This is a genomic window from Marinobacter sp. MBR-105 (assembly GCF_053628895.1).
In genome coordinates this window covers 1-55,958 of record NZ_JBRJHG010000017.1, presented here as the reverse complement: position 1 = coordinate 55,958, position 55,958 = coordinate 1, and the positions used below count along the sequence as shown (strand labels likewise).

General features: G+C 57.7%; 52 protein-coding genes and 3 tRNA genes (1 of these 55 running past the window's edge). 33 read left to right on the top strand and 22 right to left on the bottom strand.

Annotated features, from left to right (window positions below; translation table 11 throughout):
- The 5 genes in view from rsxD to metG are tightly spaced (at most 21 nt apart) and all read right to left on the bottom strand, a layout consistent with a single transcriptional unit that may run on beyond the window.
- Positions 1-939, bottom strand: partial view of an electron transport complex subunit RsxD gene (gene rsxD / locus ACSSVV_RS17430; RefSeq protein ID WP_031211406.1) — the 5' portion only. 114 nt of this gene lie to the left of the window's left edge; 939 of the gene's 1,053 nt are visible here — the first part of the coding sequence; the start codon lies at positions 937-939; its stop codon lies off the left edge, out of view.
- A 20-nt stretch (positions 940-959) separates the two neighbouring features.
- Entirely contained in the window at positions 960-2,789 is a 1,830-nt protein-coding gene (rsxC, locus tag ACSSVV_RS17425) for an electron transport complex subunit RsxC (protein ID WP_022991703.1), read from the bottom strand.
- On the bottom strand, positions 2,789-3,367 hold the full coding sequence (rsxB, locus tag ACSSVV_RS17420; RefSeq protein ID WP_022991704.1) for an electron transport complex subunit RsxB: 579 nt from the start codon (positions 3,365-3,367) through the stop codon (positions 2,789-2,791). Before rsxB ends, rsxC begins: the two co-directional genes overlap by 1 nt.
- Positions 3,368-3,380: 13 nt before the next feature.
- On the bottom strand, positions 3,381-3,962 hold the full coding sequence (rsxA, locus tag ACSSVV_RS17415) for an electron transport complex subunit RsxA (RefSeq protein WP_014421904.1): 582 nt from the start codon (positions 3,960-3,962) through the stop codon (positions 3,381-3,383).
- A 21-nt stretch (positions 3,963-3,983) separates the two neighbouring features.
- Positions 3,984-6,020 (bottom strand): methionine--tRNA ligase, encoded by a 2,037-nt coding sequence (gene metG / locus ACSSVV_RS17410; RefSeq protein WP_454106655.1) that lies wholly within the window; start codon positions 6,018-6,020, stop codon positions 3,984-3,986.
- 180 nt (positions 6,021-6,200) lie between these two features.
- On the opposite strand from metG, the gene apbC reads away from it, so the two are divergent.
- The 4 genes from apbC to ACSSVV_RS17390 all read left to right on the top strand — a co-directional run bounded on the left by apbC (position 6,201) and on the right by ACSSVV_RS17390 (position 10,062).
- Positions 6,201-7,301, top strand: a complete 1,101-nt coding sequence (gene apbC, locus ACSSVV_RS17405) for an iron-sulfur cluster carrier protein ApbC (RefSeq protein ID WP_022991706.1) — start codon at positions 6,201-6,203, stop codon at positions 7,299-7,301.
- 257 nt (positions 7,302-7,558) lie between these two features.
- Positions 7,559-8,125, top strand: coding sequence for a dCTP deaminase (dcd, locus tag ACSSVV_RS17400; protein ID WP_011784457.1), 567 nt, complete (start codon positions 7,559-7,561; stop codon positions 8,123-8,125).
- Positions 8,122-8,721 (top strand): YjaG family protein, encoded by a 600-nt coding sequence (locus ACSSVV_RS17395; RefSeq protein ID WP_022991707.1) that lies wholly within the window; start codon positions 8,122-8,124, stop codon positions 8,719-8,721. The genes dcd and ACSSVV_RS17395 overlap by 4 nt, the downstream gene beginning before the upstream one ends.
- 63 nt (positions 8,722-8,784) lie before the next feature.
- A complete protein-coding gene (locus tag ACSSVV_RS17390; protein WP_022991708.1) occupies positions 8,785-10,062 on the top strand; it encodes a valine--pyruvate transaminase in 1,278 nt (425 codons plus the stop codon).
- On the opposite strand, the gene ACSSVV_RS17385 is transcribed toward ACSSVV_RS17390, so the two are convergent.
- The 3 genes from ACSSVV_RS17385 to purM form a co-directional block, all read right to left on the bottom strand.
- Positions 10,059-10,799 (bottom strand): DUF3108 domain-containing protein, encoded by a 741-nt coding sequence (locus ACSSVV_RS17385; protein WP_022991709.1) that lies wholly within the window; start codon positions 10,797-10,799, stop codon positions 10,059-10,061. The genes ACSSVV_RS17390 and ACSSVV_RS17385 overlap by 4 nt on opposite strands.
- Before the next feature lie 73 nt (positions 10,800-10,872).
- Positions 10,873-11,535: a phosphoribosylglycinamide formyltransferase gene (purN, locus tag ACSSVV_RS17380; protein WP_014421897.1), complete on the bottom strand. Its 663-nt coding sequence runs from the start codon at positions 11,533-11,535 to the stop codon at positions 10,873-10,875.
- Complete coding sequence (gene purM / locus ACSSVV_RS17375; RefSeq protein ID WP_014421896.1) at positions 11,532-12,596, bottom strand: phosphoribosylformylglycinamidine cyclo-ligase; 1,065 nt, start codon at positions 12,594-12,596, stop codon at positions 11,532-11,534. Before purM ends, purN begins: the two co-directional genes overlap by 4 nt.
- Before the next feature lie 188 nt (positions 12,597-12,784).
- On the opposite strand from purM, the gene ACSSVV_RS17370 reads away from it, so the two are divergent.
- From ACSSVV_RS17370 to ACSSVV_RS17350, 5 genes are read left to right on the top strand one after another with little or no spacing between them, the layout of a single operon-like run.
- Positions 12,785-14,104: a DUF2066 domain-containing protein gene (locus ACSSVV_RS17370; protein WP_022991710.1), complete on the top strand. Its 1,320-nt coding sequence runs from the start codon at positions 12,785-12,787 to the stop codon at positions 14,102-14,104.
- Positions 14,105-14,125: 21 nt separating this feature from the next.
- Positions 14,126-14,686, top strand: a complete 561-nt coding sequence (locus ACSSVV_RS17365; RefSeq protein ID WP_036149062.1) for a CDP-alcohol phosphatidyltransferase family protein — start codon at positions 14,126-14,128, stop codon at positions 14,684-14,686.
- Positions 14,683-15,381, top strand: a complete 699-nt coding sequence (gene hda / locus ACSSVV_RS17360) for a DnaA regulatory inactivator Hda (protein WP_014421894.1) — start codon at positions 14,683-14,685, stop codon at positions 15,379-15,381. Before ACSSVV_RS17365 ends, hda begins: the two co-directional genes overlap by 4 nt.
- Before the next feature lie 43 nt (positions 15,382-15,424).
- Positions 15,425-16,222 (top strand): ParA family protein, encoded by a 798-nt coding sequence (locus ACSSVV_RS17355; RefSeq protein ID WP_011784466.1) that lies wholly within the window; start codon positions 15,425-15,427, stop codon positions 16,220-16,222.
- A gap of 10 nt (positions 16,223-16,232) precedes the next feature.
- Complete coding sequence (locus ACSSVV_RS17350; protein ID WP_014421893.1) at positions 16,233-16,574, top strand: YqcC family protein; 342 nt, start codon at positions 16,233-16,235, stop codon at positions 16,572-16,574.
- Positions 16,575-16,590: 16 nt separating this feature from the next.
- On the opposite strand, the gene nadC is transcribed toward ACSSVV_RS17350, so the two are convergent.
- Positions 16,591-17,430 carry a carboxylating nicotinate-nucleotide diphosphorylase gene (gene nadC / locus ACSSVV_RS17345; RefSeq protein WP_113880477.1) on the bottom strand — a complete coding sequence of 280 codons (840 nt, stop codon included), beginning with the start codon at positions 17,428-17,430 and terminating at the stop codon, positions 16,591-16,593.
- Positions 17,431-17,653: 223 nt separating this feature from the next.
- Between nadC and ACSSVV_RS17340 the strand changes: the two genes are divergently transcribed.
- The 4 genes from ACSSVV_RS17340 (at position 17,654) to ACSSVV_RS17325 (ending at position 23,705) form a co-directional block, all read left to right on the top strand.
- Positions 17,654-19,954 (top strand): DUF1631 domain-containing protein, encoded by a 2,301-nt coding sequence (locus ACSSVV_RS17340; RefSeq protein ID WP_454106654.1) that lies wholly within the window; start codon positions 17,654-17,656, stop codon positions 19,952-19,954.
- Between the two features lie 105 nt (positions 19,955-20,059).
- Positions 20,060-20,671 (top strand): 1,6-anhydro-N-acetylmuramyl-L-alanine amidase AmpD, encoded by a 612-nt coding sequence (gene ampD, locus ACSSVV_RS17335; protein WP_454106653.1) that lies wholly within the window; start codon positions 20,060-20,062, stop codon positions 20,669-20,671.
- Positions 20,671-21,558, top strand: coding sequence for a histidine kinase (locus tag ACSSVV_RS17330; RefSeq protein WP_222448250.1), 888 nt, complete (start codon positions 20,671-20,673; stop codon positions 21,556-21,558). The genes ampD and ACSSVV_RS17330 overlap by 1 nt, the downstream gene beginning before the upstream one ends.
- Before the next feature lie 116 nt (positions 21,559-21,674).
- A complete protein-coding gene (locus ACSSVV_RS17325; RefSeq protein ID WP_454106652.1) occupies positions 21,675-23,705 on the top strand; it encodes a methyl-accepting chemotaxis protein in 2,031 nt (676 codons plus the stop codon).
- A 30-nt stretch (positions 23,706-23,735) separates the two neighbouring features.
- On the opposite strand, the gene ACSSVV_RS17320 is transcribed toward ACSSVV_RS17325, so the two are convergent.
- From ACSSVV_RS17320 to ACSSVV_RS17300, 5 genes are all read right to left on the bottom strand, one after another.
- Positions 23,736-24,293 carry a cob(I)yrinic acid a,c-diamide adenosyltransferase gene (locus ACSSVV_RS17320; RefSeq protein WP_014421886.1) on the bottom strand — a complete coding sequence of 186 codons (558 nt, stop codon included), beginning with the start codon at positions 24,291-24,293 and terminating at the stop codon, positions 23,736-23,738.
- A gap of 23 nt (positions 24,294-24,316) precedes the next feature.
- Positions 24,317-25,201 (bottom strand): ketopantoate reductase family protein, encoded by an 885-nt coding sequence (locus ACSSVV_RS17315; RefSeq protein ID WP_454106651.1) that lies wholly within the window; start codon positions 25,199-25,201, stop codon positions 24,317-24,319.
- Between the two features lie 4 nt (positions 25,202-25,205).
- Positions 25,206-28,058 (bottom strand): valine--tRNA ligase, encoded by a 2,853-nt coding sequence (locus ACSSVV_RS17310; RefSeq protein WP_022991719.1) that lies wholly within the window; start codon positions 28,056-28,058, stop codon positions 25,206-25,208.
- Between the two features lie 91 nt (positions 28,059-28,149).
- Complete coding sequence (locus ACSSVV_RS17305) at positions 28,150-28,662, bottom strand: DNA polymerase III subunit chi (protein WP_022991720.1); 513 nt, start codon at positions 28,660-28,662, stop codon at positions 28,150-28,152.
- Positions 28,652-30,142 (bottom strand): leucyl aminopeptidase, encoded by a 1,491-nt coding sequence (locus ACSSVV_RS17300; RefSeq protein WP_454106650.1) that lies wholly within the window; start codon positions 30,140-30,142, stop codon positions 28,652-28,654. The genes ACSSVV_RS17305 and ACSSVV_RS17300 overlap by 11 nt, the downstream gene beginning before the upstream one ends.
- 225 nt (positions 30,143-30,367) lie before the next feature.
- On the opposite strand from ACSSVV_RS17300, the gene lptF reads away from it, so the two are divergent.
- Together lptF and lptG are read left to right on the top strand one after the other, a co-directional pair.
- Positions 30,368-31,471, top strand: a complete 1,104-nt coding sequence (lptF, locus tag ACSSVV_RS17295; protein WP_454106649.1) for an LPS export ABC transporter permease LptF — start codon at positions 30,368-30,370, stop codon at positions 31,469-31,471.
- Positions 31,464-32,525 carry an LPS export ABC transporter permease LptG gene (gene lptG / locus ACSSVV_RS17290; protein WP_014421880.1) on the top strand — a complete coding sequence of 354 codons (1,062 nt, stop codon included), beginning with the start codon at positions 31,464-31,466 and terminating at the stop codon, positions 32,523-32,525. Before lptF ends, lptG begins: the two co-directional genes overlap by 8 nt.
- Positions 32,526-32,533: 8 nt before the next feature.
- Here the strand turns inward: lptG and ACSSVV_RS17285 are convergent, their stop codons facing one another.
- Positions 32,534-33,070: an RDD family protein gene (locus ACSSVV_RS17285; RefSeq protein WP_113880474.1), complete on the bottom strand. Its 537-nt coding sequence runs from the start codon at positions 33,068-33,070 to the stop codon at positions 32,534-32,536.
- A 158-nt stretch (positions 33,071-33,228) separates the two neighbouring features.
- Here ACSSVV_RS17285 and alaS point away from each other — a divergent pair, with 158 nt between their 5' ends.
- From alaS to ACSSVV_RS17255, 6 genes are all read left to right on the top strand, one after another.
- Positions 33,229-35,859, top strand: coding sequence for an alanine--tRNA ligase (gene alaS, locus ACSSVV_RS17280; protein ID WP_454106648.1), 2,631 nt, complete (start codon positions 33,229-33,231; stop codon positions 35,857-35,859).
- Positions 35,860-35,964: 105 nt separating this feature from the next.
- Positions 35,965-37,203, top strand: coding sequence for an aspartate kinase (locus ACSSVV_RS17275; RefSeq protein ID WP_011784482.1), 1,239 nt, complete (start codon positions 35,965-35,967; stop codon positions 37,201-37,203).
- A 172-nt stretch (positions 37,204-37,375) separates the two neighbouring features.
- A complete protein-coding gene (csrA, locus tag ACSSVV_RS17270) occupies positions 37,376-37,573 on the top strand; it encodes a carbon storage regulator CsrA (RefSeq protein ID WP_011784483.1) in 198 nt (65 codons plus the stop codon).
- A 126-nt stretch (positions 37,574-37,699) separates the two neighbouring features.
- Positions 37,700-37,789: transfer RNA gene (locus tag ACSSVV_RS17265), tRNA-Ser, on the top strand.
- A gap of 55 nt (positions 37,790-37,844) precedes the next feature.
- Positions 37,845-37,921: transfer RNA gene (locus ACSSVV_RS17260), tRNA-Arg, on the top strand.
- Between the two features lie 20 nt (positions 37,922-37,941).
- Positions 37,942-38,018: transfer RNA gene (locus tag ACSSVV_RS17255), tRNA-Arg, on the top strand.
- A 99-nt stretch (positions 38,019-38,117) separates the two neighbouring features.
- Here ACSSVV_RS17255 and ACSSVV_RS17250 read toward each other — a convergent pair.
- Positions 38,118-38,654 carry a DUF2058 domain-containing protein gene (locus tag ACSSVV_RS17250; protein WP_022991727.1) on the bottom strand — a complete coding sequence of 179 codons (537 nt, stop codon included), beginning with the start codon at positions 38,652-38,654 and terminating at the stop codon, positions 38,118-38,120.
- A gap of 104 nt (positions 38,655-38,758) precedes the next feature.
- Between ACSSVV_RS17250 and dbpA the strand changes: the two genes are divergently transcribed.
- The 4 genes from dbpA (at position 38,759) to ACSSVV_RS17230 (ending at position 43,787) form a co-directional block, all read left to right on the top strand.
- Positions 38,759-40,132 (top strand): ATP-dependent RNA helicase DbpA, encoded by a 1,374-nt coding sequence (gene dbpA / locus ACSSVV_RS17245; protein ID WP_454106647.1) that lies wholly within the window; start codon positions 38,759-38,761, stop codon positions 40,130-40,132.
- A 225-nt stretch (positions 40,133-40,357) separates the two neighbouring features.
- Positions 40,358-40,609, top strand: coding sequence for an OadG family protein (locus ACSSVV_RS17240; RefSeq protein ID WP_011784486.1), 252 nt, complete (start codon positions 40,358-40,360; stop codon positions 40,607-40,609).
- 42 nt (positions 40,610-40,651) lie between these two features.
- Positions 40,652-42,439 carry a sodium-extruding oxaloacetate decarboxylase subunit alpha gene (gene oadA / locus ACSSVV_RS17235; protein ID WP_014421876.1) on the top strand — a complete coding sequence of 596 codons (1,788 nt, stop codon included), beginning with the start codon at positions 40,652-40,654 and terminating at the stop codon, positions 42,437-42,439.
- A 13-nt stretch (positions 42,440-42,452) separates the two neighbouring features.
- Positions 42,453-43,787, top strand: a complete 1,335-nt coding sequence (locus ACSSVV_RS17230) for a sodium ion-translocating decarboxylase subunit beta (protein WP_031209652.1) — start codon at positions 42,453-42,455, stop codon at positions 43,785-43,787.
- A gap of 56 nt (positions 43,788-43,843) precedes the next feature.
- On the opposite strand, the gene ACSSVV_RS17225 is transcribed toward ACSSVV_RS17230, so the two are convergent.
- The 3 genes from ACSSVV_RS17225 to imuA are packed head-to-tail and all read right to left on the bottom strand — an operon-like array spanning position 43,844 to position 49,080.
- The gene (locus ACSSVV_RS17225) at positions 43,844-46,963 is read right to left on the bottom strand and encodes an error-prone DNA polymerase (protein WP_454106646.1); all 3,120 of its coding nucleotides are present in this window, start codon (positions 46,961-46,963) and stop codon (positions 43,844-43,846) included.
- Positions 46,963-48,384: a Y-family DNA polymerase gene (locus tag ACSSVV_RS17220; RefSeq protein ID WP_454106645.1), complete on the bottom strand. Its 1,422-nt coding sequence runs from the start codon at positions 48,382-48,384 to the stop codon at positions 46,963-46,965. The genes ACSSVV_RS17225 and ACSSVV_RS17220 overlap by 1 nt, the downstream gene beginning before the upstream one ends.
- Positions 48,385-48,387: 3 nt before the next feature.
- On the bottom strand, positions 48,388-49,080 hold the full coding sequence (imuA, locus tag ACSSVV_RS17215) for a translesion DNA synthesis-associated protein ImuA (RefSeq protein WP_011784491.1): 693 nt from the start codon (positions 49,078-49,080) through the stop codon (positions 48,388-48,390).
- 127 nt (positions 49,081-49,207) lie between these two features.
- On the opposite strand from imuA, the gene ACSSVV_RS17210 reads away from it, so the two are divergent.
- Entirely contained in the window at positions 49,208-49,546 is a 339-nt protein-coding gene (locus ACSSVV_RS17210) for a 4a-hydroxytetrahydrobiopterin dehydratase (protein ID WP_014421872.1), read from the top strand.
- Positions 49,547-49,578: 32 nt separating this feature from the next.
- Positions 49,579-49,854: a YrhK family protein gene (locus ACSSVV_RS17205; protein WP_022991732.1), complete on the top strand. Its 276-nt coding sequence runs from the start codon at positions 49,579-49,581 to the stop codon at positions 49,852-49,854.
- Here ACSSVV_RS17205 and ACSSVV_RS17200 read toward each other — a convergent pair.
- On the bottom strand, positions 49,851-50,837 hold the full coding sequence (locus tag ACSSVV_RS17200; RefSeq protein ID WP_454106644.1) for an integron integrase: 987 nt from the start codon (positions 50,835-50,837) through the stop codon (positions 49,851-49,853). The two genes, ACSSVV_RS17205 and ACSSVV_RS17200, sit on opposite strands and share 4 nt — an antisense overlap.
- 376 nt (positions 50,838-51,213) lie before the next feature.
- On the opposite strand from ACSSVV_RS17200, the gene ACSSVV_RS17195 reads away from it, so the two are divergent.
- The 4 genes from ACSSVV_RS17195 (at position 51,214) to ACSSVV_RS17180 (ending at position 53,223) form a co-directional block, all read left to right on the top strand.
- Entirely contained in the window at positions 51,214-51,546 is a 333-nt protein-coding gene (locus tag ACSSVV_RS17195) for a hypothetical protein (RefSeq protein WP_027848511.1), read from the top strand.
- Positions 51,547-51,653: 107 nt separating this feature from the next.
- The gene (locus ACSSVV_RS17190) at positions 51,654-52,073 is read left to right on the top strand and encodes an N-acetyltransferase family protein (RefSeq protein WP_454106643.1); all 420 of its coding nucleotides are present in this window, start codon (positions 51,654-51,656) and stop codon (positions 52,071-52,073) included.
- A 100-nt stretch (positions 52,074-52,173) separates the two neighbouring features.
- Positions 52,174-52,464 (top strand): hypothetical protein, encoded by a 291-nt coding sequence (locus ACSSVV_RS17185; RefSeq protein WP_454106642.1) that lies wholly within the window; start codon positions 52,174-52,176, stop codon positions 52,462-52,464.
- Positions 52,465-52,584: 120 nt separating this feature from the next.
- A complete protein-coding gene (locus ACSSVV_RS17180; protein ID WP_454106641.1) occupies positions 52,585-53,223 on the top strand; it encodes an HAD family hydrolase in 639 nt (212 codons plus the stop codon).
- A gap of 66 nt (positions 53,224-53,289) precedes the next feature.
- Here the strand turns inward: ACSSVV_RS17180 and vapC are convergent, their stop codons facing one another.
- Both vapC and ACSSVV_RS17170 read right to left on the bottom strand, forming a co-directional pair.
- A complete protein-coding gene (gene vapC, locus ACSSVV_RS17175) occupies positions 53,290-53,691 on the bottom strand; it encodes a type II toxin-antitoxin system VapC family toxin (RefSeq protein WP_454106640.1) in 402 nt (133 codons plus the stop codon).
- The gene (locus ACSSVV_RS17170) at positions 53,688-53,882 is read right to left on the bottom strand and encodes a type II toxin-antitoxin system VapB family antitoxin (RefSeq protein WP_011785720.1); all 195 of its coding nucleotides are present in this window, start codon (positions 53,880-53,882) and stop codon (positions 53,688-53,690) included. The genes vapC and ACSSVV_RS17170 overlap by 4 nt, the downstream gene beginning before the upstream one ends.
- Positions 53,883-54,414: 532 nt before the next feature.
- Here ACSSVV_RS17170 and ACSSVV_RS17165 point away from each other — a divergent pair.
- A complete protein-coding gene (locus ACSSVV_RS17165) occupies positions 54,415-54,900 on the top strand; it encodes a hypothetical protein (RefSeq protein WP_222197988.1) in 486 nt (161 codons plus the stop codon).
- 88 nt (positions 54,901-54,988) lie between these two features.
- Positions 54,989-55,366 (top strand): hypothetical protein, encoded by a 378-nt coding sequence (locus tag ACSSVV_RS17160; protein ID WP_454106639.1) that lies wholly within the window; start codon positions 54,989-54,991, stop codon positions 55,364-55,366.
- Positions 55,367-55,958 lie beyond the last annotated feature (592 nt).

Genomic DNA, 55,958 nt, shown 5'->3' with positions numbered 1-55,958 from the left:
CGCGACTGCATCGGGATAGTTACCCCAACTGCGAATGAGGTACACCAGGATACCGATGCCGGCACCGTATATCAGCTTGCCCTGATGGCTGGTGGCTGCCGAAACCGGGTCGGTGGCAATAAAGAACGCGCCAAGCATGGTACCACCGGCCAGCAGGTGCAGTTGCAAAGGCGCGTACTGGTCGGCGTTGCTGCCAAAGGCCAGGCTCATGGCGGCAATACCGGCCAGGAAGGCAACCGGAATATGCCAGGTTATGATTCTAAGGGCGATCAGCAGGACGCCGCCGGCCAGGAAGGCCAGATTGACCCACTCCCAGCCCCGGGCAATCAGGTCGCCAAAGGTGGGGTGGCCGAGTACTTCCACTGACGTGTGACTGGCAATCTTGTGTTTGTATTCGTCCAGCGGTGTTGCCATGGTCCAGCCGTCGACGGCGGTCTGGCTTCCAGTGAAAATCTTCGCGAGGGTTTCACCTAAGCCGGGTGCGCCGCCCCAGAGCGTGGCCGCTTCGGCCCAGTTGGTGGTCATGGCGACCGGAAACGAGATCAATGCCAGGGCATAGCCCACCATGGCCGGGTTAAAGGGATTGGAGCCCAGACCACCGTACAGCTGCTTGGCCACTACGATTGCTGAGACCACGGCAATACCGGATACCCACCAGGGCGTGAACTGGGGCAGGGATAGCCCCAGCAGCAGGCCGGTGACCGCTGCGGTGTTGTCACGCAGGAAAAAGGCGACGGGTTTGCCGCGCAGCTTCAGGAAGGCGGCTTCAGAGCCCAGCGCCAGGGCAATGCACCAGATGACATTGATCAGGTTGCCCCAGCCAAAGAACAGAGTCTGGGCCAGCAGGCCGGGCAGAGCGGCCAGAATGACCCAGAGCATGACCTGTGACGTGGGCCGCGCGCGACGAGCGTGGGGTGAGGACTGTTGAACAAGAGCCATGAAGTTCCAGCCTGATTGAATTATTGAGACGACGCGGGTTCTTCCGCCACTTGCTTGCGAGCCTGATCAAGCGCCTGCTGAGCCCGTTGCACCCGATCATGGTTCTTGGCGACAGCACGTTCCAGTTTCTCAACATTATCCGCCTGCTGAGACCGGGCCTCATCGAGCATGCCCTGCATGGTGTTGAGCTTGGCTTCTGCCTGGGTGAGTTGCTTCTCCAGCGCCTCTATGTCGGGTTTGTCATCGGCCACTTCAGTGCTGCTCGGTACCGGTTGCTCTTTGGTGTCGGCGGCTGTTTTGGCCTTCTTGCGTTCCAGGGCCTGCTGTACCAGGGCGGCTTTGGCTGCCCGGTCGTCGCTTGCCTGGCCATCGGCGGCGGCCATTTCGGCTTCCGCCTGCTTTTTGGCCTGAGCTTCGGCAGCAGCCTTGGCCCGCTCCTTGCGCCGTAATTCCTTTTCCTGTTGCTCCCGTTCCAGGCGGGCCTGACGTGCCTCGAAGCGCTCGCGAGCGCGATCCGCTTTCAGCTGTTCCGCGCGCTGGGTGCGAATCTCGCCTTTGGCAAACCGATAGTACTGGACCAAAGGAATGGAGCTGGGGCAGACGTAGGAACAGGCTCCGCATTCGATGCAGTCGAACAGGTTCAGGTGTTCTGCTTTCTCGAATTCACCCGCCTTGGAATACCAGAACAATTGCTGCGGCAACAGTTCCATGGGGCACGCCTCGGCGCACTGTCCACAACGGATGCACGGCTGCTCTGGCGGCGGAGCCGGCAGTTCTGCCGCGGTTGCCGCGATCACGCAGTTGGTGGTTTTTACCACGGGCACGGAATCGGTGGTCAGGGTATACCCCATCATGGGGCCGCCAAGAATCAGCCGGTCAAGACGTTCCTGCGCCATCCCTGTCGTTTCGAGCAGGTGATGGATCGGCGTGCCGATCAGGACTTCAAAATTGCCGGGTTCCCGCACCGCCTCGCCAGTAACGGTTACCACACGGGATATCAGCGGCTTGCCCTCAAAGACAGCACGGCCCACGGCGACTGCAGTTCCGATGTTCTGGCACATCACCCCGATATCGGCAGGAATACCGCCACTGGGGACTTCCTGGCCGGTCAGAATCTGTATCAATTGTTTTTCACCACCAGACGGGTACTTGGTGGGCACCACCGCAATTTCAATCTGAGTGCCCGCCACCGCCTTGCGCATGGCGGCAATGGCCTCGGGCTTGTTGTCTTCAATGCCGACAACGCACCGGGAAGGCCGGAGAATCCACGCCATCACTTTCAGGCCGGCAACCACCTCGGCGGCCTGCTCGCGCATGGTCATGTCATCGGCGGTGATGTAGGGCTCGCACTCCGCGCCGTTGAGAATCAGGGTATCGACCTTGCGATCCCTTGGTGGCCTCAGCTTGATATCGGTAGGGAAACCGGCGCCCCCCATGCCGGAAATGCCGGCCTCGCGAATTCGCTGCAGCACCGCTTCCCGCTCAAGTTGTTTGTAATCGTCAATCGGTGACAGGGCGCACCACTGGTCTTCGCCATCCGGTTTCAGTACCACGCACCAGTCCGCCATACCGGACGGGTGGGGAACCGGACGCTGTTCAATGGCTTCGATCACCCCCGAAGTGGGAGCATGCACCGGCACACCCATGCCATTGGTAACGTCTGCGATTTTCTGACCCTTGAGTACCCGGTCGTCCACCGCAACCACCAACTCTGCCGGTTCGCCAATGTGTTGTTGCAATGGCAATACCAGGCGATCGGGCATGGCGCCCTTGCGGATCGGGCGGGCCGTGGACTGATGCTTGTTCTCGGGCGGATGAATGCCGCCGGTGAAATCCCACAGCTGAGTCATCAGGCGCTGGCTCCCTGGCGATCGGTGGTGATGATTTGGGGCGCTGGAGGTGTCCAGGTCCAGGTACGGATATCCGGCTCAATGGTGATCATGTCGATGCAGTCCACCGGGCAGGGTTCCACGCACAAGTCACAGCCGGTGCACTCGCTCTCGATAACGGTGTGCATGTGCTTGGCGGCGCCCAGAATGGCGTCTACCGGGCAGGCCTGAATGCATTTGGTGCAGCCGATGCATTCATCCTCGCGAATAACAGCCACCCGTTTGGCCTGCTCGACACCGTGTTCTGCGTCCAGCGGTTGTGGCTCTACATCCAGCAGATCGGCCAGCGCCTTGATGGTGCTTTCACCACCGGGCGGGCATTTGTTGATGGCGTCGCCGTTGGCAATGGATTCGGCATAGGGCCGGCAGCCGGGGAAGCCACACTGGCCGCACTGTGTTTGCGGCAGCAGCGAATCAATCTGGTCTACCAGTGGATTGCCTTCAACTTTGAACCGTTCAGAGGCAAACCCCAGTAGCCCGCCAAAGACCAGGGCAAGCGCCAGCAGGACCACAACGGCAATCAGGAAACTCGTCCACATAACAACCGCTCCGTCAGACCGCGACCAGGCCGGTGAAGCCCAGGAAAGCCAGCGACATGAGCCCTGCGGTAATCATGCCGATAGCCGCGCCCCGGAAGGCCACCGGCACATCGGATACGGCAATGCGCTCGCGCATGGCGGCAAACAGCACCAGCACCAGGGAGAAGCCGACGGCGGCGCCAAAGCCGTAAAGCACAGATTCCACAAAGTTGTTGTTTTTGTTGAGGTTCAGGAGGGCTACACCCAATACCGCGCAGTTGGTGGTGATCAGGGGCAGGAAAATCCCGAGAACCCTATACAGCAGCGGACTGGTCTTGCGTACCACCATTTCGGTGAACTGTACCACCACCGCAATCACAAGGATGAAGGTGATGGTTTTCAGGAAAGCGAGATCCAGCGGGGCCAGCAGGTAGGTGTAGGCCAGATAACTGCACACCGACGACAGGGTCAGCACGAACGTGGTTGCCAGCGACATGCCCATGGCGGTTTCCAGTTTCCCGGAAACGCCCATGAAAGGGCACAGCCCAAGGAACTGCACCAGCACAAAGTTGTTCACCAGAATGGTGCTGACCAGAATCAGTAAATACTCTGTCATCGGAGCGTCTCAGTCTCTGCTTTACATCACCCGCATGCCCGGCACAGCGCCGGAATCCGGAGACAGAATGAAAATATCCTTACCACCGGGGCCGGCCGCCAGCACCATGCCTTCGGACATACCGAACTTCATCTTTCTGGGTTTGAGGTTGGCGACCATCACGGTCATACGACCTTCCAGATCTTCCGGTTTGTAGACGGACTTAATACCAGCAAACACGTTGCGTTCGCCATGCCCCACGTCAAGAGTCAGTCGAAGAAGCTTGTCAGCGCCTTCCACATGTTCTGCTTTGACAATCTTGACGACCCGCAGATCCACCTTGGCAAAATCCGGGAACTCGATTTCCTCGGCGATCGGTTCGAGATCCTTTGCCGCCTCTTTCTTGCTGTCGCCCTGGGCCGCCGGCAGTTCCTCTTTGGAGGCCTCCAGCATTTTTTCGATCTGGTCCATATCCACCCGGTTCATCAGCGGCTTGAACTTGTCGATGCCGTGGTTTTCGAGCAGGGCGGCACGGTTGTTCCAGTCCAGACGTGAATTCAGGAACGACTGGGCTGCATCAGCGGTCTTCGGCAGTACCGGTGCCAGATAGGTCATCAGCAGGCGGAACATGTTGATGGCGTTGGTACAGATAGCCTGCAGCTGGTCATCCTGGCCGTCCTGTTTGGCAATCACCCAGGGCTGCTCATCATTCACGTACTGGTTGGCAATGTCTGCCAGCTCCATAATCCGACGCATGGCGCGGCCGAACTCACGGGCTTCGTAGAACTCTGCAATCTGTTCACCGGCATCAATAAACTCTTTCAGCTTGTCCTGCTCGGTGACCTTGCCCAACTTGCCGTCAAAGCGCTTGGTGATAAAACCGGCGCTGCGGCTGGCAATGTTCACCACCTTGCCCACCAGATCTGAATTCACCCGGGCAGCAAAGTCTTCCAGGTTCAGGTCCATGTCATCCACACCGCCGGTCAGCTTCGCGGCGAAGTAGTAGCGCAGGTACTCCGGGTTCAGATGGTCCAGGTAGGTCCGGGCCATGATGAAGGTGCCGCGGGACTTGGACATTTTCTTGCCGTTCACCGTTACGAAGCCGTGGGCCCAAACCGCGGTTGGCGTGCGGAAGCCCGCATCGTGCAGCATCGAGGGCCAGAACAGGGCATGGAAATTGATGATGTCCTTACCGATAAAATGGTACACCTCGGCACTGGAATCCTTCTTCCAGAAATGCTCGAAATCGATGCCCTCGCGGTTGCACAGGTTCTTGAAGCTGGCCAGGTAGCCGATAGGTGCATCCAGCCAAACGTAGAAGTACTTACCTGGTGCATCCGGGATCTCAAACCCGAAATAGGGCGCATCCCGACTGATGTCCCACTCCTGCAGGCCCGCATCCAGCCACTCGGCCAGCTTGTTGGCCACCTGGGGTTGCAGAGCACCGCTGCGCGTCCACTTGCTCAGAAAATCGTGGAACTCCGGCAGTTTGAAGAAGTAATGCTCGGATTCTTTTTCCACAGGGGTGGCGCCAGACACCGCAGAGCGGGGGTTGATCAACTCGGCGGGTGTGTAGGTGGCGCCGCAGGCCTCACAGTTATCACCGTACTGGTCTTCGGTTTTGCACTTGGGACAAGTGCCTTTGATGAAACGATCCGCCAGAAACATCTCTTTTTCCGGATCAAAGAACTGCGTGATCTTGCGCGTGGCAATGTGATCATTGTCCTTGAGCTGGCGGTAGATGTACTCCGAGAAGTACTGATTCTCCTCCGAGTGCGTGGAGTAATAATTGTCGAAACGGATGTGAAAGCCCGCGAAATCTTCCTGATGCTCCTGACGAATCCGGTCGATCAGCTGCTCCGGGGTAATCCCCTCACGCTCGGCCCGCAGCATAATGGCGGTGCCGTGAGCATCGTCTGCGCAAACGTAGTAGCAGTTGTGGCCGCGCATGTTCTGGAAGCGCACCCAGATATCGGTCTGAATGTATTCCAGCAGGTGCCCCAGATGAATGGGCCCGTTGGCGTAGGGCAGGGCGCTGGTAACCAGAATATCGCGCTGTTGCTTGCTCGCTTGCGTCATGGTGATGTCCGAACCTTATGTTGAGTCGGGTTGGAAAGACAAAAACGGGGTTCCGGCGCCAATCGCAATTGATTGTTCCAGGTAAAGACCCCATATGGTCAGAAACGGGCACAGATGATACCTTCCGAGCCATCATTTTTCACCTGCATTCAAGCTTATGAGCTTATTCCGGAGACCCCGATGACCCAGATTTCCCAACAGGCCCTCGAAGCCGCCGTTCGCGAATACCGGGACCCCTACCTGAACAAAGACCTGTACGAACTGGGAGCCGTCAAAAACCTGAGCGCAGACGACAGCGGCAACGTGACCCTGATGGTCGAACTGCCATACCCTTCAAAAGGCATCGCTGGTGGTCTGAAACAGATCGTCGCCAACGCTCTGGAATTTGTCGATGGCGTTGAAAGTGCCGAAGTACACGTAGCCCAGAAAATCCACAGCTACAAAACTAACAAAGACCTGCCGGCCGTCCCCGGTGTGAAAAACATCATCGCAGTCGCCTCCGGCAAAGGCGGCGTGGGCAAATCCACCACCGCCGTCAACCTCGCTCTCGCCCTTCACGCCGAAGGCGCCCGGGTCGGCATCCTTGACGCCGATATCTACGGGCCCAGCATCGGCATGATGCTCGGCGTACCCGAAGGCAAACGCCCGGACGTACGCGAAAACAAATACTTCGTCCCCATGCTGGCCCACGGCCTGCAAGCCAACTCCATGGCCTTCGTCACCACCGACAAAACCCCCATGGTCTGGCGCGGCCCGATGGTCAGCGGTGCGGTGATGCAGTTGCTCCAGCAAACCCTGTGGGATGAACTCGACTACCTCATCATCGACATGCCTCCCGGCACTGGCGATATCCAGCTCACCCTGGCCCAGAAAGTCCCGGTCACCGGCGCCGTCATCGTCACCACTCCCCAGGACATCGCCCTGCTGGACGGCAAAAAAGGCATCGAAATGTTCCGCAAAGTCGACATCCCGGTGCTGGGCGTAGTCGAAAACATGAGCGTCCACATCTGCTCCAACTGCGGCCATGAAGAACCCCTCTTCGGCCACGGCGGTGGCGAACGCATCGCGGAAGAATACGAAACCACCCTCCTGGGCCAGCTACCCTTGCACATGACCATCCGCGAACAGACCGACAGCGGCGCCCCGACTGTGGTTGCCGAGCCGGATTCGGAAGTGGCAAGACGCTACCGCGACATCGCCAGAAGGGTGGGGGCGGAGCTGTCCACCCGCGAGCGGAATCTTGGTGGGACGATTTCCAGTGTTTCCGTGACGGAGCATTAACCAAGACCGGGTACAGAGGGACTCCAGCTCCATAGTCTGTTCGCGGCATCAGGCCCTTCTGTCCAAAAATGTCGGAGGCCATGGATGGCCGGAGAGAAGCGCACAGGGAAGTGCTCGTAGCGGTTTTTGGACAGAAGGGCCTGATGGCGCAGCCCCCAGTGCGCGGTGTTGGGCAACCAGTCCTATATCTTCGACAGTCACCGCACGACAAGGTAAACTACGCCCCAATTTTCCCAGCTGGAAACGAGAATTCACCCATGAGCATCAAATCCGACAAGTGGATCCGCCGGATGTCCGAACAGCACGGCATGATCGAACCCTTCGAAGCCGGACAAGTTCGGGAAAGCGAAAAAGGCCGCGTCATCTCCTACGGCACCTCAAGCTACGGCTACGACGTACGTTGCAGCAACGAATTCAAAATCTTCACCAACGTCCACAGCGCCACCGTAGACCCGAAGAACTTCGACGAAAACAGCTTCGTCAACTACACCGGCGACGTCTGCATCATCCCGCCGAACAGCTTCGCTCTGGCACGCACCGTTGAGTACTTCCGCATCCCCAGAAGCGTACTCACTATCTGCCTGGGCAAAAGCACCTATGCACGCTGCGGCATCATCGTGAACGTCACCCCGCTGGAACCGGAGTGGGAAGGTCAGGTAACCCTGGAATTCTCCAACACCACCAACCTGCCAGCGAAAATCTACGCCAACGAAGGCGTTGCCCAGATGCTGTTCTTCGAATCCGACGAAATCTGTGAAACCAGCTACAAAGACCGCGGCGGCAAGTACCTTGGCCAGACCGGCGTGACCCTGCCCAGGACATGAACGCCAACCAGTTTCTCAAAGCCGTCTCACAACTGCAGGGCTGGCGCGAATGCGCCTTCCTGCTGGCCCTGGCCGAACGTTCATTTCCCAACTACGCCCTGTTCGCCGACGCCGTTGGCCTGAAAACCGGCGGCAAGATGCGCCAGTTGCTCGATCTGGCCTGGGACATGCTCCAGAAAGACGTGGCCGATGCCGCGATCCCGCAGCTGCTCAGCAAACTCGAAGCCCTGTGCCCCAATGTCGACGAGTACGATGCCTACGGTGTCTACCCGGCCTTCGATTTCTGCCAGCTGCTTGAGCAGGCGCTGCTGAACCGTCTGAACCCGAACAAGCATCGCGCCACCGAAGCCTCTCAGCTGGCGACCCGCACCGTGATGGATTTTGTTGAAATGTCCGAAGGTGAGGGGCTGGATGAAAACGAACTGGTGCGCGTGTTTGAGCACCATCCACTGCTCAAGGACGACAAACTGTTTCAGCGCGACACCGTCATGGCGCTGAAAAAGCAGCGAACACCCAAAGAAGCCTTCCTGGCTGAATTGCGAGCCGGTGCCGCCAACGACGGTGTCAGTAACCTGGGTATCTCCCTGGAAGGCTGACATAAGGCAACCGAGCTACACTGCCTGTAACCTCCCTCAGTACTTTATTGAACGGAATGAATCATGAAACTCTCTGCTTTCGGTCGTAAATTCACCGCTGATGCCGGCATTACTTCCCTGATGGACGATCTCGGGAATGCCATGGCCTCCGGTGAAGACATGATCATGATGGGCGGCGGTAACCCCGGCCACATCCCGGAGATCCAGCAGAGAGTTCAGAGCATTCTGGGGGAGATGGCCTCCAGTGAGGCGGACGTACGTCGGCTGGTGGGTATTTACGATCCCCCTCAGGGGGAAAAGCAGTTTATTGCCTCCCTGGCCCAGTTGCTGAATCAGGAATACGGCTGGGGCCTGAAGCCCGAAAACATTGCGCTGACCAACGGCAGTCAGGCCGCCTTCTTCATGCTTTTCAACATGTTTGGCGGCGACTACGGTGATGGCCATCACAAGCATATCCTGCTGCCTCTGGCGCCTGAATACATTGGCTACGCCGATGCCGGCATTGAGCAGGGGCTGTTCCACGCGGTACAGCCGGACATCTCGTTTACCGATGCCCATGAATTCAAATATCGGGTGGATTTTGACGCCGTGGAGGTGACCGGAGAAACCGGCGCTATCTGTGTCTCCCGGCCAACCAATCCCACCGGGAATGTGATTACCGATGAAGAACTGGCCCGACTGGAAGAACTGGCCCGGCAAAACGATATTCCGCTGATTGTCGACGGAGCCTATGGAACGCCATTTCCGAGCCTGCTGTTTGTCGACGCGCAGCCGAGCTGGAACGAGCAGGTTATCCTGTGTCTGAGCCTGTCAAAGCTGGGCTTGCCGGCGGCGCGAACCGGGATTGTTATTGCCGAAGAGTCCATTATCAAGGCATTGTCGGGTATCAACGCCATCATGAACCTGGCCACCGGAAGCTTTGGTGCGATGCTGGCAGAACCGCTGGTGCGCTCCGGAGAGATTCTGTCCCTGAGCCGGGATGTGGTTTGCCCGTTCTATAAAGCAAAAATGGAGCGGGCGGTATCGGTGTTCCGGGACGCCATGGGCGAAGACAGTTGCCGCTGGTACATCCACAAGCCCGAAGGCGCCATGTTCCTGTGGCTCTGGTTCCCGGATTTGCCAGTCTCCAGTCTGGAGCTTTATCAGCGTCTCAAGGCTCGGGGTGTGCTGGTGGTCTCCGGGCATTATTTCTTCCCGGGCTTGCCCGAGGATGGCTGGCGTCATCGCCATGAGTGCCTCAGGGTCACCTATTCGCAGGACGATGCCCGGGTGGCTGAGGGCCTGAGAATCATTGCTGAAGAAGTAAAAGCGGTGTGGGCCGAGCAGGGACTGGCCGGTTAGTCGGCCAGTGTCGCGTCTTTGAGTTTCAGCTCGTACTCGCTGCCGTCCGGCTCTACCTGGAGCAGGCGAACCAGCAGGTAATCCCGGGCCGGATCAAACCACATCAGGGTCTGGCGTTTGGAGTCTTCGTCCCGGACCTTTTCTGCCTTCAGGGTATTCATGGTGCGGCCATGGTCGCTCAGGCTATCTTCGTCGATGACAGCAAAGCGGTCGTCGTCGTAATCCCCCTTGTCCAGCACCTGGTAGGTGACATCGCGTTTGCCCGCCTTGAGATCCTGATGGAGCTGTAACTGGTAGCCCAGTGGGTCCAGGGTCTTATCCCGTAACTCGACTTCAAACTTCTCGCCGCGATAGCTGCCGGTGGCAGTGCCTGCCTGCCAGTCAAAATCAATGGACTGTTTGCGATCCTTGATCAGGAAGCCGGAGAGGTGATAGCGGTAGCGCAGGGGGATTACCTGGCCATCTTCCCAGCGAAAAATCAGTGATTCGTTGATATCGGCGATGAAGGAGTCGACATCCGTACGGTACAGCCAGACGTTATTGCCCTGGTCTGTCAGTTCCCGAACACCCTCGCCGTTGAGGCTGACGCCTTTGGACATGGAGGCGGTGTAGCGGGCCTCATAGGGCACCAGAGGGGCGTAATCTACATCGGCGGCGGACGCCGGCAGCGCAATCATGCCGGCAATTAGGGCTGCCCAGAGCTGAAAACGTGGTTTGTGGGGGGTGTCTGTGTGCATCAAAAAGCCTCTTTGACCGTCTACGCTAGCGACAGTGTAGTTGGTTCGGCGAGGCCTTGTGATGACAATCTGTTCAGTTCGCCGGCAGTCGCATGGGACGCTCGATGGGCGCGCCGTCAAACAGAACGCCCTCAGCGCCCAGCTGAATGCGACCCTCGCAGAACCAGCGCACGACGATGGGGTAGAGCACGTGCTCCTGTTGCTGAACTTTTTCCGCCAGGGACTCCGGAGTGTCATCCTCTGCCACGGCAACTTCCGCCTGGGCGATGACCGGCCCGCCGTCCAGTTCCTCGGTCACAAAGTGAATGGATACACCGTGGGTGCGGTCACCGGCTTCCAGGACCCTTTGGTGGGTGTTCAGTCCGGTGTAGGCCGGCAACAGGGAAGGGTGAATGTTAAGCATCCGGCCACGGAATGCGCGGACAAAGTCGCTGGTCAGAATCCGCATGAAGCCGGCCAGCACCACCAGATCCGGATTGTGGCGAAGGATTTCGGCCAGCAGGGCGGCGTCGAATTCTTCTCGGGAGCCATATTTTGTATGGTCGACCACAAAGGTGGTGAGATTGGCCTGGGCGGCGCGCTCCAGGGCAAACGCGCCCGGTTTGTTGCAGCCAACGGCAATGATCTCACCCGGAAAGTCGCGTTCCCGGGTGGCGTCGATCAAAGCCTGCAGGTTGGTGCCGCTGCCAGAGGCGAGCACCAGGATCTTCGGAACGGGGGCCGGATCTGCCTTCATGCCGTCAAAAGCCCCGGAGCGTAGCGAACAACGGGCTCAGCATCGCTGGATTCGGCTGCTTCCATTACGCCGATCTGCCATACCTTTTCACCCATGGCATTCAGGGTGTCCATGGCCAGTGCCTTCTGGTCTTCCGGTACACAGATGACCATGCCGATACCGCAGTTAAAGGTGCGATACATTTCCTCCTGGGCTACGCCGCCGGCATTCTGAAGCCACTGGAATACCGGGGGCAGCTCCCAGCTCTGGGTGTCGAGTGCGGCTATGGTGCCCTTGGGCAGTACCCGGGGGATGTTCTCGGGCAGGCCGCCGCCGGTAATGTGCGAAAGGGCCCGAACATCGACTTCGCGAATCAGTTGAAGCAGATTCTTCACATAGATGCGTGTGGGCGCCATCAGGGCGTCGGCCAGTGTGGTGTCGCCCATTGACTGGCTCAGGTCTGCGCCACTGACTTCGATAATCTTGCGAATCAGCGAGTAGCCGTTGGAGTGGGGGCCGGAGGAGCCCAGCGCCAGCAGGGCGTCACCCGGCTGCGCGCGGCTACCGTCAATGATCTTGTCACGCTCCACAATGCCTACACAGAAGCCGGCCAGATCGTAATCGTCGCCTTCATACATGCCCGGCATCTCGGCGGTCTCGCCACCAACCAGAGCGCATCCGGCCTGCTCACAACCCTGGCCAATGCCTTCAACTACCTGAGCGGCAACGTCGACATTCAGTTTGCCGGTTGCGTAGTAGTCCAGAAAGAACAGAGGCTCGGCGCCGCCGACCACCAGGTCATTCACGCACATGGCCACCAGGTCGATGCCGATGCTGTCATGCTTCTGCAGTTGCATGGCAAGCCGAAGCTTGGTGCCTACGCCGTCCGTGCCAGAAACCAGTACGGGCTCTTTGTAGCCTGCCGGAATCGATACCATGGCGCCAAAGCCGCCGAGGCCGCCGAGTACTTCCGGGCGACGGGTGCGCGCTGCAGTACTCTTGATTCGGTTGACAAGATCGTTACCTGCGTCGATGTCCACGCCGGCATCGCGGTAGGTCAGGGAGGGCTTCTGTTCGCTCATGGAAAATAACCGTAGGCCTGTGAGTCAAGGCGCGGATTTTAACAGGTGCGCACGGGGGCTCCAAATGGAATTGGGAGCACAGGCAATATTGCCGGTTTCAGATTGCCTGACTGCAACCTGTGCTTGCTACTCTCGGCTCTGGTGATGGTGTATCCTGTGCGCCAACCATGGGAATGGCAAGGTGTTTCATGACCGAATCAGTGAAAACAGCCAGGAACGGGCGAGTTGCTGCGTTTCTGTTGGCGGCAGTCTGTTGGGTACTCTCGGCCGGCCCGGCATCGGCGGTCAGCGTGTCGGGACTCTACGCGGCCGATGTTCCGGTTGCAGGCACTTCGGCGGATACGTTGAAGGCCGGATACGCTGAAGGGCTGCGTCAGGTAATGGTGAGGGTGTCCGGAACCCGTGAGGTGCTGGAACTCGAAGGGATAGACGAGGTATTGGCAGACGCCGAGTCCATGTTGCTGTCTTATCAGGTGAACCGTACCGCGGGGCAGTCACGTTTGCAGATGAGTTTCGGAGCCGTCGGGGTCAACCGCGCGCTGGCGTCTGTGCAGGCGCCGGTATGGGGCGCCAACCGCCCCCTGACGCTGGCCTGGATTGCCGTGGAAGACCGGGGAGACCGGCAATTACTGACCCGTGCAGCGGATTCAGCGCCGGGAAGTAATGAGGGGCTCTGGGCACAACATCTCTTATCAGCAGCGGCCGATCGCGGTCTGCCCATCGCCTTCCCGCCGGAGACCTATGCCGGTGACCGGGCCTTGCTGTCGGATTTGTGGGGCCAGTTTGTCGGCCGCATCCAGCAAGCTTCAGACGATCTGTCCCACGACGCCCTGGCTCTGGTTCGTATCAGTCGTTCCGGCGGCCAATGGCGCGCAGGCTGGGTGGTTGAAGGCATGGGGCTCGATGCAGGTGAGCAGTCGGTCAATGCCGATACGCCGGAACAGTTGGCGCAAGCTTTAATCGATCGCTGGACAGAGCAATACGCCAGCCGATATGCGGTCACAGCCGGCGAGGCGGGTGAGGCTCCGAAAGTTGATATGGTGCTTGAGGGTGTAACGACGCTGGCAGATTACGGCCAGGTGACCCGGGCACTGCAGGACATGACTCCGGTAGTGTCTGTTGGTGCGTCACGGGTTCGTGGCAACCGGCTGACCGTGGAGGTGGCATTCTCCGGAGAACTTGACCAGTTGAAGGAGCATATCGCGCTGGACGCACGATTTGTGCCGGCGGAGCAGCCTGCAGAGCCGATAACGGCCAGCAAGAACAGCCAGGCTACTGGCTCGGAAGGGGATGGTGCGGCGCAAACAGGCGAGGCCGGTTCCCGGAACGAGACCGAAGCACCGGCCGGAACGGATGCGCAGGATAGTGCTGAGACGGCTGGGTTCAGCTATCAGCCCCTGGCTCCGGGCGATGAGCAGGATGCCGAACAGGCTTTTGAGTCTTTGTACCAGGTACTTTATTACCGCTGGCAACCCGCTCCCGGCGCCACTGGCGGCGACCGAAGCTGATGGCTTGATGGAGGCGGCCCGGTGAGTTCTAGGCAGTGGCGCTGGATCCCGAATGCACTGACATTCCTGCGAATGGTGCTGATCGTGCCGTTCGCCGGCGCACTGCTGGAAGGTAACTACCGGCTGGCTCTGGTGATATTCTTCGTTGCCGCACTGACCGATGCCTTTGACGGGTTTCTGGCCCGTCATTTCAACTGGCGCTCCCGGCTTGGTGCTGTGGCCGACCCTCTCGCGGACAAGGCGCTGTTGATTTCGGCCTACCTCATGCTCACCATTACCGGTGTACTTCCGCTGTGGCTGTTTGCCCTGGTGCTGGGTCGGGATCTTGTCATTGTCTGCGGCGGCCTGGCTTTTCATTACGGCATCGGCCGCTTCGATATGGAACCCAGTATTCCGGGCAAGATCAACACGTTTGTCCAGATACTGGTGGCGCTCGCCATTATCATCCTGCTGGCGGGTTTGCCCATGCAGCCCTGGGTCATCGACACCGGGATCTGGCTGGTTGCCGTCAGCGTGCTGGTGAGCGGGGGCCATTATGTTGCAGTCTGGAGTTTGCGGGCCTGGAGGGCGAAGCGGTCATGAAAGCCTCACAAATGGTATTGGGGGTCAAGCTCCGGGACGATGCCCGCTTCGACAACTTTCACGGCGACCGTAACCGTTCGGCCGCACAGCGGCTGGAGCTGGTGTGCCGGGAGCCGTCGGGGCTTCCGGTAGTGGTGATCTGTGGCGATTCCGATACCGGCAAAAGTCATCTGTTGCAGGCGATCTGCCATGAGTCCGAGCAGATGGGAAAAACCGCCGTCTGCATCAGCATTGTCGAGCTGCTGCCGTTCGGCCCGGACGCCCTGGCGGGCCTGGACAGTCATGATGTGATCTGTCTTGACGATCTGGAGCATGCCGCGGGTGATCCCGGCTGGGAGGAGGCGGTTTTCCACCTGTACAACCGGGTGCTGGATCGTAATGGTCTGCTGGTGGTCAGTCTGTCCGAGGTGCCCGCTTCGCTGCCGTTCGGACTGGCAGACCTGGGATCTCGTCTGGCGCATGGTTTGCTCATTCAGTTGGGCGTGTACCGGGATGAGGATCGGCAGCGAATCCTGATGGCCCGGGCAGAGCAGCGCGGGCTGGTGATGAGTGAGGATGTTGCCGGCTTCATCATGCGCAGGGCCCCTAGAAAGCTGGGTGATCTGCTGGGGCTGCTGGATACATTGGATGAGAATTCGCTGCAGGCCCAGCGACGTTTAACCATTCCGTTTGTTAAAGCTGTGATGGGATGGTAACGGTAAAGGGATTAATAACGATAAAGGCCATTGGAGAGACGACATGAGACGGGTTGTATTCAATCAGAAAGGTGGCGTTGGCAAGTCCAGTATCACCTGTAACCTGGCGGCCATCAGCGCCGCAAGAGGAAAGCGTACCCTGGTGGTGGATCTGGACCCGCAGGGCAACTCCACCCACTACCTGCTGGGCAAACCGGCGGCTGAACTGAAAGATACCGTTGCCGATCTGCTGGAGCAGACGGTCGCCTTCAGTGTCTTCAATCGTCGACCTGACGAGTTTGTACACGCCTCGTCATTCGACAACCTGTACGTGTTGCCATCCAGCCCTGAGCTGGATTTTCTGGAACGCAAACTCGAAGCCAAGCACAAGATCTACAAGCTCAGGGAGTTTCTGAAAAAGCTCAGCGACAGTTTCGATGAGATCTATATCGATACCGCCCCGGCCCTGAATTTCTACACCCGTTCTGCCCTGATTGCTGCCCAGCGCTGCCTGATCCCGTTCGACTGCGATGATTTCTCCCGCCAGGCGCTCTACAACATCCTCCATGAAATCCGCGAATTGCAGGAGGATCATAATGAGGAGCTGGTTGTTGAGGGCATCATCGCAAACCAGTTCCAGCCAAGGGCGAGCCTGCCCAGGCAGTTGGTCCGGGAGCTGACGGAGGAGGGGTTGCCGGTGCTGCCGGTACGCCTGTCCAGTTCCGTCAAGATGAAAGAATCACACCAGAGTCGCCAACCGCTGATTCACATGGCTCCGAAACACACGCTCACACGCCAGTATGAGGATCTATACCGTGTGCTGCATGGGGAGTCTGTTGAGCTGGAGCCATTGGCAGACTGAGAGGAATCCCATGAGTGAAAAAGCACGCCACCTGGATCAGGTGACCGACGGTTTGCTGCAGATTGAAATTGAACTTCGGCAACTGGGTGTCTGGCAGACAGAAAGCCTGCCACCGGAGGCGTTCCAGAGTACCCAGCCGTTCTGCCTGGATACCATGGACTTCACCCAGTGGCTGCAGTTCGTGTTTCTTGAAAAAATGAAGGCGCTGGTGGAAGCCGGTCACGCGCTGCCAGAGGTATCTGGTATTGCGCCCATGGCAGAAGAGCATTTCCGTGGGCGTGAGCAGTCCGGCCGTGAGCTGATCTCAGTGCTTGAGGAGATGGATCGGCTGTTGTCCTCTGGCGGCCGCTGATTATTCCGGGACTGGATTACTCCAGGCGCATGGACAAATCGATGGCTCGTACGTCTTTGGTCAGTGCGCCGATCGAGATGTAATCCACGCCGGTTTCGGCAACGGGCACCAGCGTGTGCGCGTTGATGCCACCGGAAGCTTCAAGGCGGGCTTTTCCGGCATTCCGCTTTACCGCTTCAGCCATGTCGGCAAGCGAGAACTCGTCCAGCATGATGATGTCGGCCCCGGCCTCAAGAGCCTGGTCCAGCTCGGCGAGCGATTCGGTTTCCACTTCCACGGGTTTGCCTGGTGCAATGCGGTGCGCTTCGGCGACCGCATTGGCAATGGAGCCGCAGGCGGCAATGTGGTTTTCCTTGATCAGAAATGCGTCCCAGAGTCCCAGCCGGTGATTATCGCAGTCACCGCAAGTCACCGCGTATTTCTGGGCCAGTCGCAGCCCTGGCAGGGTTTTCCTGGTGTCCAGAAGGCGTACGTTGGTATGGGACACCCGGCGAGCGTAATGGGCACAGGCTGTTGCCACGCCAGACAGGGTCTGCAACCAGTTAAGAGCAGCGCGTTCGGCGGTCAGAAGCGAGCGGGCCGGGCCTTGCATGCGGAAGATCACGGCGTTGGCGGGTACGTCGTCGCCATCGTGAAACTGCCACTGGAGTGTCACTGACGGATCCACCTGGTGAAAAACCTCCTCCACCCAGGCGCTTCCAGCCAGGCGGGCGTCTTCCCGGGTGATTACCCTTGCTGTTGCCAGTTTTTCGGCAGGGATCAGCTGGGCGGTGATGTCGCCATCGCCAATATCTTCCCGCAGACTCTGGGCAACGGATTCGATACGGGCCTGGCGCAGCAGTTCGGCAGAAATCATTGGGACGTCCGGAGGTTGATGGTGGCTTGGAAAATTGTGGAGGGCAATTCTACTGCCAGCGCTATCGATTCGCCAAATGGAGGTGTGAGTGGTCTGAAGTGTGATGCAGTTCCTGCTGACACAAAAGGTGACAAATTCTGACACAAGGTGACGACACTCGCCCGTATGATGTAATCCTATAAAGGTTTAAGTACCATCAGCTGATCGATTCCGGAGCATCCACATGGCGCACGATAACAAGGTAGTCCGCTTGGCCGGTCAGAAGCCGGTGAGCCGGTTCTCGTTACCGGTAGAGCTGGTGCGACTGCGTGACACATCGGGTCAGTCACTCAAGGCGGTACTTGCCAGTTTTTTCGAACAGGCTGACGACAGTTTGTTTGCCCTAGCAGACCGGGCCGGCTCCAACCAGGACCAGACTGCCTACTTCGACGCCATGCGGGAGCTGCGACTGCGCCGGAAGGCAATGACAGTGTCAGTCCTGCAATACGTCAGCCAGGCCTTCAATGAGCTGGGTAAGTTCAAACCTGCCCGCTCCAGTGGTTCACTGGAAGAAGTGGACCAGGACTCCCTCAGCCTGGTGGATCACTCTGACCTTGAACAGCAGGTAGCGATAGATAACCTGACCAATCGCCTGCGGAATCGATACCAGGAGCCGGTAAGGATGTTGGCGGCCCGGATTCGCCATCTTGTTCCGCAGTTGGATCTCTCTGACGATCAAATGCCTCTCAGCCCGGAAGTCATTTGCGGCGCTATCTCGGATGCTTGCACCGATCTGGATATTGATATCCGTGCCAAGCTGGTGGTTTTGAAACTGTTTGAGCGCCTGCTGGTGGACAAGCTCAGCGATTTCTACCAGGAATGCAACAAAACCCTGATCGCCGCAGGCGTGCTGCCTGACATGAAGCGGGCTCCGGTGGGTGGTGCTCAGGTAGCGCCGGGTCGCAGTGCGCCAAAGGCAGGCGGTTCGCCAGCGCCCGCCCAGGAAGCCCCGGCTGCCGAAGGTACTGCCCATAGCCATGGACCGTCGCCTACTTTCAGTGAGCTGAGTGCGCTGTTGCACCAGGGAGAGACCAGTAGTGCCGGTATGGCACAAACCGGCGCTGTTCTGGATACCGATCGTCTGATGGCGCGCCTGAACGAATTGCAGGGCGCAGCGCCGCAGGGTGAAGGCGACAATGTGGTGCCTTTGCGCCAGCAGTTACAGCCGCTGTTGCAGGGTCCGGAAGGGAAGCGATTCTCAGTAGGGCAGGTCGACAGTGACGTGATCAATCTGGTCTCAATGCTGTTTGATTTTATTCTCGAGGATCGTCAGTTGCATCCGGTCATGAAGGCGCTGATCGGGCGGCTACAGATTCCGGTGCTCAAGGTCGCACTCAGCGACAAGAACTTTTTCAATCGTGGTGGCCATCCGGTTCGCAAGCTCCTCAACGAACTTGCCCTGGCCGCCATTGGCTGGAGCGAGAAACGTGCCGGAATGCGTGATCCGCTTCGGGAAAAGATTGAGGAAGTGGTGGGTCGGGTGCTGACCGAATACACCGATCAGGTAGGGCTGTTCGAGGAATTGCTGAAGGACTTTGGTCACTTCATGGATCTGGATCGCCGCCGTCGCGAGCTGGTTGAGCAGCGCCTTCGGGATGCCGAAGAAGGACGCGCCCGGCAGGAACGTGCCAGTCAGGCTGCTACCGATGTTATCCGTGAGCACACGGCAGGCCGGGACATTCCCGAGCCGGTTTTACAGGTGCTGAACGAGCCCTGGACCCGTTACCTGCAGTGGGTGGTGTTGCGCGAGGGTGAAGAAAGCGAGCGTTGGCTGCAGGCAAAGGCCATCAGCGAGCGGCTGGTGTGGAGTGTTGACCCGCGACCAGTGTCTTCTGATACCCGGGCGGAACTGTTGCGAATGATTCCAGAGGTGGTGGAAGAGCTCCGCAGGGCGCTTCAGGAAATCTCCTGGGATCCGTTTGCAACCGATGCGGCCATCCGGGACCTGGAGCTTGCCCATGTCGATGTTTTCCAGAAACTGGTGACCGCGCCGGTTGTTGAAGACAAGGCACCCACGATTGAGAATTTCGAGGTACCTGAAGCTCCTGCAGAGCCGGCGGAAACTCCCGAGCAATCGGAACCTGCGCCGGAGGTGATTGACGAGGTGGCTGAACCTGCGTCAGTCAAGCCTGCTGAGGTCTCAGTCGGCGTTGAGACGGCAGCCGTCGCCGAGGAATCCGCGGAGATCCAATCACCAGTAGCGTCGGCGGAATGGCTGGCGAAGGCGGATGGCCTGAGAGTCGGATCCTGGGTTGAAATGGCCAGAGACGAGACCAGGGTCCGTTGCAAGCTGGCCGCCTTTATCAAGGCCACCGGCAAGTACATCTTTGTTAACCGCAGTGGTGCGAAGGTGGCGGAATATCATAGGGATGACCTGGCGATTGCTCTGCAGGAGCAGGCGATCACCATGCTGGATGACGGCCTGATCTTTGATCGGGCACTGGAGTCCATCATCGACAACCTGCGTCATAACCGAAAAGACTGATCTCTGGTACTGAGTGCCCACGCAGGGCACCGGCGACGTCGTGGCATCCATGGGCGCTTTGTGATTCAATCATCTGCATGAGTCCCCTGCGCCGATGGAAACACGTTGTCTAGTATCCAGAACGATCATCACCCACACTCCCTGAAGGATGCGGCAGCACTTTTGCGTTCCAGTGGCCGGTTCCCCGGCGTGCGCTGGTGTCCGTCGCCCAATTTTGGTCCCCGCCCGGACGGTTCTTCTATCTCACTGCTGGTGGTTCACAACATCAGCCTGCCGCCGGAACAGTTTGGCGGCCCGCACATCGAGAATTTTTTCTGTAACTGTCTGGATACCGCTGCCCACCCCTATTTTGAAACGATCGCAGAGCTGAAGGTGTCTGCGCACGCGTTGATTCGCCGGGATGGTTCCGTTATTCAGTTTGTCAGCTGTCTGGACAGGGCATGGCATGCTGGCCGTTCGAGTTTTCAGGGTAAGGAGGAGTGCAACGACTACTCCATTGGTATCGAGCTCGAAGGTGCGGATGACGTTCCCTATACCGATGATCAGTACCGTGCGCTGGCGCGTCTGGCGCGCCTGGCAATGACAGCCTGGCCGGAAATCACGCCGGGTCGCATTGCCGGCCACAGTGATATTGCTCCGGGCCGAAAAACCGATCCAGGGCCCGCGTTTGAGTGGTCTCGCTTCCGGGCACTGCTGTCGAACGAGGAGATGGCCTGATGTCGTTGGTTGTTTTTCTGATTGCGTACGTGATTCGCCGCAGGCTGGACCGCGCCGACCATCTGGCCAGCGATGAGATCTGGCGTCGCTGGTTTCATCGTTGGGGCCGGATAGAAGCGGGTCAGGAGCGGTCAGTCTGGAGAGGGGCGCTGCTGGTTGTGTTACCCTCTCTGGCGCTCGCTGGCGCGTGGGCGCTGTCCCGTGAGGCGGGCTACCGCTATGCCCTGTATCCGCTTGAACTGTTGCTGCTGGTGGTGCTGATGGGGGCGCCGGGCTGGCGCAAGGTGCTGCGAGCCTATTCTGATGCCTGGCGGCGCGGAGATATGCAGGCTGCCTGGCACCATGTTCAAGAGCGCCTGCCCGCCTCCGAAAGAGGAGCGGCGCTATCGCCAGAAGCCATGCACCTGTCGGTGTCGCGGGCGCTGATGGTCTCGGTTTTCGAGCGTTTCTTCCTGGTGGTTTTCTGGTACGCCGTCGGCGGCATAGCGCTGGCTTTTCTGGCTCGCGGGCTTGTAGCTCTGGCGGGTCAATGGCCGCAGGCGGCCGCGCGGGAACGCTATCAGCGGGCGGCCCGGCTTATCGGCTGGATTCCTTCCCGCTTGCTGTCATGCACATTCGGACTCGCCGGTGACCTGGCCGGCTGGTCCCGGGAAATACGCAAGGTATTCCCGGGATTCGGGAAAAAGACCGCGGATGTGCTCATGATTTCCGCCAACGGGTCGTTAACTGGTTATGCACTTGATCCTGCGCGCTTTTCGGAGTTGCACCCGGAAGAGTGGCCCGATTTTGGTGGACGGAGCCTCAGCGCCATAAGGGACCTCCTCAACCGGAGCATGCTGGTGTGGATATGTGCGCTTGCATTGCTGGTGATCGCAGGCATGGCCTAGCCGGAAAGCAAAAACGGATTACAGAATAACACTAAATAGTGATTAAGTTTTTCCGGCAACGGGCGATAATCAAACAAAAGAATAAAGATTCAGTTGTTAGAAGCAGCGAGGGCTCTGTGAACTATATAATCAATCCGGCTGTAGCACTGATGAATCGGCTGCCCATGGTTTACAAATTCAGCCTCATCAGCATTCTCTTTCTTGGCCCTATCATCGTGCTTTCCTGGTTGGTGATTTCCGGGCTCAACCAGTCGGTTCAGACCATGACCCGCGGCATTGAAGGTCTTGCAGAACTCCAGAAGGTGGAACGCCTGCTGGTGGCGTCGATGGATTACCGTGACTATCAGGCCCCGGGCATTCTGATAGACGAACAACCCCTGCTCGAAAAAGCCAACGAAGCGGCCAGTCGTATGGACGCCCTGTTGGCAGATCTCGCCGAACCACAGCGTTCTTTTGACACCTCCGGCTCCTGGCAGGAGCAGATTCTGGCTGTAAGGGAAGAATGGGAGACGCTCAAAGCCAACGATAACTATCAGGGCAACATTGACCCCCAGTTCAAGTACTACCAGGAATTTGTGCAGAAGGTGATGGCCTTGCTGCCGGCGACCATTGAAATCAGCGGGTTGGGGCAGGATGCGTCCCGGGAAAACCTGCTGCTGTTAGGGCTGGTACGTTCTGCGTTGCCTGAGTCTCGCACCGTTGTTGGCCGCGCCCGTTCATACGGTATTTTTGCGCTGGTGGAAGGTCAGGTGGGCTATGCACTCAGCGAAACCCTGAATGAAATCTACGATCAGTTGACCAACCGCAGTTCGCTGCTTTCGCCGGCCCTTTCCGTTGCCGTGGAGGCGTCGCCCCAACTGGCAGAGAGTGCGAGCGGTGCCTTGACCCGCACGGAAGAGAGCCTGATGACAGTGCGTGATGAGCTGGATCTGAATGTCATTACGCCTATGCGCCTGGAGCTGCCCTGGCAGGAATTCGATGAGACCGTATCGGCGCAGATGGGATATTACGATACCCTCAGCGATCGTATCTTCGATGTGGTTGCCGGTAATCTTGAGGATCGCCTGGCCCGCCAGACCGGGCAGCGCACTCTGATTCTGGTGGCGCTGATTGCTGTGATGCTGGTGGTGGTCTACCTCTATGTGGGCTTCTTTATGTCTGTGCGGATTGCCATCAACCGGTTCAGCGAAGCTGCAAGAAATGTGGCCGCCGGCGATATGACCACCCATATCCGGTTGAACAACCGGGACGAACTGGGTGAGCTCACCTCCGAGTTCAACAACATGACCGATCGTATCGCTGAGCTTGTCCGGTCGGTGGGCTCTACAACGGCAGATGTTGATCAGCAGGCGGTCCGGGTGAATGACACCGCATCGGCTAACAGTCAGGCCGTGGCCCGACAGATGGAAGAGACCGGTCAGATCAACGAGGCCATGGGCCAGATGGTGGAAGCGGTCAATGAAGTCACCGAGAGTGCGCACCGGGTGGCGGATAGTGCGGGGAATGCCGAGAAAGATACCGAGAAGGGCCGGGAAGTGGTGGCCGATACCGTGGCGACCATTAACCGGCTGGCGACGGAGATTGCTGGCGCCGTTGATGTCATCAACCGGGTGAGTGCGGACAGTGACAATATCAGTCAGGTTCTGGTTGAGATTAAAGCGATTGCCGAGCAGACCAACCTGCTGGCGCTGAACGCGGCCATCGAGGCAGCGAGGGCGGGAGAACAAGGGCGTGGCTTTGCGGTGGTGGCGGATGAGGTTCGCTCATTGTCCCAGCGTACCCACAAGTCCACTGAGGAAATTGAAGGCATGATTTCCCGGCTTCAGGGTGGTGTAAAAGAGGCGGTATCTGCCATGACCTCAAGTCACGATGCCACGGAGAAGACGGTACAGAAGTCTGGTGAAGTGACCGAAGCGCTGGATCGGATCGCCTCGGGCATTTCCGAGATCGTGGATATGAGCCACCAGATTGCCCAGGCGGCGGAGGAACAGTCGGCCGTGGCCAGGAACGTGAATGCCAACGTGGAGCGCATTGGCGAATTTGGCCAGAGCACAGCCTCCAACGCCGAAGAGACTCTGGCTTCGTCCAGGCAGATGTCGGAGCTTACCGCGTCGCTTCAGCGCCTGGTGGAGGCATTCAAGGTGTAATCAGCGGTTGCTGTTGTGAAAAATCCGGCCTCAGAGGCCGGATTTTTTTTGCTCCCAGAGAATCTCCTGGCTGCCATCCCGGCGAGCCAGCACCCGGGCGATGACAAACAGCAGATCGGATAACCGGTTCAGGTAGTGACGCGAGGCAGTATTGATGGAGTCCTCGTGGCCAAGGGCCACCACCACGCGCTCGGCCCGGCGACAGACCGCCCGTGCCAGATGACATTGTGCTGCGGCAGGGCAGCCCCCGGGCAGGATGAAGTTTTTTAGCGGCGGCAGGTCGGTGTTGTACTCGTCCAGAGTCTGCTCCAACCACTCAATGTGATTGTCGCTGATCACCTTGCTGCCCGGGATGGCAAATTCGCCGCCCAGATCAAACAGGTGATGCTGAATGCGCCGGAAGGTATCGATCAGACGGTCGCCAGATGGAAGCGTCTCAATCAAAACGCCGATATGGCAATTCAGCTCATCGGCCATACCCATGGCTTCCACTCGCTGGGCATTTTTGGCGATACGGTTGCCATCGGCCAGGCCGGTAGAGCCGTCGTCTCCGGTTCGGGTGTAGATCTTCGACAGGCGATTGCCCATGGTCTTGCTCCCTCTGGTAAAAGTCAGTTCAGTTGTTGTACCTGTTCGGCGAGCATTTGGTTCACCTGTACCGGTATGCCATGTTGATGGCCGAGCCGCGCCAGGTAACCGTTAATGAAGTCGATTTCCGTGGTTCTGCCTGCCTTTACATCAGCCCGCATGGAAGACGTGTTGGCGGCGGTTTTGCGGGCGACAGCCTCAATAGTCTCGCGCAGGTTTTCCGGGGCTTGTTGCGGTTGTCCGGCGGCAGGGAGCAGGCGGCTGATCTCCTCGCACAAGGGGGCAATCCATTGCAGGTAAAACGGTTGTGTCAGAATCTCTCCGTTGGGGCAATCCAGAATGGCCGTAAAGGCGTTTATGCCGGCGTTGATCACCAGTTTTTGCCAGAGCCTTGCCAATATGTCGTGTTCAGGGTGGACCATGAGGCCGCTGCTGGCGAGCTGTTGGGCAACCCATTCGACCGATGGGTCCCCCGCCGGGTTCAGGGCACCGACCCAGGTTGTGCCGCGGCCAGCGTGAACGGTCAGCCCGGGGGCGGGCCGGTTTGCGCCTTCGGTCGTGGATGCGGCCAGTACCGGCCGGTCCGGCCATGTTTCGGTGACCTGCTGCTGGCTCCCAAGCCCGTTTTGGAACAACACAATGGGAGTCTGTTTGGCAATGGAGGGCAGGGCCGCCTTGAGGGCTTCGAGAGTGTTGCCGGCTTTGGTCGTCACCAGGAGCAGATCAGGAGATTGGCCGGGTTGTAGCCAGGGAATAATGGTACTGCCTGATTCGCCGTCAATGGGCTGAAAGCGATAACAGACGGGGGCAGGGGCCTGCCCCGGACGGGGCACAAACGCTACCTGCCCGGCAGGTAGCGTTGCCGCCCAGAGCCGGCCCAGGGAGCCGGCACCGAGGATGGCGATCATGGCCTTACATGGCCTCGATTTCTGCCCGTTGCGCACTGAGCCGCTGCAGGCTGCCCTGGGCATCCTTCAGCTTCTCTTTTTCCTTCTCTACGACTTCGGCTGGTGCCTTGGCGGTGAACTTCTCGTTGTTCAGCTTGCCTTCCAGGCGACCGATTTCCTTGTTCAGGCGTTCCAGCTCCTTGTCCAGGCGCTTGAGTTCGGCGTCCTTGTCGATCAGGCCGGCCATGGGCACCAGCACTTCCATTTCGCCTACCAGTTGGGTGGCGCTCATGGGAGCTTTGTCGCCCTCGAACCATTCCAGCTTCTCAAGTTTGGCCAGGGAAATGAGGAATTGGCGGTTGTCGTTCTGGCGGCGCTGATCGTCGGCGTTGCCGCCTTTCAGAAGTACCGGTACCTGCTTACCCGGGGAGATGTTCATCTCGCCGCGGATATTACGCACCGCTACAATCACGCCTTTCAGCCACTCGATATCGGCGGCCACGGCGGCATCCTGCTTGCTGGCATCCGGCTGCGGGTAGGGCTGCAGCATGATGCTGTCGCCCTGCTTGCCGGCCAGCGGTGCAATGCGTTGCCAGATTTCTTCGGTAATGAACGGCATGATCGGATGCGCCAGGCGGAGTACGGCTTCGAGTACGCGTACCAGGGTACGACGGGTGCCCCGTTTGGCCTCGGCACTGGCGCTGTCATCGCTCAGGGCTGGTTTGGACAGTTCCAGGTACCAGTCGCAGTATTCGTTCCAGATGAACTCGTACAGGGCGTAGGCGGCCAGGTCAAAGCGGTACTGGTCCAGGTGACGGATCACCTCCTGCTCGCAGTGCTGCAGTTCGCTGATGATCCAGCGGTCTGCCAGTGACAGTTCCACCGGCTCATTGTTCACGCCGCAGTCTTCGCCTTCCGTGTTCATCAGCACATAGCGGGCGGCATTCCACAGCTTGTTGCAAAAGTTACGGTAGCCTTCCAGGCGCTTCATATCCCAGTTGATGTCACGGCCGGTGGTCGCCATGGCGGCGAGGGTGAAACGCAGGGCGTCAGTACCATGGGCGGCGATGCCTTCCGGAAATTCCTTCTCGGTGCGCTTGCCGATTTTCTCGGCCAGCTTGGGCTGCATCAGGTTGCCGGTGCGTTTTTCCAGCAGGTCCGGCAGGCTGATGCCGTCGATCATATCCAGCGGGTCGATCACGTTACCCTTGGACTTGGACATCTTGTCGCCGTGCTCGTCCCGGATCAGACCGGTGACATACACGGTATGGAAGGGTACCTGTGGGGTGCCGTCTTCGTTTTTCATGAAGTGCATGGTCATCATGATCATCCGGGCAACCCAGAAGAAGATGATATCGAAACCGGTCACCAGCACGTCGGTGGGGTGGAAGGTCTTCAGCCGTTCGGTGATTTCCGGCCAGCCCAGAGTGCCGAAGGTCCACAGGGCGGAGCTGAACCAGGTGTCCAGTACATCGTCGTCCTGCTTGAGTTCCAGTGTGTCCGGGAGCTGATGTTTGCTGCGCACCTCAGCCTCGCTCCGGCCCACATAGATATTGCCTTCAGCGTCATACCAGGCAGGAATCCGGTGCCCCCACCAGAGCTGGCGGGAGATACACCAGTCCTGGATGTCGCGCATCCAGGCGAAGTACATGTTCTCGTACTGTTTGGGTACGAACTGGATGCGACCGTCTTCTACCGCTTCAATAGCCGGCTTGGCCAGGGTCTTGGCGTCGGCAAACCACTGATCCGTCAGCATCGGCTCGATAATCAGCCCGGAGCGATCGCCGCGGGGTACGCTCAGCACATGGTCTTCGATTTTCTCGACCAGGCCTGCCAGTTCCATGTCGGCAACAATCTGCTTGCGGGCTGCTTCCCGGCTCAGGCCGGCATAGGCGGCCGGGAGGGCGCTGTTAATCTCGGAATTTTCGGTGCCGTCCGCATTGAACACTTCGGCGATTTCACGAATGTTGGCGTCCTGCGTCATGACGTTGATCATGGGCAGGTTGTTGCGTTTGCCTACGGCGTAATCGTTGAAGTCGTGAGCGGGGGTGATCTTCACGCAGCCGGAACCTTTTTCTGGATCGGCGTGGTGGTCGGCCACGATGGGAATGCGGCGGTTAACCAGCGGCAGCAGAACGTGCTGGCCAATCAGATGCTGGTAGCGCTCATCGTCCGGGTGGACGGCTACGGCGGTGTCACCCAGCATCGTTTCCGGGCGGGTGGTGGCGACGATGACGTAGTCTTTGCCGTCCTGGGTTTTCTGGCCGTCGGCCAGCGGGTAGCGCAGGTGCCAGAAATAGCCCTTTTCTTCCTTGTTTTCAACTTCCAGATCAGAGATAGCGGTGTGCAGCTTCGGATCCCAGTTCACCAGCCGTTTGCCGCGGTACACCAGGCCTTCATCGTACAGGCGGATAAAGACTTCCTGTACGGCTTTGTAGAAGCCATCGTCCATGGTGAAGCGTTCGTTGCTCCAGTCCACGGAGTTGCCCAGGCGACGCATCTGGCGGGTGATGGTACCGCCGGAGTGTTCTTTCCAGTCCCAGATGCGCTTGATGAATTCTTCCCGGCCGAGATCGTGGCGGGTTTTGTCTTCTTCTGCAGCCAGTTTGCGTTCGACGACCATCTGGGTGGCGATGCCGGCATGATCGGTGCCGACGGTCCACAGTGCGTTACGGCCCTGCATGCGCTTGAAGCGGGTGAGGGTGTCCATGATGGTGTGCTGGAAGGCATGGCCCATGTGCAGGCTGCCGGTCACGTTGGGTGGCGGGATGGCGATGCTGTAGGAGTCGCCTTCGCCGCTGGGGCGGAAATAGCCTTTGGATTCCCAGTTTTCGTACCACTGGCGCTCGATGTTTTCTGGCTGGTAGGTTTTTTCCATGGGATTATGCAGTGACCGTTTTGGTTGATTCACATAGGGAAATTCTGAATCGGACGATTATACATGGTCGTCTTGATCGCGGCGAACCTGGCTAGCGTTTCCGCATATCATGCACCCGAGCTTCAATGCCCAGTGACCGCAACTGCTTGTAATGCCCCCGCGCCTGGTTCAATACCGCCGGGTCATTGTGGGCAACCAGTGCCAGGCGGCCGTACTGGTCGGCGTCGTCGGGCAGTGTTGAGGACAGGACGATCACGGTATCCCAGTCCACCGCGGCTGGCGGGTAGAGCAGGATGCCGACAGGATCGGTGCAGGGGGTGGTTGGGTCTTGGGCGATACTGTGGGGGATGAAGGCTTCGGGGGTGAAGTTCCACAGCAGGTCGTCGAGTTCCACGGCCTGTTCTTCGGTGTCACAAAGAACGCACACACGGTCGCCCTGCTGCCAGGCTTTGTCCACGAGTTTGGCGGCGTGGAGGTTGCGGGCGGCGTGGGTGTTCTGGGCGAGGATGTGGAACCAGTAGCGCTGGTTTCTGTCGTCCTGGCCGGAGGGCCCGGCAGCGAGGCTGCCGGGCTCCGGGGAAGGGTTTGGCTGGTTATCCTGCATGGGTCATCAGGTAGTCGACCAGCAGGGGGACCGGGCGGCCGGTGGCGCCTTTGGCTTTGCCGGAGTTCCAGGCGGTGCCCGCGATATCCAGGTGGGCCCAGCGGTAGTCTTTGGCAAAGCGGCTCAGGAAACACGCGGCGGTGATTGTACCGGCCGGGCGGCCGCCAATGTTGGCCATGTCAGCGAAGTTGCTGTCGAGCTGGCTCTGGTATTCGTCCCACAGCGGCAGGCGCCAGGCGCGGTCGCCGGTGCGTTCGCCGGCGGCGAGCAGTTCGTTGGCCAGTTCGTCGTTGTTGGACAACAGCCCGGTGGCATGATTGCCCAGGGCGATAATGCAGGCGCCGGTGAGGGTGGCCATGTCGACCACGGCTGCCGGGTCAAATTTCTTCACGTAGGTGAGGGCGTCGCACAGTACCAGGCGGCCTTCGGCGTCCGTGTTTAGGATTTCGACGGTCATGCCGCTCAGGGTTTTGACGATATCGCCGGGGCGGGAGGCACCGCCGTCGGGCATGTTTTCAGCGGCAGCGATCACGGCAACCACGTTGATCTTGGGTTTGGTTTCAGCCAGGACTTTCATGGTGCCGAAAACGCTGGCAGAACCGCCCATATCGTATTTCATTTCGTCCATGCCCTCGCCCGGCTTGAGGCTGATGCCGCCGGTGTCGAAGGTGATGCCTTTCCCCACCAGTACGTAGGGCTTGTCTTTGGCCTTGCCGCCACGGTATTCCATCACGATCAGGCGCGGAGGCTGCTTGGAACCTTTGCCTACGGCCAGGATGGTGTTCATGCCCAGTTTTTCCATCTGCTTCTCGTCCAGAACTTCGGTCTGGATGGAGTCGTAGTCTTTGGCCATGGCCTTGGCCTGTTCGGCAAGCCAGACCGGGTGGCAGATGTTGGGTGGGGTGTTGCCCAGGTCTTTGGTGTAGTTCATGCCGCGGCCGGTGGCCAGGCCAAGGTTGAACGCATCTTTCAGGGACTTGCCGGCGCCGGATGCCTGTACCACAACTTTTTTCAGTTTGCGGGCGGCAGGCTTGTCGCTTTTGAATTCGGTGAAGGTGTAGAACTGGTCTTCCAGAATCCGGCCAATCAGGTTGAGCCGGGCTTCTTCAGAGCTGACCGCAGCTTCGCCCTGAACCGCAGTATCGGTCAGGCTGATCAGTGCACTTTTGGAGGGGCCATCTTTCAATGCGCCGGTCATGGCAATCAGGCTCTTACGATAGGCTGTGGCTGTGCGGTCTGCATCTTTGCCGGTGCCAATTACCACAACGCGCTGCCAGGGTTGATCCACCAGGGGCAGGGTATTCACGGAGGCGTTCTTGCCGGTCAGGTCGCCGGCTTTCTCGAGTTGCTTGATCAGTCCGCCCAGCGCGTCGTCTGCCGCTTTGGTGGATTCTGGCCACTCGCCTTTCTCAGGCAGGCCGATAACCAGGCAGTCGGCTTTGGTGGCTGTGATGGCTTTGCTGCTCAGGCTGAAATTCATGGCAACTCCGTTGTCAGATTGTGCTTTATTCAATTGAATTGAATGTTGATGGCAATGCTCATAAGGATTGGGGCAAAGCCTTTATTAATCAAGCCGGGCGCCCGCTTCGTTACGATGGTTTTATCGTGTAGGCCCCGTACTGTCATTCGTCGGCGAGGTTACATAGAATACGCGCTGTTCTCCTTAACCTCCATCTCCAATGACGGCGCCGCCAGAGAGACTGATTTGAGTATTATCTTCCGTTACCTCATTCGCCAGATCATGGTCAGTATGCTTGCGGTGTCAGGCATTCTGTTGCTGGTGTTCATGAGTGGGCGTTTTATCAAGTATCTGGCCGATGCTGCTGAGGGCGAGATTGCGGCCGGCGTCCTGTTTGCGATTATGGGGTATCGTTTCCCCGGGTTTCTGGAATTAATTCTGCCCCTGGGCCTGTTTATCGGAATTCTGCTGGCGTATGGCCGGATGTACCTCGAAAGCGAGATGACGGTGTTGTTCGCCTGCGGTGTGAGTGAAAAGCAGTTGCTGGCGAAAACGTTGCTTGGAGCGCTGCCGGTCATGCTGATGGTGGGGGCCATGAGCCTTTATATCTCTCCCTGGGGCATGAAACAGGTGGAGCACATCTTTAACGAGCAGCGAAAGGCCACCGAGTTTGAAATGCTGGCCCCGGGGCGGTTTCAGGACTTTACCTCCGGCGATCGGGTTACTTACACCGAGGCCCTGAGCGACGACAAGCGCCAGTTGCAGGGGGTGTTTATTGCCGAGTACGACAAGGACGGTAAGGGTGTCACTCTGATCACTGCGGAGTCTGGCTCCCAGTTCATTGACGAGGAAACCGGCAGCCGGTTTCTGGTGCTGGAGGATGGTGGTCGTTTTCAGGGGGCTCCCGGCCAGCTTGATTACAATGTCACTGAATTTGAAGCCTACGGTTTGAAGATTGTCAGCGGCCAGGAGGGCAGCAAAGAGCTGGAGGAAGGCCTGAGTACGCTGGCGCTTTGGAACTCGGATGATCCGGAAGACCGGGCTCTCTTGCACTGGCGAATATCGTTACCGTTGATTGTGCCCATCGTCACCTTGCTGGCCGTGCGGCTCAGTCGGGTGAATCCCCGGCAGGGGCGGTTTTTCCATCTGTTGCCAGCCATGCTGGTTTACATCACCTATCTGGGCTTACTGATTGTGGCGCGGGATGCGCTGGCGGATGAAAAGGTGCCTGAATGGGTGGGTATGCTCTGGGTGCATGCGCTGTTCCTGGCGCTCGGCCTGTGGCTGCAGTTTGGCCCCGGGTGGCTGAACCGTCGTCGTCTTGAGAGGGAGGGGCGCCAGCGTGCATAAGATCGATGGTTATGTCATGCGTACCGTTGGCGGCGCCATGTTCCTGGTTATGGTTGTGGTGTTGTCGCTGGATGTGATCTTTGCATTCATTGCTGAACTGGAAGACACGCGCAACGAATATCAAACCCTGCAGGCGTTGTGGTATGTGGCGCTGACCTTGCCCCGGCGAATCTACGATTACCTGCCTCTTGGTGCCTTCATGGGTTGCCTTGTCGGCCTGGGCTCCATGGCCAGTTCCTCGGAGCTGACGGTGATCCGGGCAGCCGGCGTGTCGCTCAAACGCATTGTCTGGTCTGCCATGAAGCCGGCGCTGATCGTGGTTCTGCTCGGCGTGGCGATTGGTGAGTATGTCGCGCCGACCACCGAACGTATTGCCCAGAGTGACAAGGCGGTGGCCTTGGGTGCGGGGAGCAGCGTGGCTTCCGCGGAAGGGGTGTGGCATCGGGAAGGCAATACCTTCATGCACCTGAATGCGGTTCAGCCAAACGGTGTGTTGCATGGGGTTTCGCTGTTCCGGTTTGACGATGCCCGGCAATTGCGGGTTGCCAGCTTCGCCGAGCGTGCCATCTACCAGGGCGACTACTGGTTGCTGGAGAACGTGACCTCTACTCGCATTGAGCCGGAGCGGACCGTGCGTGATGTGAGTGCGTCACTGCGTTGGGAGACCGGCCTGTCGCCGAGCGTGCTGAGTGTGCTGATTGTGAAGCCGGAGAATCTGTCGATGACGGGCCTGTATACCTACGCGGCCTATCTCGGAGAGCAGGGGCTGAGTGCGGCACAATACTGGCTCGCGTTCTGGAAAAAGGCACTGATGCCTCTGGGTACGGCGGTTATGGTGTTGGTCGCCATCTCCTTTGTGTTCGGGCCACTGCGGTCTGTGACCATGGGGTTCCGGGTATTTACCGGTCTGCTGGTGGGATTGCTGTTCAAGTATATGCAGGATCTGCTGGGGCCGATGAGTATGGTTTATGGCTTTAATCCGCTGATTGCGGTGCTGGCTCCGATTGTTGTTAACGGTATTGTCGGAGCCGTCCTGATGCGTCGGGCAGGGTAGCGCCAGACCTATTTCTTCTCGGGCCTGGCCACCTGAACAACCACGCTGTTGGAGGTGCGGTCGGTCAGCGACAGCCCATTGATGGGATAGAACAGCGCGATGATGGCCGGGATGCTGAGCAACAACGTCAGCGCGCCCAGGTAGTAGGCGCCGAGAATGCTCAGGAAAACGATGATCGCAGCGGTAACATAGCGAATCAGGGCCTGGGTCCAGCTCACGGAGGTGCCATCAAGATTCTCGATGCGAACGCGCCATACCTGCATGCCGAGGGTCTGGCCGATGCGGGTCCAGAAGTAGGCGAAAAACAGATACAGCACCAGAAACAGAACGAAGGTCAGCCCCGGGTCTCCTGAGATTTCACCGGCTTCGGCCATTTGTTCATAGCGATCCCAGCCCGTAATCCATCCCGCAATCATGGTGTACACCCAGCTGGCGACAAGCAGCACGGCGATACTGATCAGTCCATCGTAAATAATGGCCAGGGCGCGTTTCAGGCCGGTCGCCGGTGGCAGAAGTTCATCGGCTTCATGAAAGCGTCGGGGCATGGCGTCTCCTGTGAGTTTTCACGTTTTTCAAGTTCTCGGCGTGTGCTAGAGTAGCCGATTTGCACACGCATGTAAGTAATCGCATTTAACCTCAGACCCGGCGGTTCATTCGGCGGGTGTCTGGCAAGGTGTATCAGGTCGAAAGGTATCAAAGGTCTATGAAAACCGCAGAGTTGCGACAAGCATTCCTCGAATATTTCCAGCAGCAAGGGCATGCCATTGTGCCCAGCAGTTCACTGGTACCCCACGATGATCCCACTCTGCTGTTTACCAACGCGGGGATGAACCAGTTCAAGGATCTTTTCCTCGGCCGCGAGGAGCGCGACTATACACGAGCGACCAGCTCCCAGAAATGTGTGCGTGCCGGCGGCAAGCACAATGATCTGGAAAACGTGGGCTATACAGCGCGCCACCATACCTTCTTCGAGATGCTTGGCAACTTCAGCTTCGGCGATTACTTCAAGCGCGAGGCCATTAATTTTGCCTGGACGTTCCTGACTGGCGAACAGCACCTCAACCTGCCCCAGGAGAAGCTGTGGGTAACGGTTTACGCCGAAGACGACGAAGCCTTTGATATCTGGAACCAGGAGATCGGTGTACCGGCGGAACGGATTGTGCGCATCGGCGACAACAAAGGCGCCCGCTACGCCTCCGATAACTTCTGGCAGATGGGTGATACAGGACCCTGTGGCCCGTGCACCGAGATTTTCTACGATCACGGCCCGGATGTGGCGGGTGGGCCTCCCGGCAGCCCGGAAGAAAACGGCGACCGCTACATTGAAATCTGGAACGTGGTTTTCATGCAGTACAACCGCACTGCCGACGGCGAGATGCTGAACCTGCCCAAGCCCTCGGTGGACACCGGCATGGGGCTGGAGCGGATTGCTGCGGTTCTGCAGGGTGTTCACAGTAACTACGAAATCGACCTGTTCCAGGACCTGTTGAAGGCGGCATCCGACATCCTAGGTGGTGCGGCCACTACAGAAGCGTCTCTGCGCGTGGTGGCGGACCATATCCGTTCTTGCGCCTTCCTGATTGCCGACGGCGTGATGCCGTCCAACGAAGGGCGCGGCTTTGTTCTGCGCCGAATTATTCGTCGCGCAGCTCGCCACGGCAACAAGCTCGGTGCTACCCAGCCGTTTTTCCACAAGCTTACCGGCGCTCTGGTTGAACTGATGGGCGAGGCCTATCCGCAATTGGTGAGTAGTCGCAAGCAGATCGAAAAGGTGTTGCTGCAGGAGGAAGAACAGTTCGCCAAGACCCTGGATAAAGGTCTGCGCCTGCTGGAGCAGGACATTGCGGAGCTGAAGGGTACCGAGATTCCCGGTGAAACCGTGTTTACTCTTTACGATACCTATGGGTTCCCGGTCGATCTGACCAACGATATTGCCCGCGAGCGTGGTCTGACTCTGGATTACGAAGGCTACGAAAAAGCCATGGAGGCCCAGCGCGACCGGGCTCGTGCCGCCAGCAAGTTTGGTATCGACTACAATGCCGCCGGCATCACGATTGAGGGCAAGACCGAGTTTACCGGTTATGACCACGTCGATGGTCATGAACGTATCCGCACGGTGCTGGTCAACGGTGAGGAGCGTAACGCGGAAGCGGGTGATGAGTGTGTGGTGGTATTGGAGCGCACGCCGTTCTATGCGGAGTCTGGTGGTCAGGTGGGTGATACCGGCCTGCTGACCTGGAGCGGTGGCCGCTTCCAGGTAACCGACACCCGCAAAGAAGGTGATAACCACCTGCATGTGGGCACCCTGATTGAAGGTGAGCTGTTCCCCGGGCTGGAAGTGGATGCGCGGATTGATCATGCCCGTCGTGAACGCACCAAGCGCAACCACTCGGCTACGCACCTGCTGCATGCGGCCCTGCGCAATATCCTGGGGGAACACGTTACCCAGAAGGGCTCGCTGGTCGACCCGGACAAACTGCGATTCGACTTCTCCCATTTTGAAGCCGTGACGCCGGAGCAGCTGAGAGAAATCGAGCGTACGGTTAACGAGCAGATCCTGGAGAACACGCCGGTAGATATCGACATTACCGATATGGATACCGCCAAGGAAAAAGGCGCGATGGCTCTGTTTGGTGAGAAGTACGGTGATGTAGTACGGGTGCTCACCATGGGTACCGACAAATACTCTGTTGAGCTGTGTGGTGGTACTCACGTTGCCCGTACCGGCGATATCGGGTTGTTCCGCATTACCTCCGAAAGCGGCATTTCCTCTGGCGTTCGTCGTATTGAGGCTGTAACCGGGTTGGGTGCGCTGGAATGGGTTGATGAAACCGAGCGTACGCTGCGCGAGACCGCACGTCTGGTGAAGGGCACCCGTGATTCTGTCGTCGACAAGGTCAAGCAGGTTCTGGACCGCAATCGCCAGCTTGAGAAGGATGTCGATGCCCTGAAAGCAAAACTGGCGAGTTCCGCGGGTACTGATCTGGCTGGTTCCGCGGTCGAAGTGGCAGGCCTGAAAGTGGTGGCCTCCGAGATGGAAGGCGCTGACCGCAAGGCCTTGATGGAAACTGCGGATCAGCTCAAGAACAAGCTGGGCGAGGGCGTTGTGGTGCTGGCCACTGTCGAAGACGGAAAGGTGGTGCTGGTGGCCGGTGTTACCAAGTCCGCCACCAACCGCATCAAGGCTGGCGATTTAATGAAGCATCTGGCCTCGCTGGTAGATGGCAAAGGCGGCGGTCGCCCCGACATGGCCCAGGGTGGTGGTAATGATCCATCCCGTCTGGCCGAAGCCCTGGCTGGTGTACCGGCCTGGGTTGAGCAAAATATCGGGTAAACAACTGTTTTCTGATACGGGCGGAGGTTTATAATCCCGCCCGTTTGTTTTTAATGGCGGGGCGCCTAGCCCCGTTGTGACACCCCGTTTCGGAGTTTGGGAAACATGGCTCTGCTGGTTCAGAAATTTGGTGGTACGTCCGTCGGGACAACCGAGCGGATTGAAGCGGTAGCTGACAAGGTCTGTCGGTTCCGCAAAGAAGGGCACGATGTCGTGGTTGTGGTCTCGGCCATGAGCGGTGAAACCAACCGTTTGATTGCACTCGCCAACGATATTATGGATGAGCCTACCCCCCGTGAGATGGACGTTCTGGTTTCCACCGGCGAGCAGGTAACCATTGCCCTGTTGTCCATGGCTCTCCAGAAGCGGGGCTGCGATGCCCGGTCCTACACCGGTTCCCAGGTCAGGATTCTCACGGACAGCAGCCATACCAAGGCGCGTATCAAGCAGATTGATGAGCAGCGCATGCGGGAAGATCTGGATGCCGGTCGGGTGGTTGTGGTAGCCGGCTTCCAGGGCATTGATGACAACGGCAATATCACCACGCTCGGCCGTGGCGGTTCTGACACCACGGCGGTTGCCCTGGCGGCGGCACTGAAAGCCGATGAATGCCAGATCTATACTGATGTAGATGGTGTTTACACAACTGACCCAAGGGTAGTGGACAGTGCCCGCCGGTTGGAGCGCATTACATTTGAAGAAATGCTCGAGATGGCTAGTCTGGGTTCTAAGGTACTCCAGATTCGCTCAGTTGAGTTTGCAGGTAAATACAACGTTCCATTAAGGGTGTTGTCCAGCTTTCAGGAAGGCGAGGGCACCCTGATTACTTTTGAGGATGAGAACGCCATGGAACAACCGGTTGTTTCCGGCATTGCTTTCAATCGTGACGAAGCCAAGCTGACGATCTCTGGTGTGCCCGATACACCGGGCAGCGCACTGCGGATTCTCAAGCCCGTCAGTGATGCTAATATCGAAGTAGATATGATTGTTCAGAACGTGGGCGAGGATAACAAGACTGCCTTTACGTTTACGGTGCATCGCAACGATTTCAAACGGGCCCAGGAAGTGTTGCGCGGTGTTACCGCTGAGCTGGGTGCCGGTGAAGTGGGTGGAGATACCAAGATCGCGAAGGTCAGCATCGTAGGCGTGGGTATGCGCTCCCATGCGGGCGTTGCAACCAAGATGTTTGAAGCGCTGTCCAATGAGGGCATCAATATTCAAATGATCTCCACGTCAGAAATCAAGATTTCGGTGGTGATTGATGAGAAGTATCTCGAGCTTGCCGTTCGCGCACTGCACAGTGCGTTCGAGCTGGATAAAGCCGGGGTGGAGGAGAGTGCCTGAGGCAGGAGGTCTCAAATGCTCTCTGATCAAGGTCATTGAAGATAGCTATCAGGATTCAGGTAAGTATAAGTATTTCTGCGTCTTTAGTGTCTGAAGTGATCTCATTATAAAAGCAATAAGTAAACAGTAGTGTTTGTCGGAACAGGTAGCTCTGGAATAGGGAGTAAGGGATATGTTGATTTTGACTCGCCGTGTTGGCGAAACCCTCATGATCGGCGACGAAATTACCGTCACCGTTCTGGGTGTAAAGGGGAATCAGGTACGCATCGGTGTGAACGCGCCAAAAGATGTGGCGGTTCACCGCGAAGAAATCTATCAGCGAATTCAATCTGAAAAAGGCTCCGAAGAGCCGGAATCGGGCAATCGTTGATCAGTTAAAAAGCCGTTCGAGGGTAACCCGGACGGCTTTTTTGATTGTGGGGAAAATCGGCCAGAAAAAAGTCGTGTCAACCCTATGAAAACAGAAAAATTATGGTAGTATACGCCCCGTTCTCAAGGAGAGGTGGGTGAGTGGCTGAAACCAGTTCCCTGCTAAGGAACCGTACGAGCAATCGTACCGAGGGTTCGAATCCCTCCCTCTCCGCCATTTTCTCCCCGGAGAGAAGTGAGAACAGTTGAGGTAGCGCTCAACGTTGCGATGCGCGGCTGTAGCTCAGCTGGATAGAGTACCTGGCTACGAACCAGGCGGTCGGAGGTTCGAATCCTCCCAGCCGCGCCAACATCGCAAATCAGTTTCAAGCGGCTGTAGCTCAGCTGGATAGAGTACCTGGCTACGAACCAGGCGGTCGGAGGTTCGAATCCTCCCAGCCGCGCCATATTAAAGTCAAAGCGCCTCAGTTTGTGTACCCCGCAGGCTGAGGCGTTTTGCTATACAAAATAAAAAACCCCGCCTTGTGCGGGGTTTTTTATTGTCTTTACCACATCAAATCGTCGGGGATTTCATACCCTGCATACGGGTCGTCTTCGCCTGCGTCATCCTGTTTACGATCATGCATTGAGATGATGGCGCTCTCATCGCGCTCCATAATCTTGCGGGCCACCCTGTCCGGGACGATCTCATAGTGGTCACCCAGCGCCACAATGGCCAGACGGCCTCGAGAGAGTTGGTCCACCATCTGGTCGTTCACCAGAATCTTCTTGATCTTCTTGCCGTCGACAAACTGGTAGGAGGTTTCGCCGCGGCTCCGGTCCAGGCGATTGGTTTCGATCAGCTGCCGAATCTGTGCCTGAATCGCCTTTTTCTCAGCCTCTTTCTTGCGCTCAAGGTTGAGCTGCCGATCCCGCTCGGCCTTTTCCTGGCGAGCCTTGCGGGCGCGCTCTTCGGCTTCGTTTACGGTCGTGGCGCCTTTGGGCTGTTGCTTTCTCTGTTTTCGTTTTTCATTTCGTACTTCCCGGGCTTTCTTTTCGTCGGCCAGCCCGGCCTTTAATAACTGTTCCTGCAGTGAGGCCATCAGCGACTCCGTGAATTCATGATAAACTGGTGCGATCAAACGTTAAGTATACGCCGTCAGCATTCTCTCAATAACCCATCACAACCCACCCCACGGATTTTTCTATGTCATCTTTTAAAGCGCTTGGTCTTTCCGCGGCCATGCAGGCCAACCTTGATCAATTGGGTTACCAGCAACCCACGCCGGTTCAGGCAGAGGCAGTTCCGCTTGCGTTGGCGGGCAAGGACGTGATTGCCATGGCGCAAACCGGCAGCGGCAAGACAGCAGCGTTCGGGATACCGATTATCGAGGCCATCGATCCGCAACGCTTCCGGGTTCAGAGTCTTGTTCTTTGTCCCACCCGGGAACTGGCGGATCAGGTGGCCAAAGCGTTGCGAGAGTTGGCACGGGCCAAAGATAACGTGAAGGTGCTGACGTTGTGTGGTGGTGTGCCTATCGGGCCCCAGATCGGGTCGCTCAGCCATGGCGCTCATATCGTCGTGGGCACGCCCGGCCGGGTAGATGACCACCTGCGCAAAGGTACGCTTTCGCTGGATGGCTTGAAAGTGCTGGTGCTGGACGAGGCGGACCGCATGCTGGATATGGGGTTCGAGGAGGTGGTCACCAGTATCGTCTCCCAATCTCCCGGTGGCAGGCAGACGCTGCTGTTCTCCGCCACCTGGCCGCCGGCCATCAGAAAGCTGAGCGAGCAATTCCAGAGCAAGCCGGAAGACGTGCGGGTGGAATCAAAAGCGGCCGCCATCACCATTGAAGAATCCTTTTACGAAATCCAGCCGGATCAGCGGGCGGCGGCCGTGGCAGCACTGCTTTCCCGTTTTCAGCCGGTGTCGTCTCTGGTGTTCTGTACCACCAAACGGGACTGTGATGAGCTGTCGGATGAACTGGGTCGTCTCGGCTTTTCGGCGTTGTCGCTACACGGCGATCTGGACCAGCGCGAACGGGACAGCGCTCTGGTTCGATTTGCCAACCAGAGTTGTACGGTTCTGGTGGCTACCGATGTGGCGGCAAGGGGGCTCGACATCAAAGGGCTACCACTGGTCATCAATGCCGAGCCTGCGCGGGATCCCGAGGTGCATACCCATCGGGTGGGCCGTACCGGCCGGGCAGGCGAGCAGGGGCATGCGGTTACTCTCTGCACTCCGCGCCAGGGCCACAAGATTACACGCCTGGAAACGGAGCGGGGCGAGCCGGTGTTGTGGGGCGATACCGAAGCGTTGCTGGCGGAGGCGTTGCGCCCGGTTACACCGGCCATGAAAACGCTGTGCCTGGCTGGCGGTCGCAAAGACAAAGTGCGCCCTGGCGACGTGATGGGAGCTCTTACCGGCGAGGCCGGTATTCCCGGCGCTGCCGTTGGCAAAATCGATCTGTTCGACTTTCAGTGCTTCGTGGCGGTTGAATCCCGATGGGCGGCCCAGGCGCTGGCACGGCTGGAGAAAGGCAAGGTGAAAGGTCGGAAATTCCGGGTTAGATATGCATGATTAAAGCCTGATGAGGCTGTTGCAGCAGGTGTCATTTCAGGCCGGGACGCTCGGAAAGTCCCTATAGAAATGCGTGCTTCAGGTTGCTCCTGGTCATTGAAAACGGTAAATTACGCAGGATTTTGCCTCCCGAATTGTTCCGCCGGGCCATTAGACTTTAGTTTTAGTGGTGGCTTGTCGGGCGGTACGGGGAAATCAACAAACCAATACAGGTAGCTGTTCGATATGAATGAGCTGATGTCACAAGCCGTAGACTTGATGATTGCCGGCATGGGCTTCGTGTTCGTGTTCCTGATTATTCTGGTATTCGCGACCGGCCTGATGTCCAAAATCATCCTGCGGTTTGCGCCGCCAGAGCCGGCAACCCCGGCCAGAACGCCACGTGCCAAGCCGAAGGCGCCCACGTCGGTTGACCCTGACACCGCCGAGGCCATCAAGAAGGCGATTGCACAATACCGGTCACGCCACAAGAAGTGACCCCGGTACACGATTAGAACCTTTTAACAGAAGGCTGACACGATGACTGACACGAAAAAACCGCTGGGGATTACGGACGTAATTCTGCGTGACGCCCACCAATCCCTGCTCGCCACCCGCATGCGTCTGGACGACATGCTGCCAATCGCCGAGAAACTCGATAAAGTGGGTTTCTGGTCGCTGGAATCCTGGGGTGGGGCTACCTTTGATGCCTGTATTCGTTACCTGGGCGAAGACCCCTGGGAGCGCATCCGCGAACTCAAAAAAGCCATGCCCAATACTCGCCAGCAGATGCTTCTGCGCGGCCAGAACCTGTTGGGCTATCGTCACTATGCGGATGATGTGGTTGACCGTTTCTGTGAGCGTGCCGCCGAGAACGGCGTAGACGTGTTCCGTATTTTTGATGCCATGAACGATCCCCGCAACATGGATCGCGCGATCAAGGCCGTTCGCAAGACCGGCAAGCATGCCCAGGGTACGATTGCTTACACCACCAGCCCTGTGCACACCATCGATATGTGGGTAGATCTGGCGAAAGAAGTCGCCGACATGGGCGCAGATTCCATCGCGATCAAGGACATGGCCGGTATCCTCAAGCCGTATGTGGCCTATGATCTGGTCAGTCGCCTGAAGAAAGAGCTGGATATCCCCATCCACATGCAGTGCCACGCCACCACCGGCATGTCGACCGCCACCGCCATCAAGGCTGCGGAAGCCGGTATCGACAACGTGGACACCGCCATTTCGTCCATGAGCATGACCTACGGCCATTCGCCCACCGAGGCGGTTGTTGCCATTCTGGAAGGTACCGATCGCGACACTGGTCTTGATCTGAACCTGCTGGAAGAAATCGCGGCGTATTTCCGCCAGGTGCGCAAGAAGTATGCGAAGTTCGAGGGCAGCCTGCGCGGCACCGATTCCCGCATTCTGATTGCCCAGGTTCCGGGCGGTATGCTGACCAACATGGAAAACCAGCTGCGCGAGCAGAATGCAAGCGACAAGTTTGACCAGGTGCTGGAAGAAATTCCCAAGGTTCGTGAAGACCTGGGCTTCATTCCGCTGGTGACTCCGACCTCGCAGATTGTCGGTACCCAGGCCGTACTGAATGTCCTGACCGGCGAGCGCTACAAGTCCATCTCCAAGGAAACCTCCGCCATTCTGAAGGGTGAGTACGGCGCAGCGCCAGCCCCCATGAATAAAGAGCTTCAGGAGCGTGTGCTGGATGGCAAGGAAGTCATGACCTGTCGTCCTGCAGATGTGCTTGAGCCAGAAATGGACAAGCTGACCGACGAGCTGAAGAAGCTGGCGGACGAGAAGGGTATCAAGCTGGCCGACAACCTCGAAGACGACGTGCTGACGTACGCTCTGTTCCCGCAGATCGGCCTGAAGTTCCTGGAGAACCGCAACAACCCGGATGCGTTCGAGCCGGTACCGACTGCAGAAGACGCCGCACCGGCCAAGAAAGCCGCAGGCCCGGAGACTTACACCGTGGACGTTAACGGCAAGAAGTTTGTGGTGGCGGTTTCCGAAGGTGGCGAGATTACTCAGATCCAGGGTGACGGTGGCGCCGCGTCTGCTCCGGCCGCTTCCTCCGCACCTGCTCCTGCGGCAGGCGAAGGCGAGCCTCTGGTGGCACCGCTGGGTGGTAACATCTTCAAGGTTCTGGTTTCTCCGGGTGACACCGTTGAGGAAGGTGACGTGCTGATTATCCTCGAAGCCATGAAGATGGAAACCGAGGTTCGCGCACCGAAAGCCGGTACTATCGGCGAAGTCTTCATCAAGGTCGGTGATGCCGTCTCCCCTGATGATGAAATGCTGACAATCGCATAAGGGCCAGCATTCCATGGATAAATTAATGACACTGTGGACAGGCAGTGGCCTGTTCAACATCGAGCTGGGCCAGGTGATCATGATCGCTATTGGCCTGTTGCTTCTCTATCTTGCGATCAACAAGAAGTTTGAGCCGTTGCTGCTGGTGCCCATCGGGTTTGGTGGCATTCTGGCGAATATTCCGGAGGCAGGGCTTGCCCTGACTGCGGCTGAAAACGCTATTCACTTTGCTTTGCAGGGTGGCAACTCCAAGGTTCTGGCTGCACTGGCGGCGCCGCTGGATGTGGCCTATCAGGTCGGACAGGCGATTACGCCTGAGCTGAAAGAAGCCTTCAAGGTAGCGGTGAAAGAAGCCAGTTATTCCGAAATGGCGATGGCCAACTCCATTGCGCAGGATTACGGCTACGGCAATGGCATGCTGTATAACTTCTACTCTGTGATTATCGGCAGTACCGTTGGTCCTCTGCTGATTTTCATGGGTGTAGGGGCGATGACCGATTTCGGCCCTTTGCTTGCTAACCCCAAAACCCTGCTTCTGGGTGCGGCTGCGCAGTTCGGTATTTTCGGTACCGTTATTGGCGCGGCGTTGCTGGACTGGACGGGAATACTGGAGTTCAATATTCTCGAGGCCGCTGCAATCGGCATCATTGGTGGCGCCGACGGCCCCACCTCCATCTACGTATCCAGCGTACTGGCCCCGCATCTTCTGGGTGCGATTGCCGTCTCTGCTTATGCGTACATGGCGCTGGTGCCGATGATCCAGCCGCCGATCATGAAGGCGCTGACCAGCGAGAAAGAGCGTGCCATCAAGATGTCGCAGCTGCGTCCGGTGAGCAAGAAAGAGAAGATTGTCTTCCCTCTGGTTGTTCTGATTGCCGTGGTTCTGTTCCTGCCCGATGCGGCTCCGCTGCTGGGTATGTTCTGCTTCGGTAACCTGATGCGTGAGTGTGGCGTGGTAGAGCGTCTGAGCGATACCGCACAGAACGCGCTGATCAACATCGTAACCATCTTCCTGGGTCTGTCTGTTGGCTCCAAGCTGATGGCCGACAAGTTCCTGGATGGCCAGACGCTGGGTATCCTGGGCCTGGGTATTGTGGCTTTCGGTGTAGGCACCGCTTCCGGTGTACTGATGGCGAAACTGATGAACAAGTTCACCAAGGAAGCGATCAACCCGTTGATTGGCTCCGCAGGTGTATCCGCGGTGCCGATGGCGGCGCGGGTCTCCAACAAGGTGGGCCTGGAAGCCAACCCGCAGAACTTCCTGCTGATGCACGCAATGGGTCCGAACGTGGCCGGTGTTATTGGCTCTGCGGTTGCAGCGGGGGTAATGATCAAGCTGCTCGGCTGATCCTTACCGACACTGCCCTGAAAACCCCGCCTTTGGCGGGGTTTTTTCGTTTGTGGTCAGTGGAAATCCCGGGAGCTGACCGGTAGTGAGTTGATCAGATGGCTCAAGTCAGACAGCTTGCCGGCCATGACATGAACGATATCCCCCTCTTTTTCGATAACTCCTTTTACGTGTAACAACCGGGCGGTGAGCAACGGTTTGCGTTGGCGGCGGGCGGTGTCTAGCCAGACGACGACGTTGACGTTGCCGGTTTCGTCTTCAAGGGTGACGAAGGTGACGCCGGAAGCGGTGCCGGGCCGTTGGCGGCCGGTGACCAGGCCGGCAACTTGTACGGGGATGCCGGGACGGGTGGCTTTGAGTTGATTGGCGGTGAGGCAATGGCGCAGGTGGCCTTGTTCGCGGAGCAGGGCAAGGGGATGCCTTTGTAGTGTTAAACCCTGGCTGCTGTAGTCGGCCAGTACGTTTTGCCCTTCGGTGGGCTCCGGGAGCAGGTGGCAGGGTTCCGGTGTGTATTTGGTCATGGCTTCGTTAGCGAAGAGCTCAGCGGGTTCTTCGTGTTCGAGCAGTTGCCAGTAAGCCTGGTGGCGGTTGCTGGTGAAGCCGGGCATGGCGTTGGCGCCGGCGAGAAGTTCCATGTCACTCTGGTTGAGGCCAGCTCGGGTGCGCAGTTCGGCGGCGCTTTGGTAACCGTTTGCCGGGCGGTTCTGGTGGACGCGCTCGGCGCCATTGCGAGACAGGCCTTGAATGATTCTAAGGCCAAGGCGCAGGTGCTGCTCCTGACCTTGCAGGGTGTGCTGCCACTGGCTGTGGTTGACGTCTGGTGGCAGCACGGTAACGTTGTGGCGCCGGGCATCCTGAACCAGCTGGCTGGGCGAGTAAAAGCCCATTGGCTGGCTGTTGAGCAAGGCGCAATAGAATGCTGCCGGGTGGTGGCGTTTGATCCAGGCAGAGACGTACACCAGTAAGGCAAAGCTGGCGGCATGGGATTCCGGAAATCCATAGCCACCAAAGCCGCAGATCTGTTTGTACAGGCGCTCGGCGAAGTCGGCATCGTGGCCCCGCTCCAGCATGCCCTGAATCAGTTTGTCGCGGAAAGGTGTCAGATCGCCATGGGATTTCCAGGCTGCCATGGCACGGCGAAGTTTGTCGGCTTCGCCCGCACTGAAACCGGCGGCGACCATGGCCAGTTTGATGACCTGTTCCTGGAAGATCGGCACCCCGAGGGTGCGCTCCAGCACCTGGCGTACGGCATCGTTGGGGTATTCTACTGCTTCCATGCCGTGTTTTCGGCGCAGGTAGGGGTGCACCATGTCGCCTTGTATGGGGCCCGGGCGAACGATGGCGACTTCGATCACAAGGTCGTACCAGGTTTCCGGTTTCAGCCGCGGGAGCATGTTGATCTGGGCGCGGGACTCCACCTGAAAGACACCGATACTGTCGCCTTTTTGCAGCATGGCGTAGGTGTCAGGGTCTTCCTGAGGGACGTCCTGAATGGTAAACGTCGTGCCTTTCTCTTCACTGATCAGCGCCAGTGCTTTGCGAATGGCGGTAAGCATGCCCAGGGCCAGGACATCCACCTTCATCAGCCCCAGGCTTTCCAGGTCGTCCTTGTCCCACTGGATAACCGTGCGCCCTTCCATGGCGGCATTCTCAACAGGCACCAGTTCTGAAAGCGGGCCGGCGCTGATCACGAAACCGCCCACGTGCTGGGACAGGTGGCGTGGAAAGCCCAGCAAGGTGTTCACCAGCGTGAAGAACTGATCCGCGACGTTGGGGCTGCGGGTCAGGCCCTTGTCCAGAATCTGCTGGCGCCAGCCGGTGGTCTTGTCACGCCAGTCGATGCCATCCAGCAGCTTCTCCACCAGTGTGGCATCAAAGCCCAGCGCCTTGCCGACATCCCGAATGGCGCTGCGGGGGCGATAACGAATCACGGTGGCGGCCAGGGCGGCCCGCTCCCGGCCGTAGCGCTGGTAAATGTACTGAATGACCTCCTCACGCCGTTCGTGCTCGAAATCCACATCGATGTCGGGGGGCTCATCCCGGTCTTTGGAGATGAACCGTTCAAACAGCAGTTCCACATTGGCCGGGTTCACCTCGGTGATGCCCAGGCAGTAACAGACTGCGGAATTGGCTGCGGATCCCCGGCCCTGGCAAAGAATACCCTGGCGCCGGGCAAAGTCGACGATGTCGTGGATGGTGAGAAAATAGTGTTCGTAGCGCAGTTCGGCAATCAGCTCCAGCTCTTTGCGAATCAGTGCCTGCACCTTCATGGGTGTGCCCGATGGGTAACGCCGCCGTTCACCCTCCCGGGTGAGTCGCGCCAGAAACGATGTGGGTGTTTCGTGTTCCGGCACTAAATCGGGAGGGTATTCATAACGCAGGCTGCCAGGCTCAAAGCTGCAGGCTTCGGCGATTGCCACGGTCTCCCGAACCCAGGGCTCGGGGAATAATCGCCGGATAACCGGTATCGGGCGCAAATAACGCTCGGCATTCTGAAACAGGCAGTGTCCGGCCTGTTCCAGCGTGGTGTGGTGGCGCAGAGCTGTCAGCACGTCCTGTAATGGCTGGCGTTCGCGGCGATGCATATGAACCTGGCCGGTTGCCACCACTGCGCAGCGCATTTGCTCAGCTAGCCACCGCACACGGACCAGTTGCTGTTCCTCGCCGGCTTCCAGTGTGCGGGTCGCTGCAAGGCGTAGCCTGTGCTCGAAAATCCGTTGCAGCCATTCGCCGGTGATCAATGCCTGGTGCGCGTTGGTTTGTGATACCAGCGGTGGCAGCCACAGGCAGAGGCAGTGGTCCAGCGAATGGGTTTCGATGTCCCGGGTCAATAACCGGTATTGCCCTTTCTCAGCGCGTCGCCGCCCGGTGGTGATCAATTGGCAAAGCTGACCGTAGCCCTCGCGGGTTCGAGCCAGCAGTATGAACCGGGGTGGGGCAGTGGCGCCCTCGGGAGTATCGCTCAGTTCGAACCAGCTCCCGGTAATCAGCTTTACCGGGCTGTCTTTAAGGGCTGCCCAGGCTCTGGGGATGCCCGCCACCGAGCAGGCATCGGTGATGGCAATTGCCCGATAGCCAAGCTCCGCGGCTTGCTCGGCCAGTTCATGGGGGTGGGAGGCGCCGGTCAGGAAGGTGAAGTTGCTGAAGCAGAACAGCTCGGCGTAATCAGAATCCATCAGCCAAACCACCCGTGTATGTACCAGCCATCGCGGATATCCCGGAACACCCACGCCAACTGGCCGCTGGACAACTGGGCAATATAGTAGTCACGATGCACCCGCTGGCCGTCCCACCAGCCAGCACTGATGCGTTCCGGCCCCGAGAACCATCTGGCCGGAGGTTCTGCCAGTGGGTGTGGCGTGGATAACAGCCATAAAGGGCGCGCAGGCAGGCCAGAGACCTCTGGTGTTTCGCTGTGCCTGCTGGCTGGTTTTATGGCGGAGGCTGTCCAGGCAAACTCCGGGCGGTGGTCTGCCCTCGGTGCAAGCTGTTGCAATGCCTCAGTACCAAGGCGGGCCTGTAAACGACTGGCCAGCGTATGCCAGGCTTCATTCAGGTCCTGTCCATCGCCCAGGAGGTCCTGGCCAACCGGGGCTTCCCGGCCCAGAAACCGCTTTACCGACAGGGACAGACTGATCACCGGTGCCCGCAGCGGGTGCTGATCCAGTTTCAGGCGCAGCAGTTTCAGAAAGCTCTCTGCCCGATGCTCCGGGCCAGTTGTTCGCAACGTTAACCGGGTGGCTTCTTCGTGCCGGTGTTGGAGTAAAAGATGCAGGGTGTCGGTGTCCTGTTGGCGCCAGCACAGGTCTTCTTCCAGCTCGGTCAGAATCCGCTGCAGCGCGAACAAAAGCCCCTGGGCATGCTCCACTTCCTGAATAAAATCGGCCCGCTGGCGGAATCGGTGCGGGGGGTGCCAGGGCGATTTGGGGTCTGGCCTGGTGCCCTGGGCTTTTTGTATACGTGCCAGCAGCTCCGGGGATAGCCTCCGTGCCAGTTCCCGGGCTGGCAGATTGAAGACTTCAGCCAGCGTATTCAGCCCCAGGCGATGCAGGCGGGTACAGGATTTTTCATCAAAACCCGCAGCCATCAGAGGCAGTTTGCCCAGGGCCGTCAGAATGTGGCCTTTGTCTGCGGTGCACTCGCCTTTGCCTGCTTGCGCAAGGAGCTGAGCCGCCAGTGGCGTATGCCCAAGAGCCAGCCAGGCAGTGAGTTGCCGCTCTGCCAGAGCCTGCTCGACCGTTTGCCAAACGGCGGGAAGCCCGCCATATAGCCGCTGGAGGCTGCTGACTTCAGCCCACAGACCGTGCGGCGGCGACAGGGTAATGTGGGCCGCGTAACGATATAGCCAGCGGGCCTGCTCTTCCAGCAGATTGGTTTCCTGTTGAGAATCGAGATGCAGAATCACCAGGTCTGGTGCCAGGCCCAGTGCGGTCTTGAGGCGCATGCCCGGCCGAATACCCAGGTGATCGGCTTCTGGACAAACCTGCAGAATAGCCTGACCGGCAAGATCGACCACCGCAAGTGCGCCCTGAGTTTGCTGGCTACGGCGAACATGATCCAGCAGCAGGTGAGGGAAGTGCAGATACAGCCACAACATGAATCAGGTGGCTCCATCCTGTGACCATGGCCCCTGAATCACACCAGTGGGGTCGCTGGCCTGAATGCCCGCGCGATGCCCAAGGGCAAGAGTGCAGCGCTGCCCTGGCCAGCTACCACGGCGTTTCAGAATGTTGATCTTGAGATCCTGGTGTTCTCCGGGAATCAGCTCCAGCCGAAGCGCGGCCGGTGAATGCTGCTCTGCCTGCCGACGTTCCCGAAACAGAATGCAGACATTGTTACCCGCTTCGGAGGCCAGTTGCAGCCGGCGGATATCCCGGGTGGCCAACTTCCCCGGCCAGGCCATCACCAGGCCTGTGACAGGGGAGCGCAGGCAGTTTTCCAGTGTCCACAGAAAGTCAGCGGAATCGTGAGTTTGAACCAGCACCAGTTGATCGGTATTTACGCCAGCCCTGGCCAGCGCCGGGGCATAAGGTGTGTGGGGCGGGTTCAGCCAGAAAATGGTCTTTCCCTGCCTGGCGACCTTCTGCATAAGCGGAAGTACCAGGTGCAGCTCGCCAATGCCACAGCTGTCCAGCAGGCATTCACTCAAGGCACCCTTGGGCCAGCCGAGCCCACCAAGTTGGTTATCCAGAACCTGATACCCCGTGTGCTCCGCCGGAGAGGCGTGTTTCTGGGGCTTATGACCCTGCCAGATACGGGCATCCTGAAGCAGGTGGTTGAGTGATTTGCTCATGCTTATTTCTCGAGTACTGTTTATATATACAGTATTCGGAAAAAGGGTCGATTTCAACTGCCGGGTTGATAAACGACGGGTGGGCACCCACGATGTGGTTGAAGCCACAAATATAGTGGAGGACGCTATGTCGAATCTTGGCCAGCAAAGCTGCAGCGCCTGCAGTGCCGATGCACCCCAGGTCACGGATGCTGAAAAGCAGACCCTGTTGAAAGACGTGCCTGAATGGCAGTTGATCGTTCAGGATGGGGAAGAGCAGTTACAGCGGGTGTTTACCTTCAAAAACTTTGTCCAGGCCCAGGCCTTTACCAACAAAGTGGCGGACCTGGCGGAAGAAGAAGGCCACCACCCCGCGATACTGTTGGAATGGGGGAAAGCCACCGTACGCTGGTGGACCCATAAAATCGGAGGCCTACACAAAAACGATTTCATCATGGCCGCCAGAACCGACGAACTTTACCCATAATCGCTTCAAACAGACCGGAAACAGGAAGTGCCATGGACGAACAATCAATGGACAACCCGCTTACCCTGAAACTTGGCCACGAAGAGCTGATCATCCGGCGCCGCTACGAGATGATCAGCATCATCAATGATTTCTTCATCGCCATCTGGTTTCTGGTGGGGAGCATACTCTTCCTGTTTCCGAAGCATGAGACCGCCGCAATCTGGCTGTTTATTATCGGCAGCTTCCAGTTCCTGGTAAGGCCCACCATCCGCCTGATCAGCCACATTCATATCCGCCGAATACCACAGAGTAACTGGGAATCCTAAACGGCCTGGTCAATCGGGCTGCGGACTCCAAAGCCGCCTTTCTGCACAACGTGGGTGTAGATCTCCGTTGTGCGCACGTCTGAGTGCCCGAGTAATTTCTGAATGGTTCGCAAATCGTAGCCAGACTCCAGAAGCCTGGTGGCAAAGCTGTGCCGGAAGGTATGGCTGCCGGCAGGTTTATGAATACCTGCCTCTCTGATAGCGTTTTTGACGTGCTTCTGGACGGTTCGATCCATCATGTGGTGTCTTCGCCGTATACCTGAACGAGGATCGATAGAAAGATCCGGCGCGGGAAAAATATACTGCCAATCTGGTTCCTGGCTGGCATTGGGGTATTTTTTGGACAAGCCCGCTGGCATATATACCGAGCCACAGCCTTTGGCCAAATCAGCCTGATGCTGCAAAAGTGCGGCATGAATCTGGTCATGCAGTGGTTGAATCAGACGGTCTGGCAGGAGTGTTATTCGATCTTTGCTGCCTTTCCCTTCGCGAACGATTAACTGCTGCATGCCGAAATCGACGTCTTTGACACGTAAGCGAAGAGCTTCGTTAATCCTCAGGCCTGCACCGTAGATCAGCATGGCCACCAGCTTGAATTCGCCCTTTAGATTATCAATTACCCGCCTGGCCTCGTCCGGGCTGAACACAACCGGAAGCCTCTTGGGCTTTTTTGCCGCTTCATACTCCAGGTTTTCCAATGGTGTGCCCAGAAACTCCCGATAAAGAAATATCAAAGCATTCAAAGCAACACGCTGAGTAGCCACGCTGACATTCGCCTGCAGAACCAGATGAGAAAGAAAAACCTCAACCTCCGCTGTACCCATAGACTCCGGGTGTTTTCGACTATGGAAGCGGATAAAGCGCTTGATCCAGAACACATAGGTTTTCTCGGTTTTATAAGCGAGACCGCGAAGTCGGATAAAATTTCTGAGCCGATCCAGAAAGCGTGTGGATTGCGGAGAAATCGGGCAGCGGATGTCCATATCCTGGCTCCTTGATGGTTATGTATAAATATACAGTATTTGATTTTTCGGGATTGTCAATCAAGTATCCAGAAGCGGAGTTATACGAACGCGTTCGCAAAACTCCGGGAAACCAGGGCGAAATGTTGCTAACCTTCTGATAAGTTTGAAAAGGAGTATCGGGGCGTGCGGAGTTATACGCCCCCAATCTGGAGCAGGGGTGGCTCGAACACGGGCGTATAACTCCGGCGGTAGCCGTGTTGGATTCAGGTAATTTGCTGATTTTATTGGTGAAGCTGGGGTTTCTGAGAGTCGCGTTTTTTGGAGTTATACGAATGCGTGTTATACGAACGCGTTCGTATAATTAGCTGTTATGCAATCAAGGAGGACAAGTTACGTGATCACTGACCGAGAAACTGAACTGGCTGAGCGACTAATCAAGCTACATGACGGAAGGAGCTATCGGGAACTCCAAGAAATGTCGGCGCTGCCTAAAGACCCGAATGACGATGGGAAGATCACTGAAGACATGTATCTGGATATGTGTCGGGATATAGAGAACGAAATGGGTGCGTTGGAAAGCATCGAGTCTATAGATTGCCTACCGAGAAATGAGTCCAAGTTGACGTTGTGGAAGGCGAAGTACAGCAAAAGTGATATCAAAGTGTTTTGGGCGATTGGATTCGACTCGGAGACACTGAAAGTTCAAGACGTTTTGGTCCAATGGTAAATGCATAACAAGGCCAGTCACGGCGACGTCTACTACATTGCGGCTTCGCCTTCATTCCGTAGCCGCGCATGCTGGCTGGCGTTATGGGTATCTAAGGAAGGAGCAACATGCAAATAAGGAGCTGTGAGGCAGAAGATATCGAGCAAGCTGCAAGGATCTTTTGTCAGGCCTATTTAGCCCCGCCATATAACGAATCCTGGGAATTGGCCAATGCATCTGCTTATTTGCATCGGTTTTGGGAAATCGACCCGGAGGGTTGTTTTGTCTCCGAAGAAAACAACCAGATAACCGGAGCAATTTTCTCCTTTTCATACCCGTGGCATTCGGGTCAGCTCACATGCATCCAAGAGCTATTTGTTGCTGAGCCAAGCAGAAAACAGGGCGTAGCTCGAGCTTTGGTAGAAAGTATGAATGGCGGTGCGTGGTTGGTCGCCCACAAGGCTTCTGGCGCAGCTGAGTTCTACAAACGCATGGGGTTTCGCAAAGATGGACCGTATGAGTTTTACTATGGCGCTATCAACCCATAACAAGGCGGTCAACCGGACGCCAAAAGCGTGCCGCTTTTGGTTCCCTCCGCTGGCGCTCCGGCGCCGGTTACCTCAGCGTTAAAAGGTAAGGATGCCTCTCATGGATGAGTTGGTTTTGGTGGTTTTGGATACCCTGATTGGCGGTGTGATTCTGTGGCTTGCCGCGAAGATCACATCTGTGGATCTGGGTTTAGGTGAGACGGTTGTTGCCGCTGGTGGCGCCGCCGCAGTTTCGCTGGTACCAACAGTGGGCTGGATTCTGTCTATTGTTGTACTGTTCATTCTTCTCAAAAAGTTCAGCCGGGCGAGCATTTGGCCAGACATCATTCTGATGGTTATTGTTGGTAGGCTAGTATCGTTCGTAAGCCTTATGGCAGTTGGTGGCTTGTAAAAGCTTTTAACAAGTCGCTGTAGTACGCGGCCGATGGCCGCCGGACGCCCTTTTCATTGCGGCTTCGCCTCCATTCCAAGGGCGCCGCTAAGCTCAGCGTTATAAGCCAAGGGAGAGGTCGTGCATCTAGTCTTGTTCGACATAGACGGAACGCTGGTTGAGTCATACGATTTTGATACAACGTGCTTTCAAGCAGCTATCAAGGATGTATTGGGTGTTGCCGTAGGCCCTGACTGGAGTCGCTATGGCCACGTAACCGATTCTGGAATTCTCACCGAGGTGGTCGAAGAATTGGGCCTTCATAGTGACGGCAAGCGAATTGCTGAGGAAGTTAAAGAACAATTCGTGAGTCGAGTAGCGGATTACATTTCATGCCACGATGTATTGCCGATCCCCGGAGCGTATGATTTTTTATCTCAGCTCGTTTCCCGTCAGAATGTCTCAGTAGCATTTGCGACTGGTGGCTGGGCTGAATCCGCGAGAATGAAGCTCGATGCTGCAGGCGTTAGCTTCCCGGGTATACCATTGGCCTCGTCCTCGGATCATTACAGCAGAATAGAGATTATGCGGCTGGCTGAAAGGCTCGCGGGCAATGGTCGCTATGACTCAAGAACTTACTTTGGGGATGGGCCTTGGGACCAGAAAGCATCTGAAACTCTGGGCTATAATTTTGTCTCAGTCGGGAATCGCATTAATAGCCCTCAATCGGTACGGGACTATACCGAAGCCGACGTGGCCTTGAGCTACATTGGCTTATAACCAACGGCTGCACAGCGACCGTTTTTCCGCCGCTTCGCGGCTCCAAACCGGCGCGTGAGCCGGGCGTTATGTTTCTCTCAGAGCAGGCTCAAGTCCCAGGTGATCGACAAAAGGGATAAAGTCGCGATCTAGAAACAGCAGTGGCAGCTCTTTCTGTATGCAGAAGGTCGCGATGATCACGTCGGCAGTCTTTCGGATTGTGATGCCCTTTTTGCGGAGTGTCCGATAGTTGTCAGCGCAAACAACTGCCATGTCTTTGCCAAACATTTCATACTGTTCCAGCGAGAGCAGGCTTTGTTTGGTCTGACGATAGTGTTTGTCGTTGCGGATGCCTTGTAGGATTTCCAGAAATATGAGGTCGCCGATAGCGACGGATCCGTGGATTATTGAGGCATCCAACAGGTCAGTGTGCGGGTTCTTGACGCCGTTGAAATAGTCGATCCAGACGCTGGTATCAACCAATATCATCCGGCGCTCCGCATTTCATCCAGGTCGCCTTCCCACTTGATTTTGCCTCGCAGCTTTCGAATTTCCTGCTGCTTGCTAAGCTGGACCAGAAGTTTCAGACCTTGCTCAACGGCCTCTTTTTTGGTTTCGTAGCCGGAGGCTTTGAGGGCTTCGGCCATCAATTGGTCGTCAATTACGATGTTCGTTCTCATAGGGCACCTATGTGTATAAGATTTGATTTCTATACACAATCTAGCACTTCAAAGAGAACATAACAATCGGCTGCACAGCGACCGATTTTCCGCCGCTTTGCGGCTCCAAACCGGCGCGTGAGCCGGGCGTTAAAGGCCAGGCACTGTGGGTTGCGGGCTGGCACAGTGCAAAGGCCTTGGCATCAGTTTTGGGTGCAAAGCCCGTTTATTCTGGTGATCGCCAAGGCCGGAAAATCCGCTGCCTAGTTTGGTTGCCAAAATGGTCAGCGGTGGTGGTATGTATGGCGTGCCCCAGTTGTGGGGCCGTCTGTCACAAACGGTAATCGGGTTGGCAGCTTTTGTGTTTTGGTTCCTGTCGACATCCGTCGAGTTGGTGCAAGCTGTCTGGGAGAGGGCATGTGACCTTGGGTGCCTGGCTCAACTATGGCGGTGAACGGCCATTAACAAGGCGGTCAACCGGACACCAAAAGCTTACTGCTTTTGGTTCCCTTCGCTGCGCTCCGGTGCCGGTTACCTTCAGCGTTAGCACTTTATGAATCATCTCGAACAGCTCGTCGCTGAGTGGTATGAATACAGAGGATATTTCGTCCGCAGGAATATTCAGGTTGGGCCTCGTGCGAATGGTGGCTACGAGTGCGAGCTTGATGTGGTGGCTTTTCATCCTGGGCAACAACACTTGGTTCACATCGAGCCATCTATGGACGCGCACTCATGGGCAAAGCGTGAGCAGCGGTACGGCAAAAAGTTTGAAGCCGGGCGGCAACATATCCCAGCGCTGTTCGACGGCATTAGCTTACCCAAAGAGATTGAGCAAATCGCACTCCTTGGGTTTGCCAGCAATGCGAACGTAAAGACACTCGCAGGTGGTCGAGTAATGACAACCTCCGAGCTATTTGCAGAGATCGTTGCCGGGATCGGAAACAAGAAAATTGCCAAGGCGGCGATCCCAGAGCAGTTTCCGCTGTTGCGAACTATTCAGTTCGCCAGCGAGCACCGTCATGCCGCTGGCTGGTGCTAACAAGGTGGTCAACGGGACACCAACTACGCTGCGCTCCGTTGGCGCCCATTACCACTGGCGTTAATTTTTAAAGAGGTCCGTACCGATAGTGATGTTTCTGGATGTTGTACAAATAGTGTTCGGTCTGGGGCTCGTTTACCTAATATGGTCTGCGATCATATGGAAAGAGTGGAGCTTCCTGATTGGTATAGCAGCTCTCTTTGTAGTGCCGATTTCAGTAATTTTGATTTCAAGCTATCCGATTCCTGGGTTTGGGATTATCTATGTGATCTGGTTCGTCATACTTTTTGGCTCCCGGGATAAAGGGCTGAAAGAGGACGAAGCTGTACCAACAGTCGGCGGTGTCGCAATCAAGGCAGCTCAATACGCGTTTGTAACTGTTCTAATTGCAGGTGCTATTAGTCTTTTGTTTAGTGGGGGCGCAAGCGATGGCGGTTGTTCTCGAGCTACGCCTCAGTTCTGCTAGAGAAATTAACAAGTGCAGGCACGGCGACGCCCACTACATTGCGCCTTCGGCTCCATTCCGTAGGCGCGCATGCTGCAAGCGTTAATGGCAAAAGCCTCGGTCTTTTGGGTGGCTTTGTGCCAGTAGCCTTGGTGCCGGGCTTGGCAGCTAAACCCGCCTAATTTGGTGAGCACCAAGGCCATCAGAGTCCGCGCCTGATTTGGTTGCATCACCCAGCAACAGAGTTGGTAGTAAATTCGGTGTTCGCCTTTTGGGGCTGTCCGCCGACAATCTATTCTGGATCTGGTACCTTTGAGTACAGGTTCATCCACCGCTGGCTTGGCGATGGATTCAAACAAATGGTATCGGCGTGAGCCGGTGCAAGGAACGGAGTAGGCCGTCGTGGTCGTTGCCAGGGAGCAGGCAGTGTCAGTACCTGCCTTTAACCAGTCAATCAAGTTCGCTCCCGGCCAGAGGGCCGTCCGCCGGACGTCCCTGACGGGCCGCCGCTTATCTCCGCGTTAAAGGCCAGGCACTTGTAGGTTTTTGGCGGGTGCCGTGCAAAGGCCTTGGCATCGGGATTGGTTGCAATGCCCGCTCATTCTGATGATGG

What these genes read in the sequence shown, in the direction of transcription:
- ACSSVV_RS17300 (WP_454106650.1), bottom strand. Translation starts at nt 30,142, where the DNA reads ATGAATTTCAGCCTGAGCAGCAAAGCCATCACAGCCACCAAAGCCGAC.
- ACSSVV_RS17225 (WP_454106646.1), bottom strand. Translation starts at nt 46,963, where the DNA reads ATGGATTCTGATTACGCCGAGCTGTTCTGCTTCAGCAACTTCACCTTC.
- nadC (WP_113880477.1), bottom strand. Translation starts at nt 17,430, where the DNA reads ATGATTTCTGCCGAACTGCTGCGCCAGGCCCGTATCGAATCCGTTGCC.
- ACSSVV_RS17370 (WP_022991710.1), top strand. Translation starts at nt 12,785, where the DNA reads ATGACCGAATCAGTGAAAACAGCCAGGAACGGGCGAGTTGCTGCGTTT.
- dcd (WP_011784457.1), top strand. Translation starts at nt 7,559, where the DNA reads ATGAGCATCAAATCCGACAAGTGGATCCGCCGGATGTCCGAACAGCAC.
- oadA (WP_014421876.1), top strand. Translation starts at nt 40,652, where the DNA reads ATGACTGACACGAAAAAACCGCTGGGGATTACGGACGTAATTCTGCGT.
- ACSSVV_RS17250 (WP_022991727.1), bottom strand. Translation starts at nt 38,654, where the DNA reads ATGGCCTCACTGCAGGAACAGTTATTAAAGGCCGGGCTGGCCGACGAA.
- ACSSVV_RS17355 (WP_011784466.1), top strand. Translation starts at nt 15,425, where the DNA reads ATGAGACGGGTTGTATTCAATCAGAAAGGTGGCGTTGGCAAGTCCAGT.
- ACSSVV_RS17190 (WP_454106643.1), top strand. Translation starts at nt 51,654, where the DNA reads ATGCAAATAAGGAGCTGTGAGGCAGAAGATATCGAGCAAGCTGCAAGG.
- ACSSVV_RS17240 (WP_011784486.1), top strand. Translation starts at nt 40,358, where the DNA reads ATGAATGAGCTGATGTCACAAGCCGTAGACTTGATGATTGCCGGCATG.
- ACSSVV_RS17340 (WP_454106654.1), top strand. Translation starts at nt 17,654, where the DNA reads ATGGCGCACGATAACAAGGTAGTCCGCTTGGCCGGTCAGAAGCCGGTG.
- vapC (WP_454106640.1), bottom strand. Translation starts at nt 53,691, where the DNA reads ATGATATTGGTTGATACCAGCGTCTGGATCGACTATTTCAACGGCGTC.
- ACSSVV_RS17185 (WP_454106642.1), top strand. Translation starts at nt 52,174, where the DNA reads ATGGATGAGTTGGTTTTGGTGGTTTTGGATACCCTGATTGGCGGTGTG.
- ACSSVV_RS17200 (WP_454106644.1), bottom strand. Translation starts at nt 50,837, where the DNA reads ATGGACATCCGCTGCCCGATTTCTCCGCAATCCACACGCTTTCTGGAT.
- ACSSVV_RS17220 (WP_454106645.1), bottom strand. Translation starts at nt 48,384, where the DNA reads ATGTTGTGGCTGTATCTGCACTTCCCTCACCTGCTGCTGGATCATGTT.
- ACSSVV_RS17305 (WP_022991720.1), bottom strand. Translation starts at nt 28,662, where the DNA reads ATGCAGGATAACCAGCCAAACCCTTCCCCGGAGCCCGGCAGCCTCGCT.
- ACSSVV_RS17330 (WP_222448250.1), top strand. Translation starts at nt 20,671, where the DNA reads ATGTCGTTGGTTGTTTTTCTGATTGCGTACGTGATTCGCCGCAGGCTG.
- ACSSVV_RS17165 (WP_222197988.1), top strand. Translation starts at nt 54,415, where the DNA reads ATGAATCATCTCGAACAGCTCGTCGCTGAGTGGTATGAATACAGAGGA.
- ACSSVV_RS17285 (WP_113880474.1), bottom strand. Translation starts at nt 33,070, where the DNA reads ATGCCCCGACGCTTTCATGAAGCCGATGAACTTCTGCCACCGGCGACC.
- csrA (WP_011784483.1), top strand. Translation starts at nt 37,376, where the DNA reads ATGTTGATTTTGACTCGCCGTGTTGGCGAAACCCTCATGATCGGCGAC.
- ACSSVV_RS17390 (WP_022991708.1), top strand. Translation starts at nt 8,785, where the DNA reads ATGAAACTCTCTGCTTTCGGTCGTAAATTCACCGCTGATGCCGGCATT.
- alaS (WP_454106648.1), top strand. Translation starts at nt 33,229, where the DNA reads ATGAAAACCGCAGAGTTGCGACAAGCATTCCTCGAATATTTCCAGCAG.
- ACSSVV_RS17350 (WP_014421893.1), top strand. Translation starts at nt 16,233, where the DNA reads ATGAGTGAAAAAGCACGCCACCTGGATCAGGTGACCGACGGTTTGCTG.
- ACSSVV_RS17385 (WP_022991709.1), bottom strand. Translation starts at nt 10,799, where the DNA reads ATGCACACAGACACCCCCCACAAACCACGTTTTCAGCTCTGGGCAGCC.
- ACSSVV_RS17395 (WP_022991707.1), top strand. Translation starts at nt 8,122, where the DNA reads ATGAACGCCAACCAGTTTCTCAAAGCCGTCTCACAACTGCAGGGCTGG.
- ACSSVV_RS17275 (WP_011784482.1), top strand. Translation starts at nt 35,965, where the DNA reads ATGGCTCTGCTGGTTCAGAAATTTGGTGGTACGTCCGTCGGGACAACC.
- metG (WP_454106655.1), bottom strand. Translation starts at nt 6,020, where the DNA reads ATGACGCAAGCGAGCAAGCAACAGCGCGATATTCTGGTTACCAGCGCC.
- dbpA (WP_454106647.1), top strand. Translation starts at nt 38,759, where the DNA reads ATGTCATCTTTTAAAGCGCTTGGTCTTTCCGCGGCCATGCAGGCCAAC.
- hda (WP_014421894.1), top strand. Translation starts at nt 14,683, where the DNA reads ATGAAAGCCTCACAAATGGTATTGGGGGTCAAGCTCCGGGACGATGCC.
- ACSSVV_RS17310 (WP_022991719.1), bottom strand. Translation starts at nt 28,058, where the DNA reads ATGGAAAAAACCTACCAGCCAGAAAACATCGAGCGCCAGTGGTACGAA.
- ACSSVV_RS17230 (WP_031209652.1), top strand. Translation starts at nt 42,453, where the DNA reads ATGGATAAATTAATGACACTGTGGACAGGCAGTGGCCTGTTCAACATC.
- ACSSVV_RS17205 (WP_022991732.1), top strand. Translation starts at nt 49,579, where the DNA reads ATGGACGAACAATCAATGGACAACCCGCTTACCCTGAAACTTGGCCAC.
- purN (WP_014421897.1), bottom strand. Translation starts at nt 11,535, where the DNA reads ATGAAGGCAGATCCGGCCCCCGTTCCGAAGATCCTGGTGCTCGCCTCT.
- purM (WP_014421896.1), bottom strand. Translation starts at nt 12,596, where the DNA reads ATGAGCGAACAGAAGCCCTCCCTGACCTACCGCGATGCCGGCGTGGAC.
- ACSSVV_RS17170 (WP_011785720.1), bottom strand. Translation starts at nt 53,882, where the DNA reads ATGAGAACGAACATCGTAATTGACGACCAATTGATGGCCGAAGCCCTC.
- imuA (WP_011784491.1), bottom strand. Translation starts at nt 49,080, where the DNA reads ATGAGCAAATCACTCAACCACCTGCTTCAGGATGCCCGTATCTGGCAG.
- rsxC (WP_022991703.1), bottom strand. Translation starts at nt 2,789, where the DNA reads ATGACTCAGCTGTGGGATTTCACCGGCGGCATTCATCCGCCCGAGAAC.
- apbC (WP_022991706.1), top strand. Translation starts at nt 6,201, where the DNA reads ATGACCCAGATTTCCCAACAGGCCCTCGAAGCCGCCGTTCGCGAATAC.
- ACSSVV_RS17210 (WP_014421872.1), top strand. Translation starts at nt 49,208, where the DNA reads ATGTCGAATCTTGGCCAGCAAAGCTGCAGCGCCTGCAGTGCCGATGCA.
- ACSSVV_RS17320 (WP_014421886.1), bottom strand. Translation starts at nt 24,293, where the DNA reads ATGGGCAATCGCCTGTCGAAGATCTACACCCGAACCGGAGACGACGGC.
- rsxB (WP_022991704.1), bottom strand. Translation starts at nt 3,367, where the DNA reads ATGTGGACGAGTTTCCTGATTGCCGTTGTGGTCCTGCTGGCGCTTGCC.
- rsxA (WP_014421904.1), bottom strand. Translation starts at nt 3,962, where the DNA reads ATGACAGAGTATTTACTGATTCTGGTCAGCACCATTCTGGTGAACAAC.
- ACSSVV_RS17315 (WP_454106651.1), bottom strand. Translation starts at nt 25,201, where the DNA reads ATGATCGCCATCCTCGGTGCCGGCTCCCTGGGCCGGCTCTGGGCGGCA.